Origin of the sequence: Bacillus sp. 205(2023), from assembly GCF_037027485.1 — a bacterium.
GTDB classification, from domain to species: Bacteria; Bacillota; Bacilli; order Bacillales; family Bacillaceae; genus Bacillus; species Bacillus halotolerans.
The window spans coordinates 57,672-115,342 of the sequence record NZ_JAXCHF010000001.1; the positions used below are offsets into that span (position 1 = coordinate 57,672).

Consider the following 57,671-nt stretch of genomic DNA (forward strand, 5'->3'; position numbering starts at 1 on the left):
AAAAAAATCTCCTTTCTATCGTATTGTTGTAGCAGATTCTCGTTCACCGCGTGACGGCCGTTTCATCGAAACAGTCGGCACTTACAACCCGGTTGCAAAACCAGCGGAAGTAAAAATCGATGAAGAGCTTGCTCTTAAATGGCTTCAAACTGGAGCGAAACCATCTGATACAGTTCGCAACTTGTTCTCTAGCCAAGGAATCATGGAAAAATTCCACAACGCTAAACAAGGCAAGTAATGACTGATCAACACTTGGAAGATTTGATTGTCACGATTGTGACGCCGCTTGTTGATCATCCAGATGACATTCGGGTCATAAGAGAAGAAACCGATCAAAAGATTGCGCTGCGCTTATCTGTTCATAAGTCAGATACCGGTAAAGTTATCGGGAAGCAAGGCCGGACTGCAAAAGCGATTCGAACAGCTGTATTTGCAGCTGGCGCACAGTCTTCTAAGAAAGTTCAATTTGAAATATTTGACTAAAAGGGAGAGGGCCGGCACCTCCCCTTTTTTTACACGCAAAAAACGGGTAAACTGATAGAAGATAAGACAAGATAGAAAAGTCTGGTCTTGAAAAAGTTTTAAAAGCAGGGAGCTTGGTGCGATGCAAATTATTCACCGTGTAGCCGTTATGCAAGTCTTAACCGAGCGCAGCAAAGAAAAGCTTTTATCTACTTTCACAGAAAAGAAGCAAATGCTTGAGCGAGAATGCAGCCAGCTCTATTTTCAGCTTAGAAAACATGAAAAAGAACAGCAGAACCCAGATGTAATTGAACAATTTAAAAAGGCAATAGAAAAACGAAAAGATAATATGAAAATGATCGATTTTCAAATTACCCAAGTACATACATTACCGCTTGGCAGTGAAATGAAAGAAAAGGAAATCGATGCGCTGCTGACCATTGAAGTCGGAGATGACTGGCATGAGAAAACAGCAGCAAACACCATCGTCATAAAAGACGGAACAGTAATTGAAATTCGCCAGAGGTGATCATATGACAAAGCGATGGTTTAATGTCGGTAAAATTGTAAATACCCACGGAATTAAAGGCGAGGTGCGGGTCATTTCAAAAACGGATTTTGCCGAAGAACGGTACAAGCCGGGCAACACGCTGTATTTGTTTATGGACGGACGCCAAGAACCGATAGAGGTAACGGTAAACACGTACAGGCTGCATAAGCAATTTCATCTGCTGCAGTTTAAAGAAAGACAAAGCCTGAATGAAGTAGAGGAACTGAAAAACGCCATCATCAAAGTTCCTGAAGAGGATTTGGGTGAGCTGAATGAAGGAGAATTTTATTTCCACGAAATTATCGGCTGTGAAGTTTTTACCGAAGAAGGCGAACTGATCGGAAAGGTGAAAGAAATTTTAACACCGGGAGCCAATGATGTATGGGTAATCGGGCGTAAAGGTAAAAAAGACGCGCTGATCCCTTACATTGAATCAGTCGTCAAACAGATTGATATCAGCGAAAAGAAAATTGAGATTCAACTCATGGAAGGATTAATAGACGAATGAAAATCGATTTTTTGACGCTGTTTCCTGAAATGTTTGAAGGGGTGCTCGGTTCATCCATTCTTCAAAAAGCCCAAGAAAAAGAAGCAGTGCAGTTCCAGATCGTCAATTTCCGGGAGTATTCTGATAACAAGCATAATACAGTGGATGATTATCCTTACGGTGGCGGTGCAGGTATGGTGCTGAAGCCTCAGCCTGTTTTTGACGCGGTTGAGGATCTGACCTCAAAAGCCGACAGTCCGCCGCGCGTTATCCTCGTCTGCCCGCAAGGTGAGCGTTTCACACAAAAAAAAGCCGAGGAATTGGCAAAAGAAGAGCATTTGCTGTTTATCTGCGGCCATTATGAAGGCTATGATGAGCGAATCCGCGAGCATTTGGTGACAGATGAAATATCAATTGGCGACTTCGTTCTGACAGGCGGTGAGCTGCCTGCGATGATGATTGCTGACAGTGTCGTCAGGCTGCTTCCGGGTGTGCTTGGCAAAGAGGCTTCCCACATAGAGGATTCGTTCAGTACGGGGCTCTTGGAGCATCCGCATTATACAAGACCGGCAGATTATAAAGGTTTAAAAGTGCCTGAAACACTTCTATCAGGAAACCATGCTAAAATCAAAGAATGGCGGAATAAAGAATCGATCAGAAGAACCTATTTAAGACGCCCGGATCTTCTGAAAGACTATCCGCTTACAGAGCAAGAAAGAAAATGGATTTCTGAATGGGAAAAAGAATAGATTTTATTGCATAGGCTATGAAATTGTGATAAGATACTACTTGTGGCTTGAACGGGCTTATCCGTTGAAAGCTTGAAAACGATGTTCCGCTGTGCCGGGTTTTGAGGCCAAGAGCATCTGTTGGAAGGAGTTGAAAACGATGCAAAAACTAATTGAAGATATCACAAAAGAACAGCTTCGTACTGATCTTCCTACGTTCCGTCCTGGTGACACTTTACGTGTACACGTAAAAGTTGTTGAGGGTAACCGTGAGCGTATCCAGATCTTTGAAGGTGTTGTGATCAAGCGTCGTGGTGGTGGAATCAGCGAAACGTTCACAGTTCGTAAGATTTCTTACGGTGTTGGCGTTGAACGTACTTTCCCTGTACACACACCAAAAATCGCGAAAATCGAAGTTGTACGTTACGGTAAAGTACGCCGTGCTAAGCTTTACTATCTGCGTGAACTTCGCGGAAAAGCGGCTCGTATTAAAGAAATCAGACGATAATGATAACGAACGAAAAGAGCTTGTTACCAGTAACAGGCTCTTTTTTTATACAGAATTTGAAAATGCCGGTCAGGCATCGTAAAATACATAAAGAACAACTAAGAATCTTGCACACTTAGAAGATAAAGGCGGTGTTCGTGTCACATGACAATCCAATGGTTCCCTGGCCATATGGCAAAGGCAAGACGGGAAGTAACCGAAAAATTAAAATTAATCGATATTGTATATGAATTGGTAGATGCCAGAATCCCGATGTCATCAAGAAACCCAATGATTGAAGACATCTTGAAAAATAAGCCGAGAATTATGCTGTTAAATAAAGCTGACAAAGCAGATGCGGCAGTTACACAGCAGTGGAAAGAGCACTTTGAGAACCAAGGAATCCGCTCTCTGTCCATTAATTCTGTAAATGGCCAAGGATTAAATCAAATCGTTCCGGCTTCAAAAGATATCCTGCAGGAGAAATTTGACCGGATGAGAGCAAAAGGTGTAAAGCCAAGAGCGATCCGGGCGCTGATCATCGGCATTCCGAACGTCGGAAAATCAACGCTTATCAACCGGCTGGCAAAGAAAAACATTGCGAAAACCGGAGACAGACCGGGTATCACAACATCTCAGCAATGGGTCAAAGTCGGAAAAGAATTAGAGCTTTTAGACACTCCGGGGATTTTATGGCCTAAATTTGAGGATGAGCTTGTCGGGTTGAGGCTGGCAGTTACGGGGGCTATTAAAGACTCGATTATCAATCTTCAGGATGTTGCCGTGTTTGGCCTCCGTTTTCTCGAAGAACATTATCCTGAACGGCTTAAAGAACGCTACGGGCTCGATGAGATACCCGAAGACATCGCGGAGCTGTTTGATGCAATAGGTGAAAAACGCGGCTGCCTCATGAGCGGTGGGCTTATTAACTACGATAAAACGACTGAAGTGATCATTCGTGATATCCGCACAGAAAAGTTCGGGAGGCTGTCATTCGAACAGCCGACGATGTAAAGACGCGCAGAAATGCGGGTCTTTATTTTTTCCTGACAGGACCGATACATACAGTAAGGGAGAAGAGAAAGTGAATACATTAACCGTAAAAGACATTAGAGACCGTCTGCAAGAGATAAGAGATGACCAGGACCCATTTCTTGCCCAGTGTGAAAATGATCCGAGAAAAAGCGTACAAGCGCTTGTAGAGCAATGGCTGAAAAAGCACGCAAAGGAAAAAGCGCTAAAAGATCAGTGGGTGAATATGACCTCCTATGAAAGGCTTGCGAGAAACAAGGGGTTTCGTTTTATTGCAGGAGTAGACGAAGTAGGGCGGGGCCCATTGGCAGGGCCGGTGGTCGCCAGCGCAGTCATCCTTCCTGAGGAATGCGAAATACTTGGACTCACAGACTCAAAAAAGCTTACAGAAAAAAAGCGTGAGGAATATTACGATCTCATTATGAAAGAAGCTGTGGCAGTCGGCATAGGAATTGTAGAAGCAGCTGTTATTGATGAGATCAATATTTATGAAGCCTCAAAATTGGCAATGGTCGAAGCAATCCGCGATTTGTCCGATACACCCGATTATTTGCTCGTTGACGCGATGACACTGCCGCTCGATACGTCTCAGTCTTCAATTATAAAAGGTGATGCCAGAAGCGTGTCTATCGCAGCAGGTGCGTGTATTGCGAAAGTAACGAGAGACCGGATGATGAGCGCATATGCCGAAAAGTATCCGCAGTACGGCTTTGAAAAAAATAAAGGCTATGGGACAAAAGAGCATCTTGAAGCGCTCGCAGCTTATGGACCGACCGACTTGCACCGGAAAACTTTCGCTCCTGTTCAATCTTACAGATAATCTAATGGACAAGGAGGCACCTTTTGAAATGAACATACGAAATGATGTACAGCAGGCGCTCAAAAACCTTTTTGGAAACACTGCAGCTCCGCAGGAAACATCAAATACAACCGATGAATCAAATACCGTAAAGCGTCTCCTTTTAGGAAAAGTGCTTCGTTTATTAGGGGACCAGCATGCACTGATCCAAGTAGGGAATCAAACGATTCAAGGCAAACTTGAAACCCAGCTTCGCCCTCAGGCGTATTACTGGTTTTCCTACGAAAAAAAACCAGCGGAACAGACAGGCCGTCTCCAGGTTGTTCAAAGCTTTGACCAAAATCCCAAAACCATTGAGGATGCAGCGGGCAAGCTTCTGAACGCTATTTCAGTGAAGCTGTCAAACGCATCCCTTATGATGGCTGGCGCAATGCTGAAAAGCAAAACACCCATCACAGAAAATGATATCAAAACAGCCGTCCGCTGGATGGACACGCTGCCTGCGACAGACACAAAAAAAGCCATCGAAACAGTTTTATTTGCCTTAAAGCGGGATCTCCCCGTTCACCCCGATGTTTTGAGCGGAGTTCATGCTGTCAAATCACCTGTACCGCTCCATCAGCACTTATCTCAGCTGATTCAGGCTATTCATCAAAATCCTCAGCCGAGCCAGACGCTGACAAAGCTAAAAGAAGCCGTTACGGCACTTTTTAATAGTGAAACAGATGTCCATGCAGAACGTCTTATCGAGAAGCTTATCTCGTTAACGAATCATAACAGATCTGCTTCTTCAGTCAGTACAGCTGGAAACCGGGAGCTTAGCGCAGCAGACGGCTCCGCAGGAAAGGCAAACTGGGCGCCTGCAAACCCGCAGGAGCAGCAGCGAAACATACGAGACGGTGCCGCTAAAACTGTCTCAGACATTCCAATGAAAGAAGCAGGAAGGCTGTTGGCCACACTGACGGAAGCTGCGGATAAAAACGGCAATACAATCGTAAAAGAAGCAGCGAATTGGATAAAGGCTGTTATTTCCTCTAGTCAAAATAAGCCTGAGGCAGCAGCATCTGCTTTGCAGGCCGCGCAAGTCACGGATCAAGAAGCAGAAGTGTTTTTAAAGGCTGTTCAGCAGACAGCTCCTAATTTGGCGGATAAGGCAGATGTTCTTTCCTTCTTATCCAAAGTGAAAATGGCAATAGGCGCTCGAGATGAGCTTGCTTTTATTAAAGCGTTTGAACAAGGCGCCGCAGTGCTGCCCGATGATATTCAATCAGTTAAGATGGCTCTTCATGCTGCCAGAGCGTCACATGAGTTAGCGGAACCTGTCAAACAGGAAGCGGATCAGCTCTTCCATAAATTAAACGGTCAGCTTCTCATGCAGCAGGATCATCCTTCCTACAGCCAAATTGTGATGTCATTTCCGATGTTTTCAAAATCGGGGGTTCAGGACATGACTGTTCTGTTTAAAGGACAAAAAGAAGCGGATGGAAAGCTCGATCCTTCCCATTGCCGGCTCTTGTTTTTACTGCAATTGGATACGTTAAAAGAAACAGTTGTTGACTGCCTGATACAGCAGCAAGTCATGACGATTACAATTGAGACGGACTTTGAACTTCAGCCGGCAATCGATCCCATGGTGCCCGCCCTCAAGCAATCGCTCAAAGAAATGGGCTACAGTCTTTCAGGAGTTAACGCTAAAAAACGCCTTCAATCTGATGAAAAGGCTACAATTGATCAATACATAACAAGCATCAGTGATCAGGGAGTGGATGTGAAAATATGAACGAACAAACGCCTTTAAGAAAAGCCGTAGCTCTCCATTATGACGAAAAAAAAGACAAGGCGCCAAGAGTAATTGCAACCGGGAAGGGCCATGTTGCTGACAACATTATCAAAGAAGCTAAAAAGGCGGGGGTCCCGATCCAAGAAGATCGGACCCTTGTCGAATTAATGCGCCATTTGACTGTGGATGACCAGATCCCGGAAGCACTTTATGAAACGGTAGCCGAGATTTTTTCTTTCATTTACAGATTGGACGAAAGTGTAAAAAATAAAAAATAGCTAAAATATTCCCCATTCTCCGCTTGAAATTTATGTTTTTAATAAAATAAAAGTTTGAATGTTTAGAAGGATTTTAAGATTTTGCATCGAACTCTAGACAATTCTTCCAGTATTATATAGAATGAAAGCGCAGTCTATTTTTAGTTTTGTTACATAAGTTAGGAGGATGGGAAATGAATATCCATGAGTACCAGGGAAAAGAAGTCCTCAGAAAATATGGGGTATCTGTTCCTGAAGGTAAAGTGGCTTTTACAGCAGAAGAAGCAGTTGAAAAAGCAAAGAGCTTATCCAGCTCGGTTTATGTCGTAAAGGCTCAAATTCATGCTGGCGGTCGAGGCAAAGCTGGTGGGGTAAAAATAGCAAAATCATTAGACGAAGTAAAAGCGTATGCCGAAGAACTTTTAGGTAAGACCCTAGTTACACATCAGACGGGTCCGGACGGGCAAGTAATAAAACGCTTACTTATTGAAGAAGGCTGCGATATTAAAAAGGAATACTATGTGGGGTTAGTGCTTGACCGTGCCACTTCAAGAATTGTTCTGATGGCCTCCGAAGAAGGCGGAACAGAAATTGAAGAAGTAGCAGAGAAAACACCGGAAAAAATCAAAAAGGCTGTCATTGATCCGGCTGTTGGCCTCCAAGGTTATCAAGCTAGAGAAATTGCATTCGCTATCAATATTCCAAAAGAGCTTGTGGGGAAAGCTGCTAAATTTATGCTTGGACTATACAAAGCGTTTGTTGAGAAAGACTGCTCAATCGCCGAAATCAATCCTCTCGTTGTAACTGGAGACGGGAATGTGATGGCGCTTGATGCGAAATTAAATTTTGACAGCAACGCATTATACAGACAAAAAGATATTATGGAATACAGAGATTTGGACGAAGAAGATCCAAAAGAAATTGAAGCGTCTAAATACGATCTGAGCTACATTTCCCTTGATGGAAATATCGGATGCATGGTAAACGGCGCTGGACTAGCAATGTCCACGATGGATATCATTAAACATTATGGAGGAGAACCGGCCAACTTCCTTGATGTCGGGGGCGGCGCAACCGCAGAAAAAGTCACGGAAGCATTTAAAATCATTCTTTCTGATCAAAATGTTAAAGGGATTTTCGTCAACATTTTCGGAGGCATTATGAAATGTGATGTCATCGCAGAAGGGGTTGTTGAAGCGACAAGGCAAGTCGGTTTAACATTGCCGCTTGTCGTCCGTCTTGAAGGAACAAACGTGGATCTAGGGAAGAAAATCCTTAGTGAATCAGGATTAAATATTACATCTGCGGAATCCATGGCTGACGGCGCGCAGAAAATCGTATCTTTAGTATAGGAAAGAATGAAAGGCAGGGGACCAAATAATGAGTGTTTTTATCAATAAAGATACAAGAGTTATTGTACAAGGGATTACAGGTTCTACCGCTTTATTCCATACGAAGCAGATGCTTGAATACGGCACAAATATCGTGGGCGGTGTGACACCTGGAAAAGGCGGAACAGAAGTGGAAGGGGTACCTGTATTTAATACAGTGGCTGATGCAGTTCATACGACTGGCGCAAATGCGTCTGTTATCTATGTTCCGGCACCGTTTGCAGCTGATGCAATTATGGAAGCGGTAGATGCGGAGCTTGATCTGGTCATTTGCATCACAGAGCATATCCCGGTATTAGATATGGTAAAAGTGAAACGCTTTATGGAAGGCAAGAAAACGAGATTAATAGGACCGAACTGTCCTGGCGTCATCACGCCTGATGAATGTAAAATCGGCATTATGCCCGGATATATCCATAAAAAGGGTCATGTAGGCGTTGTATCGCGTTCAGGAACATTAACATACGAAGCGGTGCATCAGCTGTCAGAAGCGGGTGTAGGACAGTCTACAGCTGTTGGAATCGGCGGCGATCCTGTAAATGGAACCAACTTCATTGACGTTTTAAAAGCGTTTAACGAAGATCCTGAAACACACGCTGTCATCATGATCGGCGAAATCGGCGGTACAGCTGAAGAGGAAGCTGCTGAGTGGGTAAAAGCCAACATGACAAAACCGGTAGTCGGATTCATTGGCGGTAAAACAGCACCTCCAGGGAAGCGCATGGGACATGCAGGCGCCATCATTTCCGGCGGAAAAGGCACGGCTGATGAAAAAATCAAAACACTTAATGAATGCGGAATCGAAGTTGCAGAGACACCTTCTGTCATGGGAGAAACATTAATTAAAGTGTTGAAAGAAAAGAATTTATTTGAAACGTGCAAAACTCATTAATAGAGAAGGGACAGCCATCTTGGCTGTTCCTGCTTTTGCTGTTAAAAGGAGGTTCTCATATTGGATCAGGCCGCTGCCTGTTTAATCACTTGCAGAATCAACCAATTATTATCCCCGTCTCTTCTATTAAAATGGTGGAAAGCTGATCCGTCATTGTCACTGTCAAATCCTTCATGTGCATTAGAAACAGCTTCACGTGGCAAAGTAAAGGCTGCGGCACTAAAAAATAAAATAGAAGAACAATATCCAAAACTTCAGCATTTACTCTCTGTATATCATCAGCAAGGCATTAATGTCATTCCAATATCCTCAGATCAATATCCATTCTGGCTGAAAACCATTTATGATCCGCCTCCCGTGCTGTTTGCAAAAGGTGATATATCCCTTCTTTCTCAAGGGAGAAAAATAGGAATTGTAGGTACGAGACATCCGACAGCCTATGGAATCCGGGTTGTCAATCATCTTACAATAGAGCTTTGCCATAAAAAGTGGGTGATTGTCAGCGGGCTGGCGTCTGGGATTGACGGATTGTCCCATGCTGCAAGTATTAAGGCGAAGGGGCGGACAATCGGAGTCATCGCAGGCGGATTTCAGAACATTTATCCTCGAGAAAATCTTCAATTAGCAGAACACATGGCTAAACACCATCTTCTTCTGTCAGAGCATCCACCTGAAACCAAACCCCAAAAATGGCATTTCCCTATGAGAAACCGTATCATCAGCGGGTTAAGTGAGGGCATTATTGTTGTGCAGGGCAAAGAAAAAAGCGGTTCTTTGATTACCGCATACCAAGCGCTGGAACAAGGGAGAGAAGTATTTGCCGTACCCGGTTCTGTATTTGATCCTTACGCCGGAGGTCCTATAAAATTGATTCAAGAGGGGGCTAAAGCCATATGGTCAGCAGAGGATATTTATGCAGAGCTTCCTGAGAAAAACGTTCAATATACGGAACCCTTTTGAATTATCGTTTGACAAACAGCATTGTAATATTTAATAATAGTGAGGATTTAAAGTTGCATATTGTTTTCTATTTAAATAATGACGTTCATCATAAAGAATGAAATGTTGAAAGCCAAATAAAGACAGCTGCAAATATAAAATAAAATTTGAAATACTTGAAGAGAGAGAACACCTCTTGAGGGGGATGAAAATGTCTGATTATCTAGTCATCGTGGAATCGCCCGCTAAGGCGAAAACGATTGAACGTTACTTAGGTAAAAAATATAAAGTGAAAGCATCAATGGGACATGTCCGGGATCTTCCAAAAAGTCAAATGGGAGTTGACATAGAACAAAATTTCGAACCGAAATATATAACCATTCGAGGTAAAGGTCCGGTACTAAAAGAGCTGAAAACGGCTGCCAAAAAAGCTAAAAAAGTTTATCTCGCAGCCGACCCCGACAGAGAAGGGGAAGCGATTGCATGGCACTTGGCCCACAGCCTTGATTTGGATCTTCATTCAGACTGCCGTGTTGTGTTTAACGAAATTACGAAAGATGCAATTAAAGAATCATTTAAGCATCCCCGCATGATCAATATGGATTTGGTGGATGCACAGCAGGCGAGACGTATATTAGACAGGCTCGTTGGATATAAAATCAGCCCAATCCTTTGGAAAAAAGTCAAAAAAGGACTCAGTGCTGGCCGTGTTCAATCTGTTGCCCTTCGTTTAATTATTGATCGTGAAAAGGAAATTAACGACTTTAAGCCAGAGGAATATTGGACAATAGACGGCACGTTCTTAAAAGGACAGGAGACGTTTGAAGCGGGCTTTTTCGGTAAAAACGGCAAAAAACTTCCTTTAAAGAGTGAAGCGGATGTAAAAGACATACTTTCTCAGCTCAAAGGCAATAAGTATACAGTTGAAAAAGTAACTAAAAAGGAACGTAAACGTAATCCGGCCTTGCCATTTACAACTTCCACCCTTCAGCAGGAAGCAGCGCGTAAGCTCAATTTCAGAGCGAAGAAAACGATGATGATTGCGCAGCAATTATATGAAGGAATTGATCTTGGAAAAGAAGGAACTGTCGGTCTGATCACATATATGAGAACGGATTCAACCCGCATTTCCAATACAGCAGTTGATGAAGCGGCAGCGTTTATTGATCAAACGTACGGAAAAGAGTACTTAGGCGGCAAAAGAAAGCCCGCTAAAAAGAATGAAAATGCTCAGGATGCCCACGAAGCGATCCGTCCGACGTCGGTTCTCAGAAAACCAAGCGAATTAAAAGCAGTCCTTGGCAGAGATCAGCTGAGACTGTATAAATTAATTTGGGAGCGCTTTGTTGCCAGTCAAATGGCATCTGCTGTTTTAGATACAATGAGTGTTGATTTGACAAACAACGGTTTGATTTTTCGCGCAAACGGAAGTAAAGTCAAGTTTTCCGGGTTTATGAAAGTGTATGTTGAAGGCAAAGACGATCAATTGGAAGAAAAAGACCGGATGCTGCCTGACTTGCAAGAGGGAGACACTGTTTTATCTAAGGACATAGAACCGGAACAGCATTTTACCCAGCCGCCTCCGCGCTATACTGAGGCCCGTTTGGTTAAAACGCTTGAAGAACTCGGGATCGGCCGTCCTTCCACTTATGCTCCGACGCTTGATACGATTCAGCGGCGCGGGTACGTTGGTTTGGATAATAAACGGTTTGTTCCCACAGAATTAGGGCAGATCGTGCTTGAGCTGATCATGGAATTTTTCCCTGAAATCATTAACGTTGAGTTTACGGCAAAAATGGAAAAAGACCTTGATAATGTTGAGGAAGGCAATATAGAATGGGTACAGATTATTGATAACTTCTATACCGATTTTGAAAAGCGCGTGAAAAAAGCCGAATCAGAAATGAAGGAAGTTGAAATTGAACCAGAATATGCCGGAGAGGATTGTGAATTATGCAGTTCTCCTATGGTATATAAAATGGGCCGATACGGTAAATTCTTAGCTTGCTCCAATTTCCCCGATTGCCGGAATACAAAGCCGATTGTCAAACAAATCGGTGTGAAGTGTCCGAGCTGCGGAGAAGGAAATATTGTTGAGCGAAAATCGAAAAAGAAACGGGTTTTTTACGGCTGTGACCGTTATCCGGACTGTGAATTCGTTTCCTGGGACAAACCAATTGAACGAAAATGTCCGAAATGCGGAAAAATGCTTGTTGAGAAAAAGCTCAAAAAAGGCATACAAGTCCAATGCGTGGAATGCGATTATAAGGAAGAACCACAGAAGTAGCGGTGAGCAGGGTCTTGCTCACCTTCTTTGTGTGTTAAAAGAAGACAATGAATAATAAACTAGGAGATGTGAAAGATGAACCAACAAACAGTGAATGTAATCGGAGCCGGACTCGCAGGCAGTGAAGCGGCGTGGCAGCTTGCCAAACGGGGGATTCAAGTCAGATTATATGAAATGCGCCCAGTCAAACAGACGCCTGCCCATCATACTGATAAATTTGCAGAACTGGTATGCAGCAACTCTTTACGCTCCAATACACTTGCTAACGCTGTAGGTGTATTAAAAGAAGAAATGCGTGCGCTTGATTCGGCAATTATTGCTGCGGCTGACGAATGCTCAGTGCCTGCCGGCGGCGCACTTGCTGTAGACCGGCATGAATTTGCGGCAAGTGTGACAAACCGGGTGAAAAACCATCCCAATGTTACCGTCGTTAATGAAGAAGTAACAGAAATACCAGAAGGACCAACGATTATCGCAACTGGTCCGTTAACTTCAGAATCATTGTCTGCACAGTTAAAAGAGCTTACAGGAGAGGACTATTTATACTTCTATGATGCAGCAGCGCCTATCGTAGAGAAAGACAGCCTGGACATGGATAAAGTGTATTTGAAATCCCGTTATGACAAAGGAGAAGCGGCTTATCTAAACTGCCCGATGACAGAAGAAGAGTTTGACCGTTTTCATGAAGCTTTGACATCAGCAGAAACTGTGCCGTTAAAAGAGTTTGAAAAAGAGATTTTCTTTGAGGGCTGCATGCCGATTGAAGTAATGGCAAAACGAGGAAAGAAAACAATGCTTTTCGGACCGATGAAGCCAGTGGGATTAGAGCATCCTGTTACCGGAAAACGTCCATATGCAGTCGTTCAGCTCAGACAGGATGATGCGGCGGGAACTCTCTATAATATTGTAGGATTCCAAACTCATTTAAAATGGGGAGACCAAAAGGAAGTCCTCAAATTGATTCCCGGACTTGAAAATGTGGAAATCGTCAGATACGGTGTTATGCACAGAAATACATTCATTAATTCTCCAAGCTTGTTAAAACCGACTTACCAATTTAAAAAACGGAACGATTTGTTCTTCGCAGGACAAATGACGGGAGTAGAAGGATATGTGGAATCGGCTGCTTCTGGGCTTGTAGCAGGTATTAATGCGGCTAAACTTGTTTTAGGAGAAGAGCTTGTCACTTTTCCTCAGGAAACAGCAATAGGCAGTATGGCTCACTATATTACAACAACAAACCAGAAGAACTTCCAGCCGATGAATGCAAACTTTGGGCTTTTGAAAGATTTGCCTGTTAAAATTAAAAATAAAAAAGAGCGTAATGAACAGTACGCAAATCGGGCGATCGAGACAATTCAAACAATTTCGAAAACAATATAGGTATTGATTGCAACTTGATCGCGATTTGTGATACCATTTAAAAGCCCTTCCTGGGGAGGTATTTGGCATGGAGAATGTTAAGAATTTCGTAAAGTTATTCGTTGAATATTTACAAATTGAAAAAAATTATTCACAATATACTATTGTGAATTATGTGGATTCAATTGAAGAATTCGAGACTTTCCTGCGCGTTCAAGGTATAAATGGATTTGAAGAAGTTGCATATCAAGATACTAGAATTTTTTTGACGGAAGCCTATGAAAAGGGTTTATCAAGAAGAACAATCAGCAAAAAAATTTCTGCATTGAGAAGCTTTTACAAATTTCTGATGCGAGAAAAGCTTGTTGATGATAATCCGTTCCAGCTTGTTCATCTGCCGAAACAAGAGAAACGGATACCGAAGTTTCTATATCAAAAAGAGCTTGAGGAACTGTTTGAAGTTTCAGATATAAGCCAGCCGACCGGCATGAGGGATCAAGCGCTATTAGAGCTTCTCTATGCTACCGGAATGAGGGTCAGTGAATGCTCTTCCATAAGTGTTCATGATCTTGATTTATTTATGGATACTGTGCTTGTTCACGGGAAAGGCAAGAAGCAGCGTTATATCCCTTTTGGGTCTTACGCCCGCGAAGCGTTGAAGTTATATATGAATAGCGGAAGACAGTGCTTGCTGAAAAAAGCAAAAGAACCTCATGATCTATTATTCGTGAATCAAAGAGGCGGACCGCTTACAGCCCGAGGCATTAGGCACATTTTAAGCGGGCTTGTCAAAAAAGCGTCCGGCACTTTACATATCCATCCGCATATGCTTCGACATACGTTCGCCACTCATCTATTAAACGAAGGAGCAGATTTGAGGAGCGTTCAAGAACTGCTCGGGCATTCCAATCTGTCTTCGACACAGATATACACGCACGTTTCGAAGGAAATGTTGAGAAACACATATATGTCTCACCATCCAAGAGCTTTTAAGAAAAATTAAAGGAGGCCCTTTATGTCATCTTTTCATGCGACCACAATCTTTGCAGTACAGCATAAGGGACGAAGCGCAATGTCCGGAGACGGTCAAGTTACATTTGGTCAGGCTGTTGTAATGAAACATACTGCGAGAAAAGTAAGAAAACTGTTTAACGGCAAGGTTCTCGCAGGATTTGCGGGATCTGTTGCAGACGCTTTCACTCTATTCGAAAAGTTCGAAGCGAAACTTGAAGAATATAATGGCAACTTAAAACGGGCTGCTGTTGAGCTTGCAAAGGAATGGCGAAGCGACAAAGTGCTTAGAAAGCTTGAAGCCATGCTGATCGTTATGAATCAAGATACCTTGCTTCTCGTGTCGGGAACTGGTGAGGTTATCGAGCCGGATGACGGCATTCTGGCAATTGGATCAGGCGGCAACTATGCTTTGGCAGCCGGAAGAGCGCTGAAAAAGCATGCCGGGGAGAGCATGACTGCAAGTGAGATTGCTAGAGCTGCGCTGGAAACAGCGGGCGAAATTTGTGTATACACGAACGATCAAATCATACTGGAAGAGCTTGAATAGAAAGGACTTGAGGCGCATGGAAAAAAAACCGTTAACACCAAGACAGATTGTAGATCGGTTAGACCAATACATCGTCGGTCAGCAAAACGCGAAAAAAGCTGTCGCCGTGGCATTAAGAAACCGCTATAGAAGAAGTCTCCTGGATGAAAAGCTGAAAGACGAGGTCGTTCCGAAAAACATTTTAATGATGGGGCCTACCGGGGTAGGGAAAACTGAAATTGCCAGACGAATCGCTAAGCTTTCAGGTGCGCCATTTATCAAAATTGAAGCAACAAAATTTACAGAAGTCGGCTATGTAGGCAGAGACGTTGAATCAATGGTCAGAGACCTTGTGGAAACTTCTGTTCGTCTTATAAAGGAAGAAAAAATCAACGAAGTGAAGGAGCAGGCAGAAGAAAATGCAAATAAACGCATTGTTCGCCTGTTAGTTCCAGGGAAGAAAAAACAATCAGGCGTTAAAAACCCGTTTGAAATGTTTTTCGGCGGCAGCCAGCCAAACGGCGAGGACGAAACGGAAAGCCAGGAAGAAGCAAACATTGAAGAAAAAAGAAAACGCATGGCTCATCAGCTGGCATTAGGAGAGCTCGAAGACCACTATGTTACTGTAGAAGTTGAAGAGCAGCAGCCGTCTATGTTTGACATGCTGCAGGGCTCGGGTATGGAGCAGATGGGCATGAATATGCAGGATGCACTGAGCGGATTGATGCCAAAGAAAAAGAAACGCCGTAAAATGACAGTCAGAGAAGCCAGAAAAGTCCTGACGAATGAAGAGGCAAGCAAACTCATCGATATGGATGAAGTCAGCCAGGAAGCTGTCCATCGGGCAGAAGAGAGCGGAATTATCTTTATCGACGAGATTGATAAAATTGCAAAAAACGGTGGCGCGTCATCTTCAGCTGATGTATCAAGAGAAGGTGTTCAGCGTGATATTCTCCCAATCGTTGAGGGTTCTACCGTTGTCACTAAATACGGTTCAGTTAAAACAGACCATGTATTGTTTATTGCAGCGGGAGCATTTCATATGGCCAAACCGTCTGATCTGATTCCTGAACTGCAAGGGCGTTTTCCAATTCGTGTAGAACTGAGCAAACTGACGGTTGACGATTTCGTGAGAATTTTAGTTGAACCCGATAACGCGCTCTTGAAACAATATCAGGCATTATTGCAGACAGAGGGTATATCTCTTGAATTTTCTGACGAAGCTATTCATAAGATTGCTGAAGTCGCCTATCATGTGAACCAGGAAACAGATAATATCGGTGCGAGACGCCTTCATACAATACTCGAACGTCTGTTAGAAGATCTCTCTTTTGAAGCTCCGGATGTAACAATGGAGAATATAACGATTACACCGCAGTATGTGGAAGAAAAGCTCGGAACGATAGCTAAAAACAAAGATTTAAGTCAATTTATATTGTGAAAATTTAATAAGAGGAATGTTTAGGAGGATCATTTATCATGGCTTTATTACAAAAAACAAGAATTATTAACTCCATGCTGCAAGCTGCGGCAGGGAAACCGGTTAACTTTAAAGAAATGGCGGAAACGCTTCGGGATGTAATTGATTCCAATATTTTCGTTGTGAGCCGCAGAGGAAAACTTCTCGGCTACTCTATCAACCAGCAAATTGAAAATGACCGTATGAAAAAAATGCTTGAGGATCGCCAATTCCCAGAGGAATATACGAAGAATCTGTTCAACGTCCCTGAAACATCTTCTAACCTGGATATCAACAGTGAGTATACTGCTTTCCCTGTTGAAAACAGAGACTTGTTCCAAGCTGGTTTAACAACAATTGTGCCGATCATCGGAGGCGGAGAAAGATTAGGTACACTCATTCTTTCACGTTTACAGGATCAATTTAATGATGATGATTTAATTCTTGCTGAATACGGCGCTACAGTTGTCGGAATGGAAATTCTGAGAGAAAAAGCAGAAGAAATTGAAGAAGAAGCAAGAAGCAAAGCAGTCGTACAAATGGCAATCAGCTCTCTTTCTTATAGTGAGCTTGAAGCAATTGAACACATCTTTGAAGAGCTTGACGGAAACGAAGGTCTCCTTGTTGCAAGTAAGATTGCAGACCGTGTCGGCATTACCCGCTCAGTTATTGTTAACGCACTCAGAAAGCTTGAAAGCGCCGGTGTAATTGAATCAAGATCATTAGGAATGAAGGGTACTTATATCAAAGTGCTCAACAACAAATTTCTGATTGAATTAGAAAATCTGAAATCCCATTAATAAAAAAAGAACCCCTTTTTAAGGGGTTCTTTTTTTATTCAAATAAAGGAAATCAATAAGCTTTATTTCCTGGGCGAAAAGTCTTTCTTTGTAATAATTTTAATAAAGTTTATTATTTTCTTCATAAAAACAGAAAAATGACGAAATAAATGGGGAAAATACAGAAATCCAGCTATTTTCAGCCTTATATCAAAGTAAAAAACATAGTTCAAATAATCTAGGACTATGTACCTAGTTATAAAATAGATATATATGAGGACATTTTTTTACACGAACTTCATAGACTTTATGCCTGTTATTTCTTACAATAAGCATATGGTTTTACAAATCTCGACAAGGATATTGAGGGTGAAAAAAACTGAAATGGAGGTAAGTGGATTTGAGCTTATTTTCTGGAACGATACAAAATCTTGAAAATGCCTTGGGCAGAGCGAATATTAAGCAAAAAGTCATAACTAATAATATTGCTAATATAGATACACCGAACTATAAGGCAAAAAAAGTCTCTTTCCAAAATTTATTAGATCAAGAATCCTCTCGTCTCGAATCTATAAAAACAGACTATCGGCATGTTGATTTTTCTGATGCTGATTCAAATTATTCAATTGTAACGAGCGGAGATACATCTTATCAGCAAAACGGAAATAATGTTGACGTTGACAAAGAGATGACAGAACTAGCTGAAAATCAGATTAACTATCAAGCTTTAGTTGAAAGAATGAACGGCAAATTCAATTCTCTAAAGACCGTACTAACAGGAGGGAAATAATGACAGCTTTTCAAAGCTTAAATGTTTCAGCATCAGCTTTAACAGCTCAGCGCCTCAGAATGGATGTTGTATCGTCTAACTTGGCGAATATTGATACGACAAGAGCCAAGCAGGTAAACGGTGAGTGGGTGCCTTACAGAAGGAAAATGGTTTCGCTTCAGTCAAAAGGTGAATCGTTCTCGTCGATTTTGAATTCTAAAATGAGCGGAAGCGGCAATGTCGGAAATGGGGTAAAGGTTACAAAAATCATTGAGGATAACTCTGATTTTAATCTGGTCTATGATCCGACTGACCCTGATGCAAACGCTGAAGGGTATGTGCAAAAGCCGAATGTTGATCCATTAAAAGAAATGGTTGATCTTGTCAGCAGTACGAGATCATATGAGGCCAATGTCACAGCGATGAATGCCTCAAAGGGAATGCTGATGAAGGCTCTAGAAATCGGAAAGTAAGGTGATGAATGTGATCAATGCAATTTCTCCTTTTCAGGTTCAAAATACTCAAAACACTCAAAATGCAACAAATCAATTAAACAATAGCCAAAAAACAGACTCTTCAAATCAAACAAGCTTTTCGGAGCTTTTAAAAAACTCTATAAGTTCGTTAAATGAGTCCCAAGTAGCTTCTGACAATATGACTAATGCCTTGGCTGCAGGAAAAGATGTGAATCTTGATGAGGTCATGATCGCCGCTCAAAAAGCAAGCATCTCTCTGACTGCTGCAACTGAGTTCCGCAACAAAGCTGTGGAAGCATACCAGGAGATTATGAGAATGCAAATGTAGGGGGTCTGACGAGAAAGAGAAAGAGTGGAATGACCGGGGGTTAACATGAATCGTACTCTAATGCAAATGAAAAACAAAACGAGTGAGTTTTGGAAAAATAGATCTAAATTACAAAAGGTTTTAATGATTAGTGCTTTAGCGGCAATTATCATTCTTGCCATTATTATCAGTATTTTTTCTTCTAATCAGAAAATGGCGCCGCTGTACAAAGATTTGTCAGCTGAAGAAGCCGGACAGATCAAAGAGGAATTGGATGCAAAAAAAGTGCCTAGCGAACTTTCAAATGGCGGTACGGTCATTAAGGTTCCGGAAGATCAGGTTGATTCACTGAAAGTTCAACTGGCGGCAGAAGGGCTTCCTAAAACCGGATCAATTGATTACTCATTTTTTGGACAGAACGCCGGCTTTGGTTTAACAGATAATGAATTTGATATGGTGAAAGTCAAAGCCACACAAACGGAACTATCCAATCTGATTAATGAAATGGACGGTATCAAAAATTCAAAAGTAATGATTAACCTTCCGAAAGACGCTGTCTTTGTCGGTGAAGAGCAATCAGCTGCATCTGCTTCAATCGTCCTGCAGACTCAGCCTGGATACACTCTGGACCAAAGCCAGATCAACGGATTATATCATCTGGTATCAAAAAGTGTGCCGAACTTAAAAGAAGATAACATCGTCATCATGGACCAGAACTCTACATACTATGACAAAACAGACAGCGGTTCAGGGTCCTACGCTGATAGTTATTCTTCGCAGCAGGGAGTTAAATCCCAAGTTGAAAAAGACATTCAAAAACATGTTCAGTCATTGCTTGGAACGATGATGGGGCAGGACAAAGTTGTTGTTTCTGTCACGGCTGATATTGACTTTACAAAAGAAAATCGCACAGAAGACATCGTCGAGCCTGTTGACAAAGAAAACATGGAAGGCATCGCGGTCAGTGCTGAAAAAGTATCGGAAACATATCAGGGAGACGGCGCAGCTAATGGCGGAACTGCCGGAACCGGTGATGAAGATGTAACAAACTATCAGGCTGACGGTGAAAATACCGAAAGTGGGAACTACGAAAAAAGCAGTAATAAAATCAATTACGAGGTTAACCGAATCCATAAAGAAATAGCTGAAAGCCCTTATAAGGTAAGGGATTTAGGGATTCAAGTAATGGTAGAGCCGCCTGATGCCAAAAACACAGCGTCGCTATCAACTGAAAGACAGGATGATATACAAAAAATCCTTTCAACTGTTGTCAGAACATCATTGGATAAGGATGAAACACAGAACCAGAACCTTTCTGATGAAGATATCAATAATAAAATTGTTGTCTCCGTTCAGCCTTTTGACGGAAAAGTAAGTCTTGATACTGATACGGAAAAATCCTCCGGTATCCCAATGTGGGTATATATCGTAGGGGGCGTATTGATCGCAGTCATTATCATTCTGATCATTATGTTTATCAGAAAGAAACGCGCTCAAGAGGATGAATTTGAGGAATACACGTACGAAGTGCCTCAGGAGCCTATCAATTTGCCTGATATTAATGAAGAGGAAAATGAAACAGAGGAAACAGTCAGACGAAAACAGCTTGAAAAGATGGCGAAAGATAAGCCTGAAGACTTTGCAAAACTGCTGAGAAGCTGGCTGGCCGAGGATTAGGAGGGATTAGAAATGGCGAGACGTGATCAAGACAAGCTTACAGGAAAACAAAAAGCAGCCATTCTCATGATTTCCTTAGGTTTAGATGTGTCAGCTTCTGTATATAAGCATTTAACCGATGAAGAAATTGAAAGGCTTACCCTTGAAATATCAGGAGTTAGAAGTGTCGATCATCAAAAAAAGGATGAAATTATAGAGGAATTTCATAATATAGCGATTGCCCAGGATTATATTTCTCAGGGCGGATTAAGCTATGCCAGACAAGTTCTTGAGAAGGCGCTGGGAGAAGATAAGGCTGAAAACATACTAAACAGGCTGACTTCTTCTCTGCAAGTTAAACCATTTGACTTTGCCAGAAAAGCAGAGCCTGAACAAATTTTAAATTTCATCCAACAAGAGCATCCGCAAACGATGGCTTTAATCTTGTCTTACCTTGACCCTGTGCAGGCCGGACAAATTTTATCCGAGCTAAATCCTGAGGTACAGGCAGAAGTCGCAAGAAGGATTGCGGTAATGGACAGAACGTCACCTGAAATTATTAATGAAGTAGAACGGATTCTGGAACAGAAATTATCCTCCGCATTTACTCAGGATTATACACAAACCGGCGGAATCGAAGCTGTTGTTGAAGTGTTAAACGGTGTAGACAGAGGAACAGAAAAGACGATATTGGATTCCTTGGAAATTCAGGATCCTGATCTTGCTGAAGAAATCAAGAAGCGGATGTTTGTCTTTGAGGATATTGTTACCCTTGATAACCGAGCAATTCAGCGGGTTATACGCGATGTTGAAAACGACGATCTGCTTCTTTCATTAAAGGTGGCAAGCGAGGAAGTCAAAGAAATTGTATTCAACAATATGTCACAGCGTATGGTTGAAACATTCAAAGAAGAAATGGAATTTATGGGCCCTGTACGTTTGAAGGATGTAGAAGAGGCTCAATCAAGAATTGTAAGCATCGTCAGAAAGCTTGAAGAAGCCGGTGAAATTGTTATAGCAAGAGGCGGAGGAGACGATATTATTGTCTAATATCATTAAACAAGAATCATCTTTTTCCCCACAGCAGGAAAGAAGAAAGCTTTCTTTACAAGAGGTTCGGATCGATCATTCACATCTTTTACAGACTGAAGAAAATCCGGAAGCTTTAATGGCTCGGATCAAAGAAGAAGCTGATCGGATTTCCGAGCAAGCGAACAGCCAGATGGAAGATATCCGCCGTCAAATTGAAAAGGAAAAAAATGATTGGGCGGCTGAAAAACAGCAGCTTATTGAAGAAGCGAAAACAGAAGGTTTCGAACAAGGTGTTGCATTAGGGAGAGCTGAAGCCTTGCAACAGTATGCTGAGCTGATCAATCAGGCAAACAGCATAACAGAGATGTCCAGAAAAGCTGTAGAGGATAAGCTTGAAGATGCCTCGGGAGAAATCGTTGAGCTTGCCGTTGCGTTAGCTAAAAAAGTATGGCAGCAAAAATCTGATGATAAAGAGGCCTTTATCCTGCTTGTGGAACAGGTGGTAAACGAAGTAAAGGAATATGACGATATATCAATATATGTGGACCCTTATTACTATGAAACAGTTTTTCAGCATAAAGACGAAATCCAGCAGCTTCTTTACAAAGAATGCCGGCTGGGTTTATACGCCGACGAAAAAGCTGAAAAAGGATCATGTTATATAGAAACTCCTTTTGGAAGAGTGGATGCAAGCATTGATACCCAGCTGGTGCAACTGAAGCATAAGCTCCTTACAGCACTGGAAGCAGGTGCGGATCAATGAAGACACAGAGTCTGATAGATTGCATAGAAATGACAGACTCGTATAAGCGTTATGGAAAAGTGAAACGGGTGATCGGCCTGATGATCGAATCAAAGGGGCCGGCAAGCTCAATTGGCGACCTGTGCCTGATTTATGCAAAAGGTCAATCAAGTAAAGTCATCAAAGCTGAAGTTGTTGGATTTCAGGAAGAAAATATTTTGTTAATGCCCTATTTAGAGGCCGCTAGCATTGCCCCCGGGAGCATTGTTGAAGCCACTGGTGAATCTCTTCGTGTAAAGGTAGGAGCCGGTCTGATCGGACAAGTCATTGATGCGTTTGGCGAACCGCTCGACGGAAAACTTTTGCCGAAAGGACTTTCGCCTGTATCGACGGAGCAATCACCTCCTAACCCGATGAAACGCCCGCCTATTCGTGAAAAAATGGGTGTTGGAGTCAGGTCTATTGACAGTCTGCTGACTGTCGGAAAAGGCCAGCGGATTGGTATTTTCGCAGGAAGCGGCGTCGGAAAAAGCACATTAATGGGAATGATCGCTAAACAGACCGAAGCTGATTTGAACGTAATTGCACTCGTCGGAGAACGCGGTCGAGAGGTTCGGGAGTTTATTGAAAAAGACTTGGGAGTAGAGGGTCTGAAGCGGTCAATTGTAGTCGTTGCTACCTCAGACCAGCCTGCATTAACGAGGTTGAAAGCCGCATATACGGCGACAGCCATTGCTGAGTACTTTCGTGATAAAGGGCAAAATGTCATGTTTATGATGGATTCTGTCACAAGGGTGGCGATGGCTCAGAGGGAGATCGGACTTGCCGCTGGAGAGCCTCCGACGACAAAAGGATATACGCCCTCTGTGTTCGCTATTTTACCTCGTTTACTAGAGAGAACAGGTGCAAATGAACACGGAACAATCACAGCGTTTTATACAGTGTTAGTCGACGGAGATGACATGAATGAGCCTATTGCTGATACTGTTCGCGGAATCTTAGACGGACACATTGTGTTAGACAGGGCTCTTGCTAATAAAGGCCAATTTCCTGCCGTCAATGTGTTAAAAAGCATCAGCAGGGTGATGTCAAACATCTCGACAAAACAGCACTTAGACGCAGCGAATAAATTCCGTGAACTTTTATCAACGTATCAAAATTCTGAAGATCTCATTAATATTGGAGCTTACAAAAGAGGGTCCTCAAGAGAAATTGATGAGGCGATACAATTTTATCCGCAGCTTATTCAATTTCTGAAGCAGGGAACAGAAGAATCAGCATCATTGGAAGAAAGCATTGCTGCATTAACTAGTTTGACAGGAAATGAGGAATAGAACGTGGCCTATCAATTTAGATTCCAAAAGCTGCTGGAACTAAAAGAGAACGAAAAAGACCAGTCCTTATCTGAGTATCAGCAATCAGTTTCTGAATTTGAAACTGTAGCGGAGAAACTATATGAGAATATGAGCAAAAAGGAATTGCTTGAGCAAAATAAAGAAAACAAACTGAAAAGCGGGATGAGCGTTCAAGAGATGAGGCATTATCAGCAATTTGTCTCAAATCTTGAAAACACCATTTATCACTACCAAAAGCTCGTCATTATGAAAAGGAATCAAATGAACCAAAAGCAAGAAGTGTTAACAGAAAAAAACATTGAAGTGAAGAAGTTTGAAAAGATGCGTGAAAAACAGTTTAAAATGTTTGCTCTTGAAGACAAAGCTGCAGAGATGAAAGAAATGGACGATATTTCGATCAAGCAGTTTATGATTCAAGGCCATTAGGAGCGAATGTAATGTCCGGCAAAAAGAAAGAATCAGGTAAGTTCCGATCGGTTTTGCTGATCATTATCCTTCCGCTGATATTTCTGCTTATAGCAGGGGGGATTGTTCTCTGGGCGGCTGGTGTCAATGTCTTAAAGCCGATACAGGAAGCTGCAGCCAAAACGCCAGTTCTTAAAGAATTGGTTCCTGAGACCGAAGATAAAAAAGATACATCATCATCAGCTAAGAATAACAGTAATACGGCGGCTCTGGAAAAAACCATTAAGGATCAAAAAAGTGAGATCAGTATATTGAATAAGGATTTGGATACAAGCAAATCTGAAATAGACAGGCTGAATCAAAAGATTCGTTCTCTTGAAAAAACAGCGGAAGACCAAAAAAAGACATCGAAGGATAACACAGAAGGTTCATCAAGTTCTGATAAAGCTTCTGATGATAAAGTCATCAGTGTTTATAAAAGCATGGACAGCGGAAAGGCTGCTAAAATCATTGCCCAATTAAAGGAAAAAGAAGCGCTGAAAATATTGAATGGACTGAGCAAAAAGCAGCTTGCTGAAATTTTGGCAAAAATGACTCCTGAGCAAGCGGCAACATATACAGAAAAAATTGCTGCCAGCCAAGAATAGGGGGAATAAAGGTGAAGCTGCTTGAATTAGCCGGACCCCGGCTGCAAACTACAGCAGGGACAGCTGCTAAAACAATCAAAAATAGCCAGGGAGTTTTTCAAAATTGGCTTATGTCTGAAGCTGGCTCGAAAGAACCTTCATCACAAGGAAATGGGACTCTGACTGACGATCAGCTTTTAAAAGATGCATGTAAAAAGATCAGTGATTGGCTAAATGCAACTCCTGAAAACCAAGACAAGCAAAAAGTCGATCTTCTGCAAACGTTAAGTAAACTAACAGGAAAGCAGCTGGATGAATCCGCTCAGCAAATGTTACAGAATCTGCTGCAAGCAGTTGAATTAAAATTGGCTGACGGAACTGATCAACTGCACATGGGGCAAATACTTGCAGACAAAACCATTTCTGAAGATGAAACTGCTCTGACTGCAAAGAATTCAGCTGGTGATGCCGCCGCAACTGATGAACTCAAGTCTGATAGAGAGCAAGAAGTTCAGGGAAATGAGGCATCAGCAGAAGATGTTAAAACGCTTATTCATATCCAAATGCTTATCAGTCAGCTTTTAGAAGGAAATAAAATGACTGACCGTGATCATCAAGCTCATACTGTCTACAAAAATGGAGATGAATTTCTTTCGGCATTAGATAAAAAGGGCATATCGGAACAGCTTATTCAGGATCTTAAACAGCAGATATTTACAAAAGACGAGTCAAGTTCAAAGCTTTATACGATGTCAAAGTCAGAGCTGAAAAGTTTTCAAAGCTTAATGGAACAGATGTCAGTGCTTCCTCAAAAAGGGACGAAGGAATGGAATATAGCTGAAAGTCAGCTGAAAGCTTTCTTGTTATCGAAATCATCCGAATCGTCACTAGAGGTCGGAAAACGTGCCCTTTCGCCGGACACTCTGACGTCAGGTAATAAAAGTACGGCAGATTCCTCTGTAAGTATTCAGCCTATAGATAGTAAGTCAGGAATTCAAATGATGTTTTCAGGCTACCGGAGCACCGGAGGAGTTCAGACACTCGATTTGCAGCTCTCATCTGATTTGCATGCAGCCGAAACGAAAACCGTTGCTGATCAAGTGATCAGTGCATGGAAGCAGATGAAATATACACCCTTTGGGAGGTCAACCGGCAGTTTTACAATTCGGCTGAACCCTGAACATTTAGGATTTGTCACAATTAAGCTGACAAATGAAAATGGAATGTTCCAGAGTAAAATCATTGCATCCAGCCAATCTGCAAAAGAGCTGCTCGAACAACATCTGCCTCAGCTGAAGCAATCACTGCCGAATATGGCTGTACAAGTTGACCGTTTTACATTACCGATTCAAAGCGGAGACCAGCCGATATATGGCCAGCTTGCTGATGAACAGAAACAGCAGCAAGAGGGACAGAAGCAGCAAAGACAGAAAAAGCAATCAAACGAGTTTGGAGACTTGCTTGATGAAGTGTCAATGGTTGAATTGGAGGAAGAAGAATGACATCAATAAGCTCAGAATATAAATTGCCTGAAAAAACAAGCAGCACTGCCGCTGCAAGCAACAGCAGCCTGGGAAAAGACGAGTTTTTAAAAATATTAATGACTCAAGTCCAAAACCAAGATCCGCTTAATCCGGTTGATGACAAAGAATTTATCAGCCAGATGGCGACTTTTTCAAGCCTGGAACAGATGATGAATCTGAATACGACGATGACTAAATTCGTTGAAAACCAAGATCCGTTTACAACGTATGTTGATTGGATGGGAAAAGAAGTATCTTGGACTGATGGTAAAAGTGCAACAGATAAAACAGGCACAGTAAGCTCTGTTAAACATTCTAAAGGAAATTATTATCTCGTTCTTGATGATGGGACCGAGATCAGTCCGGCGAATGTCATGTCTGTGGGACAATCATCTAAATAAAAACATCTGGGGGAATATATTATGTTACGTTCACTTTATTCTGGAATCAGCGGTATGAAAAACTTTCAAACAAAACTTGATGTTATCGGCAATAACATTGCCAACGTGAATACAGTGGGATTCAAAAAGAGCCGGGTTACCTTTAAAGATATGGTAAGTCAAACGATTGCCGGCGGTTCTGCTGCTGGTGCAACAATCGGCGGAACAAACTCTAAGCAGATCGGTTTAGGTTCATCATCTGGCACAATTGATACCATCCATTCAACAAGCGCGACACAAAGCACAGGAAGAACGCTTGATTTAGCGATTGACGGCGACGGTTATTTTCAAATCGATACAGGTGATGGAACGGCTTACACAAGAGCCGGAAACTTCTATTTAGATAATACCGGAACATTGGTGACTGGTGACGGCTACCATGTGTTAAATATGACGGGAGGAACAATAAAAATTCCTCTAGATGCCCAAAGCTTTAGTATCGGATCTGATGGAAAAGTGTCAATTGTTGATGCTGGCGGTAAACCACAAGATGGCGGTCAGATCGGGATTGTTACTTTTGCAAACAGTGACGGCTTAGATAAAATTGGAAGTAACTTGTATCGTGAATCTTTGAACTCTGGAACTGCTAGTGCAGCTAATCAGCCTGGTGATGGCGGTACAGGTGCCTTGAAGTCAGGATTTATAGAAATGTCTAACGTTGATTTAACAGACGAGTTTACTGAAATGATTGTTGCTCAGCGCGGGTTCCAATCAAACTCCAAGATTATTACAACATCGGATGAAATCCTTCAAGAGCTGGTAAACCTTAAACGTTAAGGAGGGAGGGGAGGCGAGTAATCGCTTCTCCGCTGTTTTATGATTAAAGTAACCCGTTTAAATGGGCAGCCCTTTACGCTGAATGCGTTATTTATTGAACAGATTGAATGCTTTCCGGATACTACAATCACACTGTCGAACGGTAAGAAGTTTGTAGTAAAAGAAAATGAAGAAGCTGTTCTGGAGAAGATTGCGTCTTTCTATCAAAAAATACAAATATTTTCAATGGACCATGGAATAGAGGAACCGGAATGAAGAAAAAATTATTGATCATTTTACTAATTATTCTTATCGTAATTGGTGCTCTCGGGACGGCGGCTTATTTTGTTTTAGGCGGAAAGTCCGAAAAAAGTGAGGCAAAACGAAGTATTGATGAAATCGTTGCATCTTCTGTTGATGTAGCAGAAATCACAACAAATTTAAAGTCCGATAACATTATTCGCTTAGCGATTAAACTTGAAACTGACTCTGATAAATCAAAAGAAGAGCTTGAAAAACGTGATTTTCAAGTGAAAGATGCTGTTATATCACTGCTGGCTGATACGAATGCTGATGAGATTGAGGGAGACAAGGGAAAAGAAACCTTTAAGAAGGAACTAAAAGATAAAGTGAATAGCTACCTCCAAGAAGGAAAAGTAGAAAAAGTGTATATTACCTCTTTTAATCTGCAATAAAGCATAATTTGACAGAATACGGAGGTGAGGAAAATGTCAGGAGAAGTTCTCTCCCAAAATGAAATAGATGCACTGCTTTCTGCAATATCAACGGGTGAAATGGATGCTGAAGAGCTGAAAAAAGAAGAAAAAGAGAAAAAAGTGAAGGTTTATGATTTCAAACGCGCGCTGCGGTTTTCTAAAGACCAAATCCGCAGTTTAACAAGAATTCATGACAATTTTGCAAGACTTCTTACAACTCACTTTTCTGCTCAGCTCAGAACGTATATCCATATATCGGTCAGCTCTGTTGATCAGGTTCCATACGAGGAATTTATCCGATCCATACCGAATATGACGATCCTGAATTTATTCGATGTCCATCCGATGGAAGGCAGAATTATGATGGAGGTTAACCCGACAATTGCCTATACGATGATGGATCGTGTGATGGGGGGCATCGGGATCAGTCATAATAAGGTTGATAGTTTAACAGAAATTGAAACAAAAATTATTTCTAATTTATTTGAAAATGCACTGGGAAATTATAAAGAAGCTTGGCAGTCCATTGCTGATATTGAACCCGAAATGACTGAGTTTGAAGTGAATCCGCAATTTGTTCAGATGGTATCTCCTAATGAAACGGTTGTTGTTATTTCACTCAACACACAAATCGGCGAAATCAGCGGTGTCATTAATCTTTGTATCCCGCATATCGTCCTCGAGCCGCTCATACCAAAGCTTTCGGTCCATTATTGGATGCAATCAGAAAGAAATGAACCGAAACCTGAGGAAACAAAGTCGCTTGAAAAACGTATCATGACAGCACAAATACCTGTCGTGGCCGAACTCGGCACATCTGAACTGACAATAGAAGAGTTTTTAAGTTTAGAAGTCGGAGACTGCATAACTTTGGACAAATCAGTAACAGATCCTCTTACTGTATTGGTCGGAGATAAGCCGAAATTTTTAGGACAAGCCGGCCGGGTGAATCGAAAACAGGCAGTGCAAATTTTAGACCACGACATAAGAGGTGAACAAGATGGAGAATAACAGATTATCTCAAGATGAGATTGACGCGCTTCTTAACGGCACGAGCAGCACACCTGACGAGCCTGAGGCTACGGAAGTGCATGACTTATCGGACATGGAGCGTGATGCGATCGGTGAAATCGGAAATATTTCATTCGGCAGTTCAGCGACAGCTTTATCCACGCTTTTAAATCAAAAAGTTGATATTACGACTCCAAACGTAACTGTCATCCCAAGAAGCAAAATCAGTGATGCGTTTCCTGAACCGTATGTTGCAATTGAAGTGAATTATACGGAAGGTTTCAGCGGCAGCAACCTGCTAGTCGTCGAACAAAGTGACGCAGCGATTATTGCGGACCTAATGATCGGGGGAGACGGGAAAGGTGCAGATCCTTCACTTGGAGAGATCCATTTGAGCGCGGTTCAAGAAGCGATGAACCAAATGATGGGGTCGGCAGCAACGTCAATGTCTACTGTATTCAGTAAAAAAATTGATATTTCACCCCCGCGTGTAGAACTGCTTGATGTAAATGAAGAAAAAGGAACAGACCGTATTCCTGCTGATGAAATGCTGGTTAAAGTTTCTTTCCGCTTGAAGGTGGGCGAGTTAATAGACTCTAACATCATGCAGCTATATCCGCTGACATTTGCTAAAGATTTGATCTCGAGCCTTATGAACACGGAGGAAAGTCTAGCTGAAGAAACAACGCCGGAGCCTGAGGTTACATATGAACAGCCGAAAGAGCCTGTGATGCCCGAGCCGCGGAACGAACCGCAGCAGCAAGCGCCGGCTAAAAGGCAGGGGAAACCGAAGAAAGCCGCGCCTGTTCAAGTTTCACCAGTGGAATTTTCATCATTTGATCCAAATGAGAGCACACAAGCTCCTATAAACAATCTGGATATGCTTTTGGATATCCCGCTTTCGATCACTGTTGAACTCGGCAGAACGAAAAGAAGTGTAAAAGAAATTTTAGAACTTTCAGCCGGAAGTATTATTGAGCTTGATAAATTAGCCGGTGAGCCGGTAGATATTTTAGTGAATCAGCGTATCGTCGCCAAAGGCGAAGTCGTGGTCATTGAGGAAAACTTCGGAGTAAGGGTCACTGACATATTAAGCCAGGCAGAACGCATTAATAATTTAAAATAAAGAAACACGAGGAGAGAGAAAAAAATTATGGCACATAGAATTTTAATTGTAGATGACGCAGCATTTATGAGAATGATGATCAAAGATATTCTGGTAAAAAACGGTTTTGACGTAGTGGCAGAAGCTGAAAATGGCGCTCAGGCTGTAGAAAAATTTAAAGAGCATTCTCCTGACTTAGTTACAATGGATATCACAATGCCAGAAATGGACGGTATTACTGCACTAAAAGAAATTAAACAAATTGATGCTCAAGCTAAAATCATTATGTGTTCTGCCATGGGACAGCAATCAATGGTTATCGATGCTATTCAAGCCGGCGCTAAGGATTTTATTGTAAAACCTTTCCAGGCGGACCGTGTGCTTGAAGCAATCAACAAAACATTAAGCTAAAGGGTGTACGACTGTTGAAAAAGAGTCAATGTTTCATTGCTTTTATATGTTTTTTCATTTTATTCAGTGTTCATCCGCTTGCTGCTGATGCGGCGGCATCTGATGATTCAACTGTAAACGAATGGTTTCAAAAGAAAGAGGAAAAGACCGCAGATAAGCCAGAGCAAAAGAAAGAAAAAACGACACAAACTGCTGATGAGACGGAGGGAGCTGCTGCTCCTTCTGTTTCAGCTTTTGATTTTGTGAAGATGATTTTCGCTTTATTGTTTGTCATCGCGCTGATTTACGGGCTTGTTAAGCTTATGAACAAAAGAAACCGGCTGCTAAAGCCTTTTCAATATGTCGAAAATATCGGCGGAACATCGGTTGGCCAAAACCGATCTATCCAATTGATTAAAGTCGGCAACAGTGTTCTCGTCGTTGGGGTAGGAGAGACGATCCAGCTCCTTAAAGAAATTGAGGATGAAAAGGAAATCGAAGACATACTCAGCCAGCATGAAGAGGCGATGTCAAGCAAAATAGAGTGGCAAAAGCTTGTCAAACCCCTAAAGGGTTCTGAGAATCAGCCGCAGCAAAAGCTGCCTTCATTTTCAAAAGCATTAAAAGAGCAGCTTGAAGAGCTAAAACAAAACCGTTCAGAAGGAAAAAAGAAAGGCCCACGTCATCATGAATGAGTTTATAAATATTTTCAGTTCAAGCGATCCGGATAACGTCAGTTCAACTGTTAAATTACTATTATTGTTAACTGTATTTTCAGTGGCGCCTGGAATATTGATTCTTATGACTTGTTTTACCCGCATCGTCATCGTTCTGTCGTTTGTCAGAACTTCACTGGCGACGCAATCAATGCCGCCCAACCAGGTCCTTATCGGCCTTGCGCTATTTTTAACATTTTTTATTATGGCTCCTACTTTTTCAGAGATTAATAAAGAAGCGCTGACACCATTGATGGACAATAAAATCAGTTTGGACGAAGCGTATACAAAAGCTGAGGAACCGATTAAAGAATTTATGAGTAAGCACACAAGGCAGAAGGATTTGGCACTGTTTATGAATTACGCGAAAATGGATAAACCCGAATCATTAAAAGATATTCCTCTTACAACGATGGTTCCCGCTTTTGCCATTTCGGAGCTCAAAACAGCGTTTCAAATAGGCTTTATGATTTTTATCCCCTTTTTAATTATTGATATGGTAGTGGCGAGCGTACTGATGTCAATGGGGATGATGATGCTCCCTCCAGTTATGATTTCTCTGCCCTTTAAAATTTTACTTTTTGTTTTAGTAGACGGCTGGTATTTAATTGTGAAATCTTTGCTTCAGAGCTTTTAGGGTAGGTGCTAAATGTGAATTCAGAATTTGTAATTTCTATGGCGGAAAAAGCCGTATATGTAACGCTGATGATCAGCGCGCCTCTGCTTGCGATCGCCTTATTGGTCGGATTAATCGTCAGCATCTTTCAGGCGACAACTCAAATCCAGGAACAGACTTTGGCGTTTATTCCCAAAATCGTGGCAGTCCTCTTGGCACTGATTTTTTTCGGGCCATGGATGCTGTCGACCATCCTTTCGTTTACAACAGAGCTGTTTTCTAATTTAAATCGTTTTGCAGGGTAATACAGTGATGAATTCGATTATTGATTTATTTCCTGCTTTTTTATTGGTTTTTATTAGAATCTCTGCTTTTTTTGTAACGGTTCCGCTATACGGCCACAGAAACGTTCCGGCTGTTCATCGTATCGGATTTGCTTTTTTTCTTGCAGTCATTTGCTTCAGCACGATTGATAAACCTCCGTCTTTGGAGGTTGACGAGCAATATATGCTGCTGGCGTTTAAAGAAGCTTTGGTGGGTCTGTGTCTTGGTTTGATTGCTTATATGATGATTGCTGCTGTTCAGATAGCCGGTTCGTTTATTGATTTTCAGATGGGTTTTTCAATTGCGAACGTTATCGATCCGCAAACGGGCGCACAGAGTCCATTGATCGGCCAGTTTATCTATACGATGGCTCTTTTGTTTATGCTGAGTGTCAATGCGCATCATTTGCTGCTGGACGGTATTTACTACAGCTTTCAGTATATTTCGGTTGATCAGGCATTTCCGAATTTTGGCGATGAAAAGTTTGCTTATCTTATCGCCAAAAGCTTTAATGCAATGTTTATTATTGCATTTCAAATGTCGGCGCCGGTTGTTGCCAGTTTGTTTCTTGTGGATCTTGCATTAGGCATTGTGGCCCGGACAGTTCCGCAATTAAATGTATTTGTCGTCGGTCTGCCTTTAAAGATTGCTGTCAGTTTTATCATGCTCATCGTATGTATGTCCGTTATCTTCGTCGTTGTTCGGAATGTTTTCGGCTTAACGATTGAAACGATGCGGAATCTTTTAGCATTGGTCGGTGTTTCTTAATGAAGCTAAGAATTGACCTCCAATTTTTTGCGGGAGAAAAAACAGAGAAAGCCACTCCGAAAAAACGGAAGGATACTAGAAAAAAAGGGCAGGTTGCAAAAAGCTCTGATGTGAATACTGCCGTTTCGTTATTAGTCATCTTCCTTTCGTTTATTGCGATCGGCCCGTATATGAGAGACAGGCTGCTGTCATTTATAGAGACATTTTACACGGAGTCACTCACAATGAAGCTCTCAGAATCAAATGTGCACATCCTGTTTATCAGCTTATTAAAGGATACTGGCATCGTACTTGCTCCGATTCTGCTTGTTGCCCTTGTTGCAGGAGTTGTAAGCAACTATATGCAGGTGGGATTTTTATTTTCTACGGAAGTGATCCAGCCTAAGCTTGAAAAATTGGATCCGATAAAAGGCTTTAAACGGATATACAGCATGAGGGCGATTGTAGAGCTGCTTAAATCGATTTTGAAAATTGCTGTTGTAGGATTTGCGGCGTTTGTTGTGCTTTGGATGCACTATGGAGAAATTCTCCGCCTCCCGCTTCTGACACCTGAAGAAGCACTTTCCTTTGTTTCAAAACTCACCCTGTGGATGGGGCTGAGCGGAGCAGGGGCTTTGTTGATTCTTGCCGGACTCGATTATTTGTATCAGAGATTTGACTATGAGAAAAATATCAAAATGTCAAAGCAGGATATAAAAGATGAGTACAAAAAATCTGAGGGAGATCCGATTATTAAGTCTAAAATTAAGCAACGACAGCGGGAAATGGCGATGAGGCGGATGATGCAGGAAGTGCCGAAAGCTGATGTCATCATCACAAACCCGACTCACTATGCGATCGCACTTAAATATGACGAAGAAAAAATGGATGCGCCATACATTGTTGCAAAAGGTGTTGACCACCTTGCATTAAAAATAAGGAAGATTGCTAAAGAGCATGATGTCATGATGGTAGAAAACAGGCCGCTTGCCCGTGCGTTATATGATCAGGTTGAAATTGACCAGGCAGTGCCGGAAGAGTTTTTTAAAGTCTTGGCAGAAATCTTGGCGTACGTATTTAAAACGAAACAAAAAGTAAATTGAATTTTACGATTCAAAAGGAGAGAAAAAACAGCATGTCAACAAGAGATTTATCCGTTTTAATAAGTGTTGTCCTCATTGTGGCAATGCTGGTGATACCATTTCCTCCATGGCTGTTAAGTATTTTGATCATTATTAATATTTCTCTTGCGTTGATCGTGCTTCTCACCACAATGAATATGCAAGAACCGCTGCAGTTTTCGATTTTTCCGTCACTGCTGCTGCTTTTGACCTTATTTCGTCTGGGCTTGAATGTGTCAACGACGCGTTCGATCCTTTCGCACGGCGAAGGAGGGAAGGTTGTTGAGACCTTCGGTAACTTCGTTGTCGGCGGAAATGTTTTAGTCGGACTTGTTGTATTTATTATCTTAATTATTATTCAGTTTATCGTCATCACAAAGGGCGCGGAACGTGTTTCCGAGGTTGCGGCAAGATTTACGCTTGATGCAATGCCGGGGAAGCAGATGAGTATTGATGCTGATTTAAACGCAGGCATGATTAACGAACAGGAAGCGAAACACCGCCGTGAAAAAGTAGCTCGAGAAGCAGACTTTTACGGTGCGATGGACGGTGCCAGCAAATTTGTGAAAGGTGATGCAATTGCCGGAATTATTATTGTAATGATCAATATCATTTTCGGAATCATTATCGGTATGCTGCAGCAAGGCATGGCGATACAAGAGGCAGCCTCTCATTTTACGATGCTGACTGTAGGAGATGGAATTGTATCGCAAATTCCGGCGCTGTTAATTTCTACAGCTACAGGTATTGTCGTGACAAGAGCAGCCTCCGAAGGAAACTTAGGTCATGACATCACAGGCCAGCTGTTCGCTTATCCAAAGCTCTTATATGTTACAGCAGCAACTATTCTGCTTCTTGGCTTGTTTACTCCAATTGGTATTTTCCTAACAGGGCCGCTTGCAGGGCTGCTTGCTTTTGGCGGTTATACGCTATCTAAAACAGGTAAGGAAAAAGAAGAAGTGGAAGAGATTCTTGAGGAAGAGGCTGAAGTTGACGAGCTCAAAAGCCCCGAAAGTGTTGTGCAGCTTCTGCATATAGATCCGATAGAATTCGAGTTTGGCTATGGTCTGATACCGCTGGCGGATGCTAATCAGGGCGGGGATTTATTGGACCGAATTGTGATGATTCGCCGTCAGCTGGCGCTTGAACTTGGGCTTGTCATTCCTGTCGTGCGTATCAGAGACAATATCGCTTTGCAGCCTAATGAATACCGATTGAAAATTAAAGGAAATGAAGTAGCAAAAGGCGAGCTATTACTAGATCATTATCTAGCAATGTCGCCTACGCCTGAAGACGACCTGATTGAAGGGATCGAAACAGTAGAACCGTCGTTTGGGCTTCCAGCCAAATGGATTGGCGAATCGGTGAAGGATGAAGCTGACATGCTGGGCTATACAGTTGTAGATCCGGCTTCAGTTGTCTCAACACATATTACAGAGAAAATTAAGCAGCATGCTCATGAATTAATCGGCAGACAGGAGACGAAACAGCTTATTGATCATTTGAAAGAAACGTATCCGGTCCTGGTGGAAGAGGTTACGCCAAATCCATTATCTGTCGGAGATATTCAGAAAGTGCTGGCTAAACTGTTAAAAGAAAAAGTTTCAATCCGCAATTTGGTAACCATTTTTGAAACGCTTGCCGATTACGGAAAACTGACAACAGACTCTGATCTTTTGACAGAGTACACAAGACAGGCACTTGCTAAGCAAATTACTGCCCAGTTTGCCAAAGAAAATGAAGTGTTAAAAGTGATCACTTGTTCCGGCCGTGTAGAAAAGGCAATTGCTGACGGTGTACAGCAAACAGAACATGGGAACTATTTGTCGCTTGAACCAGATGTGTCGGAAAGCATTGTGCGCTCTGTTGCAAAAGAAGCCGAACAGCTCTCAATACGGCAAGAGACTGCGATTCTTCTTTGCTCGCCGCCTGTAAGGATGTATGTGAAACAGCTTCTGGAACGATATTTTCCGGATCTTCCTGTTCTTTCTTATAACGAGCTTGAGGCTAATGTCGAAGTTCAAAGCATTGGAGTGGTGGATATTTAATGAAAATCAAAAAATTTACTGCTGCTTCAATGCAAGAAGCGGCACAGCTTATCAGAAAAGAACTAGGCAATGAAGCGGTTATACTGAATTCCAAAAAAATCAATAAGCGTAAATGGTTCGGGCTTTTAAAAAAACCGGCTGTTGAAGTGATAGCCGTATTGGATCAAGATTTTCTTGAGAAAAAAACAGCTGAAAAGGCAGCAGAGCCGAAACAAACATCAAAACCTCCTGTCAGCAGTCCGAAAATAGAGGAGAGGATAATCCCTCAAATTCCGGCTCAATCTGAGCCAGGTGATCTTTCAGCATATCAATCCGTACTTCCTGAACCGCTCAGAAAAGCCGAACAGCTTTTGGGAGAAACCGGCGTTAATGAATCAATTAAGACCAGTACTATGAAAAAAATACTGCGATTCTCTGTTGAATCGGGCGGACTGACAGAAGAAAACGTGGCCGGTAAACTTCAGGATATACTGTGCGGGGCACTGCCTCCAGCAGACAAGTGGCAGGAGCCCATTTGTTCGAAGTATATCGTGCTGTTTGGTTCGACGGGCGCGGGTAAAACAACAACGCTTGCAAAACTAGCAGCGTCTTCTCTGCTTGAAAAACAGAAAAAAATTGCTTTTATTACAACAGATACTTATCGGATTGCAGCAGTTGAACAGTTGAAAACATATGCCGAGCTGCTGCAGGCTCCTCTGGAAGTCTGTTATACAAAAGAGGAATTTCAGCGGGCGAAAGAATTATTTGCTGAATATGATCATGTATTTATTGATACAGCAGGAAGAAACTTCAGAGAACAGCAATATATCGATGAACTGAAAGAGACGATTCCTTTTGAAAGCAGCATTCAGTCATTTCTCGTTTTGTCAGCGACTGCAAAATATGAAGATATGAAACAAATTGTCAGACGTTTTTCATCTGTTCCTGTCAATCAGTTTATTTTTACGAAAATAGATGAGACTGCTTCCTTAGGCTCTGTATTCAGTATACTCGCAGAATCAAAGATAGGCGCCGGGTTTATCACAAACGGCCAGAATGTGCCGGAGGATATACAGACAGTCTCGCCGCGGGAGTTTGTAGGGATGCTGTGCAGATGAACAGATTTGACCAAGCAGCAACTTTACGGGCGAAAATGAAGAAGCGTGAGCGCGATCTGCCGATTGTTTTTGCACAGAAAGCTAAAACACTTGCAGTCATCAGCGGCAAGGGCGGTGTCGGAAAATCCAACATCACTTTAAATATGGCTCTTGCGCTGCAGGATAAAGGCAAGAAGGTACTGCTTATTGATCTTGATATCGGAATGGGGAACATTGATATATTAATGGGAAACTCGTCTTCCGCGACTATTATTGATGTTCTAACTGAGCGCAAGCCTTTTATGCAATCCATATCTACTGGGCCAAAGGGTCTTCGGTATATATCTGGCGGAACTGGGCTGGATGTGATGTTTCAGCTGGACCAGAAAAAATGGACCTTTTTTGCTAATGAGCTTTCTCATGCGTTAAGCCAGTTCGATTATGTACTGTTTGACATGGGGGCGGGCTTATCAAAAGACCAGCTGCCTTTTATTTTATCAGCAGAAGACATTTTGATTATAACAACCCCGGAGCCTACAGCCATTATGGATGCATACAGCGCTGTCAAACATTTAGCTTTGACAGGAAATCAGCTTTCAATGAAAGTAGCTGTCAATCGGTGCCATGATCAAAAGGAAGGGCTTGACGCTTTTACCCGCCTTTCCCGGACCATTCACATGTTTTTAGGCGAAGCGGTTCAGTTTGCCGGTTCAGTCCCTGACGACGGGATCGTGAGCAAAGCAGTTGTCGAACAGGTTCCTTTTTTATTAAAAAGTCCTCAGGCAAAAGCCAGCCGGTCAGTCCGTCTCCTAGCGGACGCCTTGTTTGAAAGAGAAGAAACTAGACACAAAGAAGAAAAACAGACATTTATTGAGAAATTATCTTCTTTTTTAATGAGGAGGGCTTAATTTGATTCGTGTGCTTGTAGTTGATGATTCGGCTTTTATGAGAAAAATGATAAGTGATTTTCTAACCGAGGAAAAGCAGATAGAAGTAATCGGAACTGCGAGAAACGGAGAAGAGGCACTTAAAAAGATAGAATTGCTGAAACCGGATGTTATCACACTTGATATCGAAATGCCGGTGATGAATGGAACAGACACACTGCGGAAAATTATTGAGCTTTATCAGCTGCCGGTCATTATGGTTTCAAGCCAGACCCAGCAAGGAAAAGAGTGTACGATTAACTGTTTAGAGATAGGCGCCTTTGATTTTATCACAAAGCCATCTGGTTCTATATCTTTAGATTTATACAAAATTAAAGAACAATTAGTTGAGCGGGTCATCGCGGCTGGGCTTTCCGGCCAGCAAAAAGCTGCGGCTCCGGCGGTCATTCGGCCTGAGCCTAAACGCATCGCTATGCCTGCAGTGAGTCAGTCAAAATCTGGAACAGGCAGACATATTGTTTGTATCGGCACGTCAACAGGCGGACCAAGGGCGCTTCAAAAGGTGATACCAAAGCTTCCTAAGGATTTAAACGCGCCTGTAGTCGTTGTACAGCACATGCCTGAAGGCTTTACTGCTTCTCTGGCTGATCGGCTGAACCATCTGTCTGACATTCGTGTAAAGGAAGCAAAAGATGGCGAAGCAGCTCTTAACGGCTGTGTGTACATAGCTCCGGGGGGAAAAAACATATCCGTTATCAAAAACAGCGGCGGCCTTAAAATCGTTCTTGATAATCACGATACGCCAAGCCGTCATAAACCATCAGCAGACTACTTGTTCCGTTCTGTCGGCAAACTTGCACACTATGAAAAAGTAGCGGTCATTATGACTGGAATGGGCAGTGACGGTACTGCCGGTCTTAAGGACATGCTTGCGTCCGGCAATGTGAAAACCATTGCAGAGTCTGAAGAATCTTGTGTTGTATTTGGGATGCCGAAAGCAGCCGTTAAGGCGGGCCTTATTCATGAAATTAAACATGTGGAAGATATCGCAGCATCCATCACAAGCTGTGTGAAAAAAGAGAGGGTGTGATTCAAATGGATATGAATCAATATTTAGATGTCTTTATTGATGAAAGTAAAGAACATTTACAAACATGTAATGAAAAGCTTCTCCTTTTAGAGAAAGACCCGACAGATCTTCAGCTCGTCCACGATATATTCAGGGCTGCCCATACACTAAAAGGTATGAGCGCAACGATGGGGTATACGGATTTAGCCCATTTAACCCATCTGCTTGAAAACGTATTGGATGCTTTTCGAAACGGAGATATGGCAGTTACATCAGACTGGATGGATATCTTGTTTGAAGCGCTGGATCATCTGGAAGCAATGGTTCAGTCTATTATTGACGGCGGGGATGGTAAAAGAGACATCTCCGAAGTGAGCGCAAAGCTTGACGTGAACGGTGCGCATGCTGAGACTGCTGCTTCAGCGGAACCTGCTGAAGCGAAGGGTTCAGCATCTGATTGGGGATATGATGAGTTTGAACGAACAGTGATAGAAGAAGCGGAGGAGCAAGGTTTCAAACGGTATGAAATCACAATTTCTCTGAAAGAAGACTGTATGTTAAAAGCGGTTCGTGTATATATGGTTTTTGAGAAGCTCAATGAGATCGGAGAAGTAGCCAAAACAATACCGAGTGCGGAAGTGCTTGAGACGGAAGATTTCGGCACTGACTTCCAGGTGTGCTTCTTAACGAATCAAACGGCTGAAGACGTTGAACAGATCATCAACGGAGTTTCAGAGGTCGAGCATGTTGAAATTATTCAGGGCTCGCCTTTACAACCAGCCGAAAATCCGGAGGAGCCTCAGGCGGATACACCAGCTGCTGCACAGGCACCTGTTAAGCAGGATAAACAAAAGCAGCCTGCTAAAAACGAGGAACAGTCGAAGCATACATCAGGCGGATCTAAAACAATTCGTGTCAATATCGACAGGCTTGATTCTTTAATGAACTTATTTGAAGAGCTTGTCATTGACCGCGGGCGTCTTGAGCAGATTGCAAAAGAGCTTGAGCACAATGAATTGACTGAAACAGTAGAGCGAATGACGAGAATTTCCGGCGATTTGCAGTCTATTATTCTCAACATGAGAATGGTTCCGGTTGAAACTGTTTTTAACCGTTTCCCAAGAATGATTCGCCAGCTTCAAAAAGAGCTGAATAAAAAAATCGAACTCTCCATCATCGGCGCGGAAACAGAACTTGATCGAACAGTAATTGATGAAATTGGAGATCCGCTCGTTCACTTAATCAGAAACAGTATTGACCATGGAATTGAGTCTCCGGAAACACGTTTGCAAAAAGGAAAACCTGAGTCTGGAAAAGTTGTGCTGAAAGCTTATCACAGCGGAAATCACGTCTTTATTGAAGTAGAGGATGACGGGGCAGGCCTTAATCGCAAAAAAATCCTTGAAAAAGCGCTTGAGCGCGGTGTCATTACAGAAAGAGAAGCTGAAACCTTAGAAGACAATGAAATTTATGAATTGATATTTGCTCCGGGATTCTCTACAGCTGATCAAATTTCGGATATTTCCGGGCGGGGTGTCGGGCTTGATGTTGTGAAAAATAAACTCGAGTCACTCGGCGGTTCAGTCAGTGTGAAATCTGCAGAAGGACAAGGATCACTATTCAGCATTCAGCTTCCGCTTACACTGTCCATTATTTCAGTTCTGCTGATCAAATTGGAAGAAGAGACATTTGCGATTCCGATTTCTTCTATAATTGAAACGGCAGTTATAGACAGAAAAGATATTCTGCAAACGCATGACCGTGAAGTAATCGATTTTAGAGGGCATATTGTCCCTGTCGTTTATTTAAAAGAAGAGTTTAAAATAGAAGATACAAGACAAGATGCGGAACAGCTCCATATCATTGTCGTGAAAAAAGGCGACAAACCTACTGCATTTGTGGTGGACTCCTTTATTGGCCAGCAGGAAGTTGTGCTGAAATCACTCGGAGATTATTTAACAAACGTCTTTGCAATTTCCGGAGCTACTATTTTAGGAGACGGAGAAGTAGCGCTCATTATCGATTGTAATGCACTGATTATTTAACCATACGAGGAGGTGTCTCACATGACTGCAGAAATTAAAACAGGCGAAAAAATGATTGTCTTTATGGTAAATGGCAAAGAATATGCCATTTCTGTCACTCAGGTGAAATCAATTGAGAAATGGCAAAAGCCAACGAGAGTGCCAGGCGTTGAATCTTATATTTGCGGAGTGATCAATTTGCGCGGCGTGGTGACTCCGGTTATTGATTTAAGAAAGCGTCTCAGCTTGCCTGAGTATGAAATTACCGATGAAACACGAATTATCATTATTGCTTATCGTGATATTGAAGTCGGCTGGATAGTGGATGAAGCAAATGATGTCATAACAGTTCATGAAAGTGAAATAGAGTCCGCTCCGGAAAGTGTTCAAAAAGACACGTATGTGTCGATCAAACAAATTGTAAAACAAGAGAACAGGCTCTTAAATATTATTGATGCAAATGCGGTTTTGGATAAAGAATCATCTCAGTCCGCTGTGCCCGATCAAGCTTAATCTTAAAGGGGTTATGACATGAGTATTTTTAATGGAATCAAAGAAGAGCAGATGGACATTTTGCGGGAAGTCGGCAATATCGGAGCCGGCCACTCTGCTTCTGCAATGGCCCAGCTGTTAAATAGAAAGATTGATATGGAAGTCCCGTTTGCAAAGTTACTATCGTTTGATGAACTTGTAGACTTTTTCGGCGGAGCAGAAATGCCGGTCGCCAGCATCTTTTTAAGAATGGAAGGCGATTTAACGGGCTCAATGTTCTTTATAATGCCTTTTTATCAGGCGGAGCAGTTTATCAGAGAGCTGATCGGCAACCCGGATTTTGATATAGAAAACCTGGGTGAAGATCATATGAGTTCTTCCGCTTTGCATGAACTGGGCAATATTTTAGCAGGATCATATTTAACGGCATTGGCTGATTTGACGAAACTCCAGCTTTACCCGAGTGTTCCAGAAGTTTCACTGGACATGTTCGGTGCTGTCATCAGTGAAGGTCTGATGGAGCTCAGTCAGGTTGGGGAACATGCAATTGTTGTTGATACGTCAATTTTTGACCAAAGCCATCAGCAGGAGCTAAAAGCGCATATGTTTATGCTGCCGGACTATGATTCATTTGAAAAGCTCTTTGTCGCCTTGGGTGCTGCATTATGAGTACAACTGCGGCTGCTGTTGTAAAGGTTGGAATTGCGGACGTGAAGATCGCCCGCTTCCCGGATTCAATCCGGACGTCTGGTTTAGGATCGTGCGTAGGGCTGGTGCTTTACGATAAAGAAAAGCAAACGGCGGGGCTTGTCCATGTCATGCTGCCGGATTCGACGTTATCAAAAACAGCTGAACTCAATCGGGCAAAATATGCCGATACCGCTGTAAAAGCTACGATTGATATGCTGGTAGAAGCGGGCTGCCGAAAGTTTGCGTTAAAAGCAAAGCTTGCCGGCGGATCAGAGATGTTTAAATTTAAAATGACGAATGATTTGATGAAGATCGGACCGAGAAATGTCTTGGCGATAAAGGAACAGCTGTCGTTATATAATATTCCGATTATCAGTGAAGATACGGGAGGCTCAAGCGGCCGGACGATAGAATTTGAACCGAAGTCCTGTATGCTGCATATTCGAACTGTTAAACAAGGTGAAAAAACGATTTAATTAAGGTATTAGGGGGATAACAATGCAATCCTTGAATTATGAAGATCAGGTGCTTTGGTCGCGCTGGAAAGAGTGGAAAGATCCTAAGGCCGGTGATGATTTAATGCGCCGTTACATGCCGCTTGTCACATATCATGTAGGCAGAATTTCTGTCGGACTGCCAAAATCAGTGCATAAAGACGATCTTATGAGCCTTGGTATGCTTGGTTTATATGATGCCCTTGAAAAATTTGACCCCAGCCGGGACTTAAAATTTGATACCTACGCCTCGTTTAGAATTCGCGGTGCAATTATTGACGGGCTTCGTAAAGAGGATTGGCTGCCCAGAACCTCGCGTGAAAAAACAAAGAAGGTTGAAGCGGCGATTGAAAAGCTTGAACAGCGCTATCTTCGGAATGTATCGCCCGCAGAAATTGCAGAGGAACTCGGAATGACGGAACAGGATGTAGTGTCAACAATGAATGAAGGTTTTTTTGCAAATCTGCTGTCAATTGACGAAAAGCTTCATGATCAGGATGACGGGGAAAACATCCAGGTCATGATCAGAGATGACAAAAATGTCCCGCCGGAAGAAAAGATCATGAAAGATGAGCTGATAGCGCAGCTTGCGGACAAAATTCACGAACTCTCTGAAAAAGAACAGCTTGTGGTCAGTTTGTTCTATAAAGAGGAATTGACACTGACAGAAATCGGACAGGTATTGAATCTTTCTACGTCCCGTATATCACAAATACATTCAAAGGCACTATTTAAATTAAAGAATCTGCTGGAAAAAGTAATTCAATAAAGAATTCTCATGATTAGCGAGTGAAAAACATGTCAACACTATTATGGCTTTTAAGCTTCACGCTTCACGGCGTTCTTCTGTACGCTGTCATTATCCTGTATATGAGGCTCGCAGCTGTGAAAGAAACAGAAAAACAGCAAAAGAAGCTGCTGGAAGAGACGGAGAACACACTTGCGGCATTTCTTCTTGAACTAAAAGAAGAAAATGAGAAGTTGATAGACAACTTGGATGTACCTTCTGTTCAAACTGAAGAAAAACAGAACGAAGAGCATCAGCACGCTGAACAACATTCAGAGCGAGGTGCTGTTCAGGAAGAAGACAACGCTCTTCCCGAGCATATCGAAGGTCTGATCAACGAGGTTGAGAGGGCGGAAGAGAACGTAAACAGCGATGCCCGATCATTTGAAGATGAAGTTATGGCATTATATGAACAGGGATATTCAGCTGGTGAAATTGCTCAGAAATTGAAGAGCGGAAAGACAGAAATCGAGCTATTTCTAAAATTTCGCTCCAAAGCTGTAAAGGATTCTTGATTGTCGCATAAAGCTGTGTTATATTATGTCTTGGTGTTAAATACACACGCTTAACGATTTATGCAGAGGGTGCTGCAGGCGGCAGTTCTGCACAAAAATGACCTAAGCGGAGGAAAAAAACCATTATATTAGGAGGAAATAACATGTCAGTCATTTCTATGAAGCAATTGCTTGAAGCTGGTGTTCACTTCGGTCACCAAACACGCCGTTGGAACCCAAAAATGAAGCGTTACATTTTCACGGAGCGTAACGGAATCTACATCATTGACCTTCAAAAAACAGTCAAAAAAGTAGAGGAAGCTTACAATTTCACTAAAAATCTTGCTGCTGAAGGCGGAAGAATCCTTTTCGTCGGCACAAAAAAACAAGCTCAAGATTCTGTTAAAGAAGAAGCTCAACGCTCTGGCATGTACTATGTCAACCAACGCTGGTTGGGCGGTACATTAACAAACTTTGAAACAATCCAAAAACGTATTAAACGTCTTAAAGACATTGAAAAAATGCAAGAAAACGGTACGTTTGAAGTACTTCCTAAAAAAGAAGTCGTTCAATTGAAAAAAGAATTAGAGCGTCTTGAAAAATTCCTAGGCGGAATTAAAGAAATGAAGGATCTTCCTGATGCATTGTTCATCATCGATCCTCGCAAAGAGCGCATCGCTGTTGCGGAAGCTCGCAAATTAAACATCCCTATCATCGGAATTGTAGATACTAACTGTGATCCTGATGAAATCGATGTTGTTATTCCTGCGAACGATGACGCTATCCGCGCTGTTAAACTTCTAACTTCTAAAATGGCAGATGCAATCTTAGAAGCGAAGCAAGGCGAAGAAGAAGCGGAAGTTGCTGAAGAAACTGCACCAGAAACTGAAACAACAACTGCGTAACCTATTCAAAAGGTGATAAGAGGGACTGCCTTTTATCACCTTTTTTCAAGAAAAATGTCATGATACATATCTTGTTTAAACATATAAGGAGGAATACAAATGGCTATTACTGCACAGCAAGTAAAAGAACTGCGTCAAAAAACTGGCGCGGGTATGATGGATTGTAAAAAAGCGTTAACTGAAACTGATGGAGATATGGACAAAGCAATTGACCTTCTTAGAGAAAAAGGAATTGCAAAAGCAGCGAAAAAAGCTGACCGTATCGCAGCAGAAGGTTCAACTCTTATTAAAACTGACGGCAACAAAGGTGTTATTTTAGAAGTAAACTCTGAAACTGATTTCGTTGCGAAAAACGAAGGCTTCGTAGAGCTTCTTAACACATTGGCTGACCACCTTCTTGCAAACACTCCTGCAGATGTTGAAGAAGCAATGGGCCAAAAAATGGACAACGGCTCTACTGTAGAAGAGTACATTACAAGTGCAGTTGCTAAAATCGGTGAGAAAATCACGCTTCGCCGCTTTGCTGTTCTTACAAAAGATGACAGCTCTGCATTCGGTGCTTACCTTCACATGGGCGGACGCATCGGTGTATTAACTGTTCTTAACGGTACAACTGACGAAGAAACTGCGAAAGATATCGCAATGCATGTTGCTGCGGTTAACCCTCGTTACATTTCTCGTGACCAAGTATCAGAAGAAGAAACAGACCATGAGCGTCAAATCTTAACTCAGCAAGCTCTTCAAGAAGGAAAACCTGAAAACATCGTAGCGAAAATGGTTGAAGGCCGTCTGAACAAATTCTTCGAAGAAATTTGTCTTTTAGACCAAGCATTCGTTAAAAACCCAGATGAAAAAGTGAAACAAGTTGTTGCAGCGAAAAACGCAACTGTTGAAACTTTCGTTCGCTATGAAGTTGGCGAAGGTATCGAAAAACGTCAAGAAAACTTTGCTGAAGAAGTAATGAACCAAGTGAAAAAATAATGGTGAAAAGATGTCGCGATCAAGTCGCGTCTTTTCAGGCAGTATAGGGGACACACTTTGTGTTCCCTATTTTTAAAACTATATTTACAAACCTTTTTTTCTCTTGCATAATAGAAAACGGCAATGTTTACACTTGGAGGTTATTATGGAAAAACCAAAATACAAACGTATCGTATTAAAGCTTAGCGGGGAAGCATTGGCAGGGGAACAGGGTAATGGAATTAACCCTACTGTCATTCAATCCATTGCAAAGCAAGTGAAAGAAATCGCTGAGCTTGAAGTCGAAGTGGCTGTTGTAGTAGGCGGCGGCAACTTATGGCGCGGAAAAACAGGAAGTGACCTGGGCATGGACCGCGCAACTGCAGACTATATGGGGATGCTGGCGACAGTGATGAACTCGCTTGCTCTTCAAGACAGCTTGGAAACACTCGGAATCCAGTCCAGAGTGCAAACATCCATTGAAATGAGACAAGTTGCTGAACCGTATATCAGAAGAAAAGCGATACGCCACTTAGAGAAAAAACGTGTCGTTATTTTTGCTGCGGGTACAGGAAACCCATATTTCTCAACTGATACGACAGCTGCACTGCGCGCTGCTGAAATTGAAGCAGACGTTATTTTAATGGCTAAAAACAATGTTGACGGTGTGTATAATGCTGATCCTAGAAAAGATGAATCAGCTGTAAAATATGAATCGCTTTCTTATCTTGACGTTCTAAAAGACGGCTTGGAAGTGATGGATTCAACAGCATCATCATTATGCATGGATAATGACATTCCGCTAATCGTCTTTTCTATTATGGAAGAAGGAAATATTAAACGCGCCGTGACAGGCGAATCAATCGGAACGATCGTGAGGGGGAAATAACGTGTCAAAAGAAGTATTAACACAAACGAAAGAAAAAATGGAAAAAGCAATTGCTGCTTATCAGCGTGAATTGGCGACTGTACGCGCAGGCCGTGCGAACCCATCTTTATTAGATAAAGTAACAGTTGAATATTACGGAGCGCAGACACCTTTAAACCAGCTGTCTTCTATTAACGTGCCTGAAGCTCGTATGCTGGTCATAACACCATACGACAAGTCAGCAATCGGTGATATCGAAAAAGCAATTTTAAAAGCGGATTTAGGCTTAACGCCAACGAGCGACGGCAATATGATTCGCATTGCGATTCCTGCGCTAACAGAAGAAAGACGTAAAGAATTAGTCAAAGTTGTAAAAAAATATGCTGAAGACGCAAAAGTAGCTGTACGAAATGTACGCCGTGATGCGAACGATGATCTCAAAAAACTTGAGAAAAACGGAGACATCACTGAAGATGAGCTGCGTGCTTCCAATGAAGATGTTCAAAAACTGACAGATGAATATGTGTCAAAAATTGACAGTGTCACAAAAGACAAAGAAAAAGAAATCATGGAAGTTTAATGAAAAACTATGTACAATAGATAATAGTGAAAAGACCCTCTCATGTTTACAGGGGGTTTTTTTGTTAATACTGTTGATTACATTGGTTATCAGCAGGGAATGCAACCTTTTTGGGTGACGGAGGAATCTCATGCTCAACATACTCAAAAATTGGAAGAACCAGCAAACTGCGGCTTCCAACTTAGAACGCTATACAAAAGAAGACATACTTAAGGGAGAAATCCCTGAACACATCGCCATTATAATGGATGGAAATGGCCGTTGGGCTAAAAAACGCTCTCTCCCCCGAATTGCAGGCCACCACGAAGGAATGAAGGTGGTTAAAAGGACAACAAAGCTTGCTAACGAATTGGGTGTCAAAGTACTGACCCTGTACGCATTTTCAACAGAAAACTGGAAGCGGCCGAAAATGGAAGTTGATTTTTTGATGAAGCTTCCTGAAGAGTTTTTGAATACGTATCTACCGGAACTTGTTGAGGAGAATGTGCAGGTCCGGATTATAGGAGATGAATCAGCCTTGCCGCCGCACACAATGCGAGCGATTGAAAAGGCTGTAAAGGATACGGCGCAAAATGACGGGCTGATCCTTAATTTTGCTCTCAACTATGGGGGCCGTACTGAAATTGTCACTGCTGCAAAAGCACTCGCGGAAAAAGTGAAGGATGGTTCTTTGAAAATAGAAGACATTGATGAATCGCTTTTTTCTAATCATTTAATGACTGAATCTTTGCAGGATCCTGAACTTTTAATTCGAACGAGCGGCGAGATTAGACTAAGCAACTTTATGCTTTGGCAGGTTGCCTACAGTGAATTTGTCTTTACTGACGTTCTGTGGCCTGACTTTAAAGAAAATCATTTCTTGCAGGCGTTAGGAGAATATCAGCAACGGGGCCGGAGGTTTGGCGGAATTTAGAGGATGGTGGACATGAAACAAAGAATTTTGACAGGTGTTCTGGCAGCAATTGTTTTTTTATTTTTAGTTATTGTCGGGAATTTGCCGTTCACCATATTAGTTTATGCAATGGGCAGTGTGGCGCTTTTTGAGCTTCTGCGGATGAAAAAACTTAAGCTTGTTTCACTGCCTGGATTGATCAGTCTTTTATTGTTATGGATGTTCTTAATGCCAAGCCAGTATTCTTTTTTTGAAGCGAATAGTATCTCGAAAATTGAAACGGCTTTGTTCGCAGTACTGATTTTACTGACGTACACAGTATTGGTGAAGAACACTTTTACCTTTGATGAAGTCGGCTTTATTACCCTTGCAACGATTTACATCGGAATGTGTTTTCATTATTTTATTGAAATCAGAAACCTTGATCAGCACGGGCTGACATACATTTTTTATGCCTGTGTCGTGATTTGGTCGACTGATTCCGGTGCATATTTTGTCGGGAAATCGCTTGGAAAACGAAAACTGTGGCCTGAAATCAGCCCTAATAAAACAGTTGAGGGATTTGTAGGCGGAATCGTCATTGCACTTGTACTTTCGACGATTTTTCAGCTTGTCGCAAACTTGCCGATCCCATACTTCTATCTGCTTTTGATCACACTGTTTTTGTCTGTTTTCGGACAGATTGGGGATTTAGTAGAATCCGCTCTGAAAAGACATTACGATGTAAAGGATTCTGGGAAGATCCTTCCCGGGCATGGCGGTGTGCTAGACCGTTTTGACAGTTTTTTGTTTGTCATGCCTTTCTTGTACTTTCTGCTTGCCCTTTTTTCATAAAAAAGTCTAATATGAATATGAGACTGAATATGCAGCAAAAAGAATAGGAGTAGTGGCACTTTGAAAAATATTTGTCTTTTAGGAGCAACAGGATCAATCGGCGAACAGACTCTTGACGTATTGCGTACGCACCAAGACCAATTTCAGCTGGTATCTATGTCGTTCGGCAAAAATATTGATAAGGCCGTGCCGATGATAGAGGCCTTTCAGCCGAAGTTTGTATCTGTCGGTGATCTGGATACATATCACAAATTAAAACAAGTTTCTTTTTCATTTGATTGCCAGATCGGGCTTGGTGAAGAAGGCCTGATTGAAGCGGCAGTTATGGAGGAAGTCGATATTGTTGTCAATGCCTTGCTTGGAAGTGTCGGTCTCATCCCTACGTTAAAGGCGATCGAACAGAAAAAAACAATTGCGCTTGCAAATAAGGAAACTCTTGTCACTGCCGGGCATATAGTTAAAGAACATGCTAAGAAATACAATGTTCCGCTGCTGCCCGTTGACAGTGAGCATTCAGCCATTTTTCAAGCCCTCCAAGGCGAACAGGCTAAAAACATTGATCGCCTTATCATTACGGCGTCCGGCGGAAGTTTTCGGGACAAGACGCGGGAGCAGCTCGAATCAGTTACAATTGAAGATGCATTACAGCACCCGAATTGGTCAATGGGTGCAAAAATTACGATTGATTCGGCTACAATGATGAATAAGGGATTAGAGGTGATTGAGGCGCATTGGCTTTTCGATATTCCATATGAACAAATCGATGTGGTCTTACATAAGGAAAGCATCATCCATTCCATGGTAGAGTTTCATGACAAAAGTGTGATTGCACAGCTCGGCACTCCTGATATGAGGGTTCCGATTCAATATGCGCTCACCTATCCCGACCGATTGCCATTGCCAGACGCCAAAAGGCTCGAGCTGTGGGAAATCGGCAGTCTTCATTTTGAGAAAGCTGACTTTGACAGGTTCCGCTGCTTACAATTTGCCTTTGAATCAGGTAAAATAGGGGGAACAATGCCGACTGTGCTAAACGCGGCAAATGAAGTGGCTGTCGCCGCCTTTTTAGCGGGCAAGATATCGTTTTTAGCGATTGAAGACTGTATCGAAAAGGCATTAAACCGCCATCAGCTTATTCAAAAGCCAAGCTTGGCAGACATTCAGGAAGTGGACAAAGATACCCGGGGATACGTCAATTCAATACTCACATAAGGTGGTATGTTCGTGAATACAGTTATAGCGTTTATCATTATTTTCGGAACGCTCGTTTTCTTCCATGAACTGGGCCATTTGTTGTTAGCCCAAAGAGCGGGAATTTTGTGCCGTGAATTTGCGATCGGCTTTGGTCCAAAAATCTTTTCATTCAAAAAAAATGAAACGGTGTATACGATCAGACTTCTCCCGGTCGGCGGGTTTGTCCGCATGGCCGGCGAAGATCCGGAAATGATTGAGGTGAAACCCGGCTACACGATCGGGCTTCTTTTTAACAAAGAGGATCAGGTTGAAAAAGTCATCATCAATCAAAAGGAAAAATACCCGGATGCTTTAATTATCGAGGTGGAAACGGCGGACCTAGAGCATGACATGAAGATCACCGGCTATGAACAGGGGAAAGAGGATGAGCTTTCCAGCTTTAGTGTGAGTGAAACCTCCTTTTTCATTGTAGACGGAGAAGAAGTTCAGATCGCGCCGTATAACCGCCAGTTTGGTTCCAAACCTGTGTGGCAGCGAATTAAGGCGATTGCCGCAGGTCCGATTATGAATTTCATATTGGCTTATGTCATTTTAGTGATGCTTGGGCTGATTCAGGGTGTTCCGTCAAATGAGCCTATGCTTGGACAACTGACAGACAACGGACGGGCAGCCGAAGCAGGGCTAAAAGAAGGAGATTACATTCAAAGCATTAACGGAGAGAAGATGAGGTCCTGGACCGACATTGTCTCTGCGGTAAAAGAAAACCCGGAAAAAGAAATTGACGTTGAGGTAAATAGAGATAACAAAACGCTCCACATTTCAGTTACTCCGGAAGCCGTTAAAGATGAGAACAAAAAAACAATCGGCCGCTTTGGTTCTTACGCGCCAACTGAGAAAGGCGTTCTCTCAGCAGTTGCTTATGGTGCAACATCAACTGTGGATGTTACAAAAGCGATATTAACGAATCTCAGTAAATTAGTGACAGGACAATTTAAAATTGATATGCTTTCAGGTCCTGTCGGCATATACGATATGACAGACCAAGTGGCAAAAACGGGAATTATTAATTTATTCCAGTTTGCTGCATTTTTAAGTATTAACCTTGGTATCGTCAACCTGCTTCCGATTCCGGCTCTTGACGGCGGAAGACTGTTGTTTCTATTTATAGAAGCCATTCGGGGCAAACCGATCAACAGAGAAAAAGAAGCCTTTGTGGTGTTTATCGGAGTCGCTTTCCTAATGCTTCTTATGCTGGTCGTTACATGGAACGATATCCAGCGGCTGTTTTTGTAAATGAAAAGTAAATCAATCAGAGGTGCGAAGAAATGAGACAAAGCTTGACGCTTATTCCTACGCTCCGTGAAGTTCCAGCTGATGCCGAAGCGAAAAGTCATCAGCTTCTTCTAAGAGCAGGATTTATCAGACAGAATACGAGCGGGGTATACAGCTATATGCCTCTTGCGTATAAGGTTATTCAAAACATTCAGCAGATCGTCCGTGAGGAAATGGAAAAAATCGACGCTGTAGAAATGCTTATGCCCGCGCTGCAGCAGGCTGAGACATGGCAGGAATCAGGCAGATGGTATACGTACGGTCCTGAACTGATGAGACTTAAAGACCGTCACGGCCGTGAATTTGCTTTAGGGGCAACGCATGAAGAAGTGATCACTTCACTCGTTCGCGATGAGGTTAAATCCTATAAGCGTCTCCCTCTGACTCTGTACCAAATCCAGTCTAAATTCAGGGATGAAAAACGCCCTCGCTTCGGTTTATTAAGAGGCCGCGAATTCATTATGAAGGATGCTTATTCTTTCCATGCTTCTGAAGAGAGCTTGGATGAAACATATCAAAAAATGTACAATGCGTATTCTAATGTTTTCGCCCGCTGCGGCATTAATGTAAGACCTGTTATCGCTGACTCAGGTGCCATGGGTGGAAAAGATACACATGAGTTTATGGCACTTTCTGACATCGGAGAGGATACCATTGCGTATTCTGATGAATCACAATATGCAGCCAATATCGAAATGGCTGAAGTTCTTTATCAGGAAGTCCCTTCAAATGAAGAGCCTATCGCTTTAGAAAAAGTGCACACTCCTAATGTGAAAACGATCGATGAGCTGACTGCATTTTTACAGGTCTCAGCTGAAGCCTGCATTAAATCGGTATTGTTTAAAGCGGATGACCGTTTTGTTCTGGTACTTGTAAGAGGGGATCACGAAGTGAATGAAATTAAAGTGAAGAATCTCCTGCATGCAGAGGTTATGGAACTTGCTTCTCATGAAGAGGTCGTTCAGCAGCTTGGAACAGAGCCTGGCTTTGTCGGACCTATCGGTGTGAATCAAGAGATTGACGCCTATGCAGATTTCGCTGTTAAAGCAATGGTTAATGCTGTTGCCGGTGCGAATGAAGGAGATTATCATTATAAAAATGTCAACGTAACCCGTGATGCGCAAATTAAAGAATTTGCCGATCTTCGCTTTATTAAGGAAGGCGACCCGTCACCAGACGGCAAAGGCACGATCCGTTTTGCAGAAGGAATCGAAGTCGGACAAGTCTTTAAGCTTGGAACTCGTTATTCTGAAGCGATGAATGCGACATATTTAGATGAAAACGGACGGGCACAGCCAATGCTGATGGGCTGTTACGGAATCGGTGTTTCCAGAACCCTTTCTGCTATTGCTGAACAGCATCACGACGAAAAAGGCTTAATATGGCCAAAAAGCGTCGCGCCGTATGATCTTCATATTCTTGCACTGAATATCAAAAACGATGCGCAAAAAGAATTGGCTGAAAAGCTGTACGCTGATTTAAAGGCGAAAGGCTATGAAGTGCTGTATGACGATCGTGCGGAACGTGCCGGCGTAAAATTTGCTGACTCGGATCTAATCGGTCTTCCAATCCGTATTACTGTCGGCAAACGGGCTGATGAAGGAATTGTGGAAGTGAAAATCCGCAAAACGGGTGAGTCAACAGAAGTTTCTGTTGATGAGTTATCTGCTTTTATCAGCAAGCAGTAAACACCATAACGATTTATCAAAAAACATGTTAAAATAGAAATAATAGAAGGTACCTCATTGCCTGAGGTACCTTCACTTATGATGTTTTTAGGGGGGATACTGTCTTAATGGAACAGTTATCAGTAAACAGAAGGCAGTTTCAAATTCTTCTGCAGCAGATTAATATGACAGATGATACCTTCATGACATACTTTGAAGATGGCGAGATTAAAAAGCTGACGATACACAAAGCGTCTAAATCCTGGCATTTTCATTTTAAATTCAAATCTTTGCTGCCTTATCAAATATATGACATGTTAACCATGAGGCTGACGCAATCGTTTGCCCATATTGCAAAAGTGACGTCTTCAATCGAAGTGCATGATGCCGAGGTTGATGAAGGCCTCGTGCAGGATTACTGGACACGCTGCATTGAAGAGCTGCAAGGCATTTCACCGCCGATTATCAGTCTCTTAAGCCAGCAAAAACCAAAGCTGAAGGGCAACAAACTGATTGTCAAAACAAAAACGGATACAGAAGCATCTGCTCTTAAGAACAAATACAGTGCGATGATTCAAGCGGGATACCGTCAATTTGGGTTTCCGGATTTTCAGCTTGATGCTGAAATATTTGTATCTGATCAAGAAGTGCAAAAGTTTCGGGAACAAAAGCTAGCTGAAGATCAAGAACGGGCGATGCAGGCTTTAATTGAAATGGAGAAGAAAGATAAAGAAAGTGATGAAGACCAAGCTCCTTCAGGGCCTCTTGTTATCGGCTATCAAATTAAAGATAATGAGGAAATCAGAACACTTGACAGCATAATGGACGAGGAACGGAGAATTACGGTTCAGGGTTATGTGTTTGATGTGGAAACCAGAGAACTGAAAAGCGGGCGCACGCTGTGCATCTTCAAAATTACTGACTACACAAATAGTATCTTAATTAAAATGTTTGCAAGAGAAAAAGAAGATGCGGCCCTGATGAAGTCTCTGAAAAAAGGCATGTGGGTAAAAGCGCGCGGAAGCATTCAAAACGACACCTTTGTCCGAGATCTGGTCATGATTGCAAACGATGTAAATGAGATAAAAGCAAAAAACCGTGAAGACACGGCGCCTGAAGGAGAAAAAAGGGTAGAATTGCATCTGCATTCCCCAATGAGCCAAATGGATGCTGTAACAGGCATCGGAAAGCTTGTTGAACAGGCGAAAAAATGGGGGCATGAGGCGATCGCTTTGACTGACCATGCTGTCGTTCAATCCTTCCCAGATGCGTATTCTGCTGCCCAAAAACATGGAATTAAAATGATTTACGGAATGGAAGCCAACATCGTGGATGACGGGGTGCCGATTGCTTATAATCCCGCACACCGTTTGCTTGATGAAGAAACATATGTCGTTTTTGACGTCGAAACAACCGGACTTTCCGCTGTGTATGATACGATTATTGAACTGGCGGCTGTAAAAGTGAAAGGCGGGGAGATCATTGATAAGTTTGAGTCATTTGCCAACCCGCATCGTCCGCTTTCGGCGACAATCATTGAACTGACAGGCATCACTGATGATATGCTGGTCGACGCGCCGGATGTAATAGACGTGATAAGAGATTTCAGAGAATGGATTGGCGATGATATTCTCGTCGCCCATAATGCAAGCTTCGATATGGGATTTTTAAACGTTGCTTTCAAAAAGCTTCTCCAAGTTGAAAAAGCAAAAAATCCTGTTATTGATACGCTGGAGCTCGGCCGTTTTCTTTATCCGGAATTTAAGAATCACCGTCTGAACACGCTGTGTAAAAAGTTTAACATTGAACTTACACAGCATCACCGTGCGATCTACGATACCGAGGCAACCGCTTATTTGCTTTTGAAAATGCTGGAGGATGCTGCTGAAAAGGGCATTCAGTATCATGACCAGCTGAATGAAAATATGGGTCAGTCCAACGCTTATCAAAGGTCAAGACCGTATCATGCAACAGTGCTGGCGGTGAACAGCACAGGCTTGAAAAACTTATTTAAGCTCGTTTCACTTTCCCATATTCATTATTTTTACAGAGTGCCGCGTATTCCAAGATCTCAGCTTGAGAAATACAGGGAAGGCCTTCTGATCGGTTCAGCCTGCGACAGAGGAGAGGTTTTTGAAGGCATGATGCAAAAGTCGCCGGAAGAGGTGGAGGATGTTGCGTCATTCTACGATTATCTCGAGGTTCAACCGCCTGAGGTGTACCGCCACTTGCTTGAGCTAGAACTGGTTCGCGATGAAAAATCGCTGAAAGAAATCATTACGAATATCACCAAACTCGGTGAAAAGCTTAATAAACCTGTTGTCGCAACAGGAAATGTTCATTATTTGAATGATGAGGACAAAATTTACAGAAAGATTTTAGTATCCTCTCAGGGCGGCGCGAATCCGCTGAACAGACACGAACTCCCGAAAGTGCATTTCAGAACGACAGATGAAATGCTTGAAGCCTTTTCCTTCTTAGGGGAAGAAAAAGCGAAGGAAATCGTTGTTACCAACACACAAAAGGTTGCATCTTTAATTGAAGACATCAAGCCGATTAAAGATGATTTATATACGCCGAAAATCGAAGGCGCTGATGAAGAGATCAGGGAAATGAGCTATCAGCGTGCACGTAGCATTTACGGAGAGCAGCTCCCTGAAATCGTTGAAGCGCGTATTGAAAAAGAACTGAAAAGTATCATCGGCCACGGCTTTGCTGTTATTTATTTGATCTCTCATAAACTCGTAAAGAGATCTCTCGATGACGGGTATCTGGTAGGGTCACGGGGATCGGTAGGTTCTTCATTAGTTGCGACACTTACTGAGATCACAGAGGTGAACCCGCTGCCGCCGCACTATATATGTGCTGAATGCCAGCATTCTGAGTTCTTTAATGACGGATCTGTCGGTTCAGGTTTTGACCTGCCTGACAAAATGTGTCCTCATTGCGGAACGCCTTTGAAAAAAGACGGGCACGATATTCCGTTTGAAACGTTCCTGGGATTTAAAGGGGATAAAGTACCTGATATCGATTTGAACTTCTCAGGGGAATATCAGCCGCAGGCCCACAATTATACAAAAGTATTGTTCGGAGAAGACAACGTATACCGTGCGGGAACGATCGGCACGGTTGCAGAAAAAACAGCCTACGGTTACGTAAAAGGCTATGCCGGCGACAATAATCTCCATATGCGCGGCGCCGAAATCGACCGGCTTGTGCAGGGCTGTACAGGTGTAAAACGGACGACCGGACAGCACCCTGGCGGTATTATTGTAGTTCCGGATTATATGGATATTTATGATTTCTCTCCGATTCAGTTTCCGGCAGATGCGACAGGTTCTGAATGGAAAACGACTCATTTTGACTTCCATTCCATTCATGACAACCTGCTGAAGCTTGATATTCTGGGGCACGATGACCCGACGGTAATCCGTATGCTTCAAGATTTAAGCGGAATTGATCCGAAAACGATTCCGACGGATGACCCTGAAGTAATGAAAATCTTCCAAGGAACCGAATCACTCGGTGTCACACAGGAACAGATTGGATGTAAAACGGGCACTCTGGGAATTCCTGAATTCGGAACCCGCTTTGTCCGGCAAATGCTTGAAGACACAAAGCCAACAACGTTTTCTGAGCTCGTTCAGATTTCAGGGCTGTCTCACGGAACAGATGTATGGCTCGGCAATGCGCAAGAGCTCATTCACAATAATATTTGTGAGCTGAGTGAGGTGATCGGCTGCCGTGATGACATTATGGTTTATTTAATCTATCAAGGGCTCGAGCCGTCACTGGCGTTTAAAATTATGGAATTTGTCCGTAAAGGAAAAGGTTTAACGCCTGAATGGGAAGAAGAAATGAAAAATAACAATGTCCCAGACTGGTATATCGATTCCTGCAAAAAGATTAAATACATGTTCCCGAAAGCCCACGCCGCGGCTTATGTATTAATGGCGGTCCGTATTGCTTACTTTAAAGTGCATCACGCGCTTCTGTATTATGCGGCTTATTTTACGGTTCGTGCAGACGACTTTGATATTGATACAATGATCAAAGGCTCCACAGCAATCAAAGCCGTCATGGAGGATATAAACTCCAAAGGGCTTGATGCGTCGCCGAAGGAAAAAAACCTTCTCACAGTATTAGAATTAGCGCTGGAAATGTGTGAAAGAGGCTATTCATTCCAAAAAGTCGATTTATACCGCTCCAGCGCAACGGAATTTATTATTGACGGCAACAGCCTGATCCCGCCGTTTAATTCTATTCCTGGATTAGGTACGAACGCCGCTCTAAATATTGTAAAGGCCCGTGAAG

The 57,671-nt window shown here is 42.4% G+C and carries 61 protein-coding genes (2 of these 61 cut by a window edge); all 61 read left to right on the forward strand.

Annotated elements, in window-relative coordinates:
• Positions 1-238: the 3' portion of a 30S ribosomal protein S16 gene (gene rpsP / locus WA325_RS00280; protein ID WP_003220815.1), read on the forward strand. Its footprint begins 35 nt before the window's first position; only the last 238 of its 273 coding nucleotides appear in the window; the start codon falls outside the window, past its left edge; the stop codon is at positions 236-238.
• Positions 238-483 carry a KH domain-containing protein gene (locus WA325_RS00285; RefSeq protein ID WP_024121381.1) on the forward strand — a complete coding sequence of 82 codons (246 nt, stop codon included), beginning with the start codon at positions 238-240 and terminating at the stop codon, positions 481-483. Before rpsP ends, WA325_RS00285 begins: the two co-directional genes overlap by 1 nt.
• Positions 484-604: 121 nt before the next feature.
• Positions 605-991: a YlqD family protein gene (locus tag WA325_RS00290; protein WP_024121382.1), complete on the forward strand. Its 387-nt coding sequence runs from the start codon at positions 605-607 to the stop codon at positions 989-991.
• A gap of 4 nt (positions 992-995) precedes the next feature.
• Positions 996-1,520, forward strand: a complete 525-nt coding sequence (rimM, locus tag WA325_RS00295) for a ribosome maturation factor RimM (protein ID WP_202852532.1) — start codon at positions 996-998, stop codon at positions 1,518-1,520.
• A complete protein-coding gene (gene trmD / locus WA325_RS00300) occupies positions 1,517-2,248 on the forward strand; it encodes a tRNA (guanosine(37)-N1)-methyltransferase TrmD (protein WP_326374121.1) in 732 nt (243 codons plus the stop codon). The genes rimM and trmD overlap by 4 nt, the downstream gene beginning before the upstream one ends.
• 139 nt (positions 2,249-2,387) lie before the next feature.
• Positions 2,388-2,735, forward strand: coding sequence for a 50S ribosomal protein L19 (gene rplS, locus WA325_RS00305; protein ID WP_010334229.1), 348 nt, complete (start codon positions 2,388-2,390; stop codon positions 2,733-2,735).
• A 144-nt stretch (positions 2,736-2,879) separates the two neighbouring features.
• Positions 2,880-3,728 carry a ribosome biogenesis GTPase YlqF gene (gene ylqF / locus WA325_RS00310; protein ID WP_010334231.1) on the forward strand — a complete coding sequence of 283 codons (849 nt, stop codon included), beginning with the start codon at positions 2,880-2,882 and terminating at the stop codon, positions 3,726-3,728.
• A gap of 70 nt (positions 3,729-3,798) precedes the next feature.
• Entirely contained in the window at positions 3,799-4,566 is a 768-nt protein-coding gene (locus WA325_RS00315) for a ribonuclease HII (protein ID WP_248336759.1), read from the forward strand.
• A 28-nt stretch (positions 4,567-4,594) separates the two neighbouring features.
• Positions 4,595-6,325 (forward strand): hypothetical protein, encoded by a 1,731-nt coding sequence (locus tag WA325_RS00320; protein ID WP_336183043.1) that lies wholly within the window; start codon positions 4,595-4,597, stop codon positions 6,323-6,325.
• Positions 6,322-6,603, forward strand: coding sequence for a FlhB-like flagellar biosynthesis protein (locus WA325_RS00325; RefSeq protein WP_322009282.1), 282 nt, complete (start codon positions 6,322-6,324; stop codon positions 6,601-6,603). The genes WA325_RS00320 and WA325_RS00325 overlap by 4 nt, the downstream gene beginning before the upstream one ends.
• Before the next feature lie 173 nt (positions 6,604-6,776).
• The gene (gene sucC, locus WA325_RS00330; RefSeq protein WP_003238568.1) at positions 6,777-7,934 is read left to right on the forward strand and encodes an ADP-forming succinate--CoA ligase subunit beta; all 1,158 of its coding nucleotides are present in this window, start codon (positions 6,777-6,779) and stop codon (positions 7,932-7,934) included.
• A gap of 28 nt (positions 7,935-7,962) precedes the next feature.
• A complete protein-coding gene (gene sucD / locus WA325_RS00335) occupies positions 7,963-8,865 on the forward strand; it encodes a succinate--CoA ligase subunit alpha (RefSeq protein ID WP_024121388.1) in 903 nt (300 codons plus the stop codon).
• A 60-nt stretch (positions 8,866-8,925) separates the two neighbouring features.
• Positions 8,926-9,825, forward strand: coding sequence for a DNA-processing protein DprA (gene dprA, locus WA325_RS00340; protein ID WP_336183044.1), 900 nt, complete (start codon positions 8,926-8,928; stop codon positions 9,823-9,825).
• Between the two features lie 190 nt (positions 9,826-10,015).
• Complete coding sequence (gene topA, locus WA325_RS00345) at positions 10,016-12,091, forward strand: type I DNA topoisomerase (RefSeq protein WP_336183045.1); 2,076 nt, start codon at positions 10,016-10,018, stop codon at positions 12,089-12,091.
• Positions 12,092-12,166: 75 nt separating this feature from the next.
• Positions 12,167-13,474: an FADH(2)-oxidizing methylenetetrahydrofolate--tRNA-(uracil(54)-C(5))-methyltransferase TrmFO gene (gene trmFO / locus WA325_RS00350; RefSeq protein ID WP_024121391.1), complete on the forward strand. Its 1,308-nt coding sequence runs from the start codon at positions 12,167-12,169 to the stop codon at positions 13,472-13,474.
• 67 nt (positions 13,475-13,541) lie between these two features.
• Positions 13,542-14,456 (forward strand): tyrosine recombinase XerC, encoded by a 915-nt coding sequence (gene xerC, locus WA325_RS00355; RefSeq protein WP_044155903.1) that lies wholly within the window; start codon positions 13,542-13,544, stop codon positions 14,454-14,456.
• Between the two features lie 12 nt (positions 14,457-14,468).
• Positions 14,469-15,014: an ATP-dependent protease subunit ClpQ gene (clpQ, locus tag WA325_RS00360; protein ID WP_014663962.1), complete on the forward strand. Its 546-nt coding sequence runs from the start codon at positions 14,469-14,471 to the stop codon at positions 15,012-15,014.
• 16 nt (positions 15,015-15,030) lie between these two features.
• Positions 15,031-16,434 (forward strand): HslU--HslV peptidase ATPase subunit, encoded by a 1,404-nt coding sequence (gene hslU / locus WA325_RS00365; RefSeq protein WP_024121393.1) that lies wholly within the window; start codon positions 15,031-15,033, stop codon positions 16,432-16,434.
• Positions 16,435-16,472: 38 nt separating this feature from the next.
• Positions 16,473-17,252, forward strand: a complete 780-nt coding sequence (gene codY, locus WA325_RS00370) for a GTP-sensing pleiotropic transcriptional regulator CodY (RefSeq protein WP_003220850.1) — start codon at positions 16,473-16,475, stop codon at positions 17,250-17,252.
• Between the two features lie 379 nt (positions 17,253-17,631).
• Complete coding sequence (gene flgB / locus WA325_RS00375; protein WP_010334244.1) at positions 17,632-18,021, forward strand: flagellar basal body rod protein FlgB; 390 nt, start codon at positions 17,632-17,634, stop codon at positions 18,019-18,021.
• Positions 18,021-18,473, forward strand: a complete 453-nt coding sequence (gene flgC / locus WA325_RS00380; protein ID WP_336183046.1) for a flagellar basal body rod protein FlgC — start codon at positions 18,021-18,023, stop codon at positions 18,471-18,473. Before flgB ends, flgC begins: the two co-directional genes overlap by 1 nt.
• 10 nt (positions 18,474-18,483) lie before the next feature.
• On the forward strand, positions 18,484-18,804 hold the full coding sequence (fliE, locus tag WA325_RS00385; RefSeq protein WP_024121395.1) for a flagellar hook-basal body complex protein FliE: 321 nt from the start codon (positions 18,484-18,486) through the stop codon (positions 18,802-18,804).
• A 45-nt stretch (positions 18,805-18,849) separates the two neighbouring features.
• A complete protein-coding gene (fliF, locus tag WA325_RS00390; protein WP_059335795.1) occupies positions 18,850-20,460 on the forward strand; it encodes a flagellar basal-body MS-ring/collar protein FliF in 1,611 nt (536 codons plus the stop codon).
• A 12-nt stretch (positions 20,461-20,472) separates the two neighbouring features.
• Positions 20,473-21,489: a flagellar motor switch protein FliG gene (gene fliG / locus WA325_RS00395; RefSeq protein WP_003231981.1), complete on the forward strand. Its 1,017-nt coding sequence runs from the start codon at positions 20,473-20,475 to the stop codon at positions 21,487-21,489.
• On the forward strand, positions 21,482-22,234 hold the full coding sequence (gene fliH, locus WA325_RS00400; RefSeq protein ID WP_336183047.1) for a flagellar assembly protein FliH: 753 nt from the start codon (positions 21,482-21,484) through the stop codon (positions 22,232-22,234). Before fliG ends, fliH begins: the two co-directional genes overlap by 8 nt.
• Positions 22,231-23,547, forward strand: coding sequence for a flagellar protein export ATPase FliI (fliI, locus tag WA325_RS00405; RefSeq protein ID WP_336183048.1), 1,317 nt, complete (start codon positions 22,231-22,233; stop codon positions 23,545-23,547). The genes fliH and fliI overlap by 4 nt, the downstream gene beginning before the upstream one ends.
• Positions 23,548-23,550: 3 nt before the next feature.
• Positions 23,551-23,994, forward strand: a complete 444-nt coding sequence (gene fliJ / locus WA325_RS00410; RefSeq protein WP_010334249.1) for a flagellar export protein FliJ — start codon at positions 23,551-23,553, stop codon at positions 23,992-23,994.
• Positions 23,995-24,005: 11 nt separating this feature from the next.
• Positions 24,006-24,620: a MotE family protein gene (locus WA325_RS00415; RefSeq protein WP_227599168.1), complete on the forward strand. Its 615-nt coding sequence runs from the start codon at positions 24,006-24,008 to the stop codon at positions 24,618-24,620.
• Between the two features lie 11 nt (positions 24,621-24,631).
• On the forward strand, positions 24,632-26,101 hold the full coding sequence (locus tag WA325_RS00420) for a flagellar hook-length control protein FliK (RefSeq protein WP_336183049.1): 1,470 nt from the start codon (positions 24,632-24,634) through the stop codon (positions 26,099-26,101).
• A complete protein-coding gene (flgD, locus tag WA325_RS00425; protein ID WP_024121401.1) occupies positions 26,098-26,523 on the forward strand; it encodes a flagellar hook assembly protein FlgD in 426 nt (141 codons plus the stop codon). Before WA325_RS00420 ends, flgD begins: the two co-directional genes overlap by 4 nt.
• Before the next feature lie 21 nt (positions 26,524-26,544).
• Entirely contained in the window at positions 26,545-27,339 is a 795-nt protein-coding gene (flgG, locus tag WA325_RS00430; RefSeq protein WP_024121402.1) for a flagellar basal body rod protein FlgG, read from the forward strand.
• A gap of 39 nt (positions 27,340-27,378) precedes the next feature.
• The gene (locus WA325_RS00435; RefSeq protein WP_202853057.1) at positions 27,379-27,594 is read left to right on the forward strand and encodes a flagellar FlbD family protein; all 216 of its coding nucleotides are present in this window, start codon (positions 27,379-27,381) and stop codon (positions 27,592-27,594) included.
• Positions 27,591-28,013, forward strand: coding sequence for a flagellar basal body-associated protein FliL (fliL, locus tag WA325_RS00440; protein ID WP_202853056.1), 423 nt, complete (start codon positions 27,591-27,593; stop codon positions 28,011-28,013). Before WA325_RS00435 ends, fliL begins: the two co-directional genes overlap by 4 nt.
• 33 nt (positions 28,014-28,046) lie before the next feature.
• On the forward strand, positions 28,047-29,045 hold the full coding sequence (gene fliM, locus WA325_RS00445; protein ID WP_010334255.1) for a flagellar motor switch protein FliM: 999 nt from the start codon (positions 28,047-28,049) through the stop codon (positions 29,043-29,045).
• Positions 29,035-30,171: a flagellar motor switch phosphatase FliY gene (gene fliY / locus WA325_RS00450; protein ID WP_227599166.1), complete on the forward strand. Its 1,137-nt coding sequence runs from the start codon at positions 29,035-29,037 to the stop codon at positions 30,169-30,171. The genes fliM and fliY overlap by 11 nt, the downstream gene beginning before the upstream one ends.
• A gap of 27 nt (positions 30,172-30,198) precedes the next feature.
• Complete coding sequence (gene cheY / locus WA325_RS00455) at positions 30,199-30,561, forward strand: chemotaxis protein CheY (protein WP_010334256.1); 363 nt, start codon at positions 30,199-30,201, stop codon at positions 30,559-30,561.
• 14 nt (positions 30,562-30,575) lie between these two features.
• Positions 30,576-31,235 (forward strand): flagella biosynthesis regulatory protein FliZ, encoded by a 660-nt coding sequence (fliZ, locus tag WA325_RS00460; RefSeq protein WP_199397622.1) that lies wholly within the window; start codon positions 30,576-30,578, stop codon positions 31,233-31,235.
• Complete coding sequence (gene fliP, locus WA325_RS00465; RefSeq protein ID WP_202853053.1) at positions 31,228-31,893, forward strand: flagellar type III secretion system pore protein FliP; 666 nt, start codon at positions 31,228-31,230, stop codon at positions 31,891-31,893. Before fliZ ends, fliP begins: the two co-directional genes overlap by 8 nt.
• 14 nt (positions 31,894-31,907) lie before the next feature.
• Positions 31,908-32,177: a flagellar biosynthesis protein FliQ gene (gene fliQ, locus WA325_RS00470; RefSeq protein WP_010334259.1), complete on the forward strand. Its 270-nt coding sequence runs from the start codon at positions 31,908-31,910 to the stop codon at positions 32,175-32,177.
• A gap of 7 nt (positions 32,178-32,184) precedes the next feature.
• Positions 32,185-32,964, forward strand: a complete 780-nt coding sequence (fliR, locus tag WA325_RS00475; RefSeq protein WP_024121407.1) for a flagellar biosynthetic protein FliR — start codon at positions 32,185-32,187, stop codon at positions 32,962-32,964.
• Complete coding sequence (gene flhB / locus WA325_RS00480; RefSeq protein ID WP_024121408.1) at positions 32,964-34,046, forward strand: flagellar biosynthesis protein FlhB; 1,083 nt, start codon at positions 32,964-32,966, stop codon at positions 34,044-34,046. The genes fliR and flhB overlap by 1 nt, the downstream gene beginning before the upstream one ends.
• A gap of 32 nt (positions 34,047-34,078) precedes the next feature.
• Positions 34,079-36,112 (forward strand): flagellar biosynthesis protein FlhA, encoded by a 2,034-nt coding sequence (gene flhA / locus WA325_RS00485; RefSeq protein WP_202853051.1) that lies wholly within the window; start codon positions 34,079-34,081, stop codon positions 36,110-36,112.
• Entirely contained in the window at positions 36,112-37,209 is a 1,098-nt protein-coding gene (gene flhF / locus WA325_RS00490; protein ID WP_336183050.1) for a flagellar biosynthesis protein FlhF, read from the forward strand. Before flhA ends, flhF begins: the two co-directional genes overlap by 1 nt.
• The gene (locus WA325_RS00495) at positions 37,200-38,096 is read left to right on the forward strand and encodes a MinD/ParA family protein (RefSeq protein WP_336183051.1); all 897 of its coding nucleotides are present in this window, start codon (positions 37,200-37,202) and stop codon (positions 38,094-38,096) included. The genes flhF and WA325_RS00495 overlap by 10 nt, the downstream gene beginning before the upstream one ends.
• 1 nt (position 38,097) lies before the next feature.
• On the forward strand, positions 38,098-39,165 hold the full coding sequence (gene cheB, locus WA325_RS00500; RefSeq protein WP_336183052.1) for a protein-glutamate O-methylesterase CheB: 1,068 nt from the start codon (positions 38,098-38,100) through the stop codon (positions 39,163-39,165).
• A gap of 5 nt (positions 39,166-39,170) precedes the next feature.
• Positions 39,171-41,189, forward strand: a complete 2,019-nt coding sequence (cheA, locus tag WA325_RS00505; RefSeq protein WP_105991188.1) for a chemotaxis protein CheA — start codon at positions 39,171-39,173, stop codon at positions 41,187-41,189.
• 21 nt (positions 41,190-41,210) lie between these two features.
• Complete coding sequence (cheW, locus tag WA325_RS00510; RefSeq protein ID WP_105954241.1) at positions 41,211-41,681, forward strand: chemotaxis protein CheW; 471 nt, start codon at positions 41,211-41,213, stop codon at positions 41,679-41,681.
• Between the two features lie 18 nt (positions 41,682-41,699).
• Positions 41,700-42,329 (forward strand): CheY-P phosphatase CheC, encoded by a 630-nt coding sequence (gene cheC, locus WA325_RS00515; protein WP_059292775.1) that lies wholly within the window; start codon positions 41,700-41,702, stop codon positions 42,327-42,329.
• Entirely contained in the window at positions 42,326-42,826 is a 501-nt protein-coding gene (gene cheD / locus WA325_RS00520) for a chemoreceptor glutamine deamidase CheD (RefSeq protein ID WP_059292774.1), read from the forward strand. Before cheC ends, cheD begins: the two co-directional genes overlap by 4 nt.
• 22 nt (positions 42,827-42,848) lie before the next feature.
• Positions 42,849-43,613 (forward strand): RNA polymerase sigma-28 factor SigD, encoded by a 765-nt coding sequence (gene sigD, locus WA325_RS00525; RefSeq protein WP_010334270.1) that lies wholly within the window; start codon positions 42,849-42,851, stop codon positions 43,611-43,613.
• A gap of 29 nt (positions 43,614-43,642) precedes the next feature.
• Positions 43,643-44,146, forward strand: a complete 504-nt coding sequence (locus tag WA325_RS00530; protein ID WP_305934048.1) for a Swarming motility protein SwrB — start codon at positions 43,643-43,645, stop codon at positions 44,144-44,146.
• A gap of 143 nt (positions 44,147-44,289) precedes the next feature.
• The gene (gene rpsB / locus WA325_RS00535; RefSeq protein ID WP_024121418.1) at positions 44,290-45,030 is read left to right on the forward strand and encodes a 30S ribosomal protein S2; all 741 of its coding nucleotides are present in this window, start codon (positions 44,290-44,292) and stop codon (positions 45,028-45,030) included.
• Between the two features lie 99 nt (positions 45,031-45,129).
• Positions 45,130-46,011 (forward strand): translation elongation factor Ts, encoded by an 882-nt coding sequence (gene tsf / locus WA325_RS00540; RefSeq protein ID WP_024121419.1) that lies wholly within the window; start codon positions 45,130-45,132, stop codon positions 46,009-46,011.
• Positions 46,012-46,156: 145 nt separating this feature from the next.
• Positions 46,157-46,879: a UMP kinase gene (pyrH, locus tag WA325_RS00545; protein ID WP_010334275.1), complete on the forward strand. Its 723-nt coding sequence runs from the start codon at positions 46,157-46,159 to the stop codon at positions 46,877-46,879.
• 1 nt (position 46,880) lies between these two features.
• On the forward strand, positions 46,881-47,438 hold the full coding sequence (gene frr, locus WA325_RS00550) for a ribosome recycling factor (RefSeq protein ID WP_024121420.1): 558 nt from the start codon (positions 46,881-46,883) through the stop codon (positions 47,436-47,438).
• Between the two features lie 130 nt (positions 47,439-47,568).
• Positions 47,569-48,351 carry an isoprenyl transferase gene (locus WA325_RS00555; protein WP_105954242.1) on the forward strand — a complete coding sequence of 261 codons (783 nt, stop codon included), beginning with the start codon at positions 47,569-47,571 and terminating at the stop codon, positions 48,349-48,351.
• A gap of 3 nt (positions 48,352-48,354) precedes the next feature.
• Entirely contained in the window at positions 48,355-49,164 is an 810-nt protein-coding gene (gene cdsA / locus WA325_RS00560) for a phosphatidate cytidylyltransferase (RefSeq protein WP_336183053.1), read from the forward strand.
• 60 nt (positions 49,165-49,224) lie between these two features.
• Complete coding sequence (gene dxr, locus WA325_RS00565; protein WP_024121423.1) at positions 49,225-50,376, forward strand: 1-deoxy-D-xylulose-5-phosphate reductoisomerase; 1,152 nt, start codon at positions 49,225-49,227, stop codon at positions 50,374-50,376.
• Between the two features lie 6 nt (positions 50,377-50,382).
• Positions 50,383-51,651, forward strand: coding sequence for an RIP metalloprotease RseP (gene rseP / locus WA325_RS00570; RefSeq protein ID WP_105954244.1), 1,269 nt, complete (start codon positions 50,383-50,385; stop codon positions 51,649-51,651).
• Positions 51,652-51,683: 32 nt separating this feature from the next.
• Positions 51,684-53,378 carry a proline--tRNA ligase gene (gene proS / locus WA325_RS00575; protein ID WP_336183054.1) on the forward strand — a complete coding sequence of 565 codons (1,695 nt, stop codon included), beginning with the start codon at positions 51,684-51,686 and terminating at the stop codon, positions 53,376-53,378.
• Between the two features lie 107 nt (positions 53,379-53,485).
• Positions 53,486-57,671: the 5' portion of a PolC-type DNA polymerase III gene (locus WA325_RS00580; RefSeq protein ID WP_024121426.1), read on the forward strand. Its footprint extends 128 nt past the window's final position; only the first 4,186 of its 4,314 coding nucleotides appear in the window; the start codon lies at positions 53,486-53,488; its stop codon lies beyond the right edge, outside the window.

Bases quoted from the DNA above. Each gene is read 5' to 3' on its own strand.
- WA325_RS00285 (WP_024121381.1), top strand. From the start codon at position 238: ATGACTGATCAACACTTGGAAGATTTGATTGTCACGATTGTGACGCCG.
- WA325_RS00290 (WP_024121382.1), top strand. From the start codon at position 605: ATGCAAATTATTCACCGTGTAGCCGTTATGCAAGTCTTAACCGAGCGC.
- rimM (WP_202852532.1), top strand. From the start codon at position 996: ATGACAAAGCGATGGTTTAATGTCGGTAAAATTGTAAATACCCACGGA.
- trmD (WP_326374121.1), top strand. From the start codon at position 1,517: ATGAAAATCGATTTTTTGACGCTGTTTCCTGAAATGTTTGAAGGGGTG.
- rplS (WP_010334229.1), top strand. From the start codon at position 2,388: ATGCAAAAACTAATTGAAGATATCACAAAAGAACAGCTTCGTACTGAT.
- ylqF (WP_010334231.1), top strand. From the start codon at position 2,880: ATGACAATCCAATGGTTCCCTGGCCATATGGCAAAGGCAAGACGGGAA.
- WA325_RS00320 (WP_336183043.1), top strand. From the start codon at position 4,595: ATGAACATACGAAATGATGTACAGCAGGCGCTCAAAAACCTTTTTGGA.
- WA325_RS00325 (WP_322009282.1), top strand. From the start codon at position 6,322: ATGAACGAACAAACGCCTTTAAGAAAAGCCGTAGCTCTCCATTATGAC.
- sucC (WP_003238568.1), top strand. From the start codon at position 6,777: ATGAATATCCATGAGTACCAGGGAAAAGAAGTCCTCAGAAAATATGGG.
- sucD (WP_024121388.1), top strand. From the start codon at position 7,963: ATGAGTGTTTTTATCAATAAAGATACAAGAGTTATTGTACAAGGGATT.
- topA (WP_336183045.1), top strand. From the start codon at position 10,016: ATGTCTGATTATCTAGTCATCGTGGAATCGCCCGCTAAGGCGAAAACG.
- trmFO (WP_024121391.1), top strand. From the start codon at position 12,167: ATGAACCAACAAACAGTGAATGTAATCGGAGCCGGACTCGCAGGCAGT.
- xerC (WP_044155903.1), top strand. From the start codon at position 13,542: ATGGAGAATGTTAAGAATTTCGTAAAGTTATTCGTTGAATATTTACAA.
- clpQ (WP_014663962.1), top strand. From the start codon at position 14,469: ATGTCATCTTTTCATGCGACCACAATCTTTGCAGTACAGCATAAGGGA.
- hslU (WP_024121393.1), top strand. From the start codon at position 15,031: ATGGAAAAAAAACCGTTAACACCAAGACAGATTGTAGATCGGTTAGAC.
- codY (WP_003220850.1), top strand. From the start codon at position 16,473: ATGGCTTTATTACAAAAAACAAGAATTATTAACTCCATGCTGCAAGCT.
- flgC (WP_336183046.1), top strand. From the start codon at position 18,021: ATGACAGCTTTTCAAAGCTTAAATGTTTCAGCATCAGCTTTAACAGCT.
- fliF (WP_059335795.1), top strand. From the start codon at position 18,850: ATGAATCGTACTCTAATGCAAATGAAAAACAAAACGAGTGAGTTTTGG.
- fliG (WP_003231981.1), top strand. From the start codon at position 20,473: ATGGCGAGACGTGATCAAGACAAGCTTACAGGAAAACAAAAAGCAGCC.
- fliI (WP_336183048.1), top strand. From the start codon at position 22,231: ATGAAGACACAGAGTCTGATAGATTGCATAGAAATGACAGACTCGTAT.
- WA325_RS00415 (WP_227599168.1), top strand. From the start codon at position 24,006: ATGTCCGGCAAAAAGAAAGAATCAGGTAAGTTCCGATCGGTTTTGCTG.
- flgD (WP_024121401.1), top strand. From the start codon at position 26,098: ATGACATCAATAAGCTCAGAATATAAATTGCCTGAAAAAACAAGCAGC.
- flgG (WP_024121402.1), top strand. From the start codon at position 26,545: ATGTTACGTTCACTTTATTCTGGAATCAGCGGTATGAAAAACTTTCAA.
- WA325_RS00435 (WP_202853057.1), top strand. From the start codon at position 27,379: ATGATTAAAGTAACCCGTTTAAATGGGCAGCCCTTTACGCTGAATGCG.
- fliL (WP_202853056.1), top strand. From the start codon at position 27,591: ATGAAGAAAAAATTATTGATCATTTTACTAATTATTCTTATCGTAATT.
- fliM (WP_010334255.1), top strand. From the start codon at position 28,047: ATGTCAGGAGAAGTTCTCTCCCAAAATGAAATAGATGCACTGCTTTCT.
- fliY (WP_227599166.1), top strand. From the start codon at position 29,035: ATGGAGAATAACAGATTATCTCAAGATGAGATTGACGCGCTTCTTAAC.
- cheY (WP_010334256.1), top strand. From the start codon at position 30,199: ATGGCACATAGAATTTTAATTGTAGATGACGCAGCATTTATGAGAATG.
- fliP (WP_202853053.1), top strand. From the start codon at position 31,228: ATGAATGAGTTTATAAATATTTTCAGTTCAAGCGATCCGGATAACGTC.
- fliR (WP_024121407.1), top strand. From the start codon at position 32,185: ATGAATTCGATTATTGATTTATTTCCTGCTTTTTTATTGGTTTTTATT.
- flhB (WP_024121408.1), top strand. From the start codon at position 32,964: ATGAAGCTAAGAATTGACCTCCAATTTTTTGCGGGAGAAAAAACAGAG.
- flhA (WP_202853051.1), top strand. From the start codon at position 34,079: ATGTCAACAAGAGATTTATCCGTTTTAATAAGTGTTGTCCTCATTGTG.
- flhF (WP_336183050.1), top strand. From the start codon at position 36,112: ATGAAAATCAAAAAATTTACTGCTGCTTCAATGCAAGAAGCGGCACAG.
- cheA (WP_105991188.1), top strand. From the start codon at position 39,171: ATGGATATGAATCAATATTTAGATGTCTTTATTGATGAAAGTAAAGAA.
- cheW (WP_105954241.1), top strand. From the start codon at position 41,211: ATGACTGCAGAAATTAAAACAGGCGAAAAAATGATTGTCTTTATGGTA.
- cheC (WP_059292775.1), top strand. From the start codon at position 41,700: ATGAGTATTTTTAATGGAATCAAAGAAGAGCAGATGGACATTTTGCGG.
- cheD (WP_059292774.1), top strand. From the start codon at position 42,326: ATGAGTACAACTGCGGCTGCTGTTGTAAAGGTTGGAATTGCGGACGTG.
- sigD (WP_010334270.1), top strand. From the start codon at position 42,849: ATGCAATCCTTGAATTATGAAGATCAGGTGCTTTGGTCGCGCTGGAAA.
- WA325_RS00530 (WP_305934048.1), top strand. From the start codon at position 43,643: ATGTCAACACTATTATGGCTTTTAAGCTTCACGCTTCACGGCGTTCTT.
- rpsB (WP_024121418.1), top strand. From the start codon at position 44,290: ATGTCAGTCATTTCTATGAAGCAATTGCTTGAAGCTGGTGTTCACTTC.
- tsf (WP_024121419.1), top strand. From the start codon at position 45,130: ATGGCTATTACTGCACAGCAAGTAAAAGAACTGCGTCAAAAAACTGGC.
- pyrH (WP_010334275.1), top strand. From the start codon at position 46,157: ATGGAAAAACCAAAATACAAACGTATCGTATTAAAGCTTAGCGGGGAA.
- WA325_RS00555 (WP_105954242.1), top strand. From the start codon at position 47,569: ATGCTCAACATACTCAAAAATTGGAAGAACCAGCAAACTGCGGCTTCC.
- cdsA (WP_336183053.1), top strand. From the start codon at position 48,355: ATGGTGGACATGAAACAAAGAATTTTGACAGGTGTTCTGGCAGCAATT.
- rseP (WP_105954244.1), top strand. From the start codon at position 50,383: ATGTTCGTGAATACAGTTATAGCGTTTATCATTATTTTCGGAACGCTC.
- proS (WP_336183054.1), top strand. From the start codon at position 51,684: ATGAGACAAAGCTTGACGCTTATTCCTACGCTCCGTGAAGTTCCAGCT.